Genomic DNA, 46,398 nt, shown 5'->3' with positions numbered 1-46,398 from the left:
GGCACGCCGCGGCGGAAACCGGAGACGCCCACGGGCAGCACCTGGCCATACTCGGCCAGCAGGTCGCGGGCCTGGTTGATGACTTCGGTGCGCTGTTTCTTGACCTGCTCGCGCACCCGGTGCAGCGCTTGAATATCCTGTTGCTCGAAGCTTTTGATCGCCACCGGGCGAATCTTGGCCTGGGGGCCGGCCACGGCGATGGCCAATGCGTCGTTGGCATCGTTCTTGTTGCCGGTGTTGAACGGCTTGACCTGATGCGGCGGCAGCAACGTCACCGACCGGTTCTCGCGCTGCAGCTGGCGCGCCCAGTGGTGGCTGCTGCCGCAAGCTTCGATATAGATGCGCTTGGCGTCGAGATTAAGCACCGTGGCCAGAAACTGACGCCGGCGCACCCGTTTGCGGTAGACGACCTCATGGGCGGCGTTGAGACCGCACAGCTCGAAGACGTTCTTTGCGATGTCGATACCCAGTTCCGTAATCTGTTGCATGGATCCGCTCCTTTTCGACTGTTGTCCGCATCATCAGTCTGGCGCATTGACGCCGATTAGGAGGAGCGGATCCATCTCATCCACCTACGCGACTGTCGCGCGCTTAAGGTCACATCTTTCGTAGGTCGGATTAGCCGAAGGCGTAATCCGACAAGAACGCAGTCACTGTTCCTGATTTAAGTATGTAGCCGTAGCCCCGGGCTTGGAATCAACGAAGTCCGGTCCAACTCGGCCGGGATCTAGAACACGAACAGATGCGCAATCGCGACGATGATCGGGAATGTCACCACGGTACGAATCAGAAAGATCGCACCGAGTTCGAAGATATTGAGCGGCACCTTCGATTTGAGAATCACCGCGCCCACTTCGGACATATAGATCAGCTGCGTGACTGACAGCGCGGCGATCACGAAGCGGGTGAACTCGCTTTCGATGGAGCTGGCCAGAATCGAGGGCAGGAACATGTCGGCAAAGCCGGCGAGCAGGGCAGGCGCGGCCTTGGCGGCTTCCGGCACCTGCATGGCTTCGAGCACAGGCACGAGCGGGAAGGTCAGCCAGTTGAAGATCGGCGTGTATTCGGCGATGGCGATACCGGTGGTGCCGATGGCCATGATCAGCGGTAGCAGGCCGAACAGGATTTCGGCATAGGTGGTCGCGCCATCGCGCAGCAGTCGGATCGGCCCCGGGGCGTGGGCGGCACGCTGCATGGCGCTTTCTAGACCCCAGCGGAACAGCGACATCTCGGGCGGCTTGTCGACCGGCGCCTGACGGCCTTCGGCCGGCCAGTAGCTGTCCGGCTTGCGCGACAGCGGCGGCAGGCGCGGCACAATCACCGCGGCGATGAGCCCGGCCGCGGTCACGGTGAGATAGAACGGAATGAACAGGTGGCCGATTTCGGTGAAGTTGGCCACCAGCAGCGCAAAGGTGATGGAGACGATCGAGAAGTTCGTCGCAATCACGGCCGATTCCCGTGCCGAGTAGTAGCCGTTTTCATACTGGCGCGAGGTGATGATCACGCCCACCGTGCCGTCACCCAGCCAGGAGGCGGTGGCATCTACTGCCGAGCGGCCGGGCAGGCCGAACACCTTGCGAAAGAAGCCATGCAGCAGGGTGCCCACGAATTCCATGCCGCCGAAGTCGGTGAGCAGCGGCAGCAGGAAGGAGGCAAAGAAAAAGAAGGCCACCAGCGCTGCGATCACGTCGAACAGCACCACTTGGCCGGTATCCTCGCTGATCACGAATTCCGGCCCGACGCCAAACAACGTCATCAGCGCGAATACCGCACCCACCACGCGCAGCAGGGCAGAGCCGATGCCTATGTTGAACAGCTGGTCGAACAGCCGCGGCTTTTCGGGCGCGGTGCGGGTGAGGCTGGTGGCCAGCGTCAGCACGGCCGATACGCTCAGCACCACGCCCGCGATCGGGCCAAGCCAGCCGTCCAACAGGGCCGCCAACGCGTTCGACAGAATGGCCAGACCGATAGTGATTTCGCCGTCGTCGACTATCGGCGTGAGGAACGCCAGTACGCCCAGCAGCGAGGGAATGGCAAAGCGCAGAAAGGCACGGTAATCGAAGCCGCTGCGCCCGCGGGCGCCGGCGGTGGCGGTGGATGAATCGGAGTCGGCCATGGATTGTTTCGTGGGCTTGTTTTGAATGGCGAGGCAGGCGCGCCGCTGGCAGCGCGCGTTTATCGTCGGATGCCGTGGTCGGATGCTGTCGTCGGATCGCGCGGCTTGCTGCGCGATGGTGCGCGAACGTCGGGTCATGCAGCGAAGGCGTCGCCCACAAGCCACCTGTCATCAGGCTGTCATTCTAGCCGGCGGCCATGCAGCCGCGCGAGCGCTGCCGAGCGGGCGCCGATTCGGTATCCTGCGCACCTTGAAACCATGGTCGCACCTCCCGCCCATCAGCCGAGCCCGATACCGCGCATGACCCAGGATATCCACGCCGAGAAAATCCTCATCCTAGACTTCGGCAGTCAGTACACCCAGCTCATCGCCCGCCGCGTACGCGAGGCCAACGTCTACTGCGAAATCTATGCCTGGGACGTGGCCGATCACCATGTGAGGGACTTCAACCCCAACGGCGTCATACTATCCGGCGGGCCGGAATCCGCCACCGCCGAAGACGGCCCACGTGCGCCGGCTGCGGTATGGGAACTGGGCGTGCCGGTGCTGGGCATCTGCTATGGCATGCAGACCATGGCTGCCCAGCTTGGCGGCGAGGTGGAAACCTCCGAGGTCAAGGAATTCGGCTATGCCCGGGTGCGGGCGCGCGGCCATTCCAAACTGTTCACCGATATTCAGGACCACGTCAACGAAGAAGGCCACGGCCTGCTCGACGTCTGGATGAGCCACGGCGACCGGGTGAAAACGCTCCCCGACGGCTTCAAGGTGATCGCGACCACCGACGGCGCGCCGCTTGCCGGCATGGCCGACGAAGAGCGCGGCTATTACGGCATCCAGTTCCACCCGGAAGTCACCCATACCACCCAGGGCAGGCGTATTCTTTCGCGCTTCGTGCACGACATCTGCGGCTGTGGCGAGCTGTGGACCTCCGAACACATCATCGAAGATCTGGTCGAGCGTATCCGCGAACAGGTGGGCGAGCAGCGTGTGCTGCTGGGCCTGTCCGGCGGGGTGGACAGCTCCGTGACCGCAGCCCTCATCCACGAAGCCATCGGCAAGAACCTCATCTGCGTGTTCGTCGACAACGGCCTGCTGCGCCTGAACGAAGGCGACGAAGTCATGGCCACCTTCGCCGAGCACATGGGCCTGAACGTCATCCGCGCCGATGCCGAAGACGAATTCCTCGGCAAGCTCGAAGGCGTGACCGACCCGGAAGCCAAGCGTAAGATCATCGGCAACACCTTCATCGAAGTCTTCGACGCCCACGCCGCCGAACTCACCAATATCGACTGGCTCGCCCAGGGCACCATCTACCCGGACGTGATCGAATCCGCCGGCTCCGCCACCGGCAAGGCGCATGTCATCAAAAGCCACCACAACGTGGGCGGCCTGCCGGAAGACATGAAGCTCGGCCTCGTCGAGCCGCTACGCGAACTGTTCAAGGACGAAGTCCGCGAGCTGGGTTTAGCTCTGGGCCTGCCACGCGACATGCTCATGCGCCACCCGTTCCCCGGCCCGGGCCTCGGCGTGCGCATCCTCGGTGAAGTGAAGAAGGAATACGCCGACAAGCTTCGCAAGGCCGACGCCATCTTCATCCACGAACTGCGCGAATCCGGCTGGTACGACAAGGTCAGCCAGGCCTTCGCCGTTTACCTGCCCGTTTCCAGCGTGGGCGTGACCGGCGACGGCCGCCGCTACGAACACGTCATCGCTCTGCGCGCTGTCGAAACCATCGACTTCATGACCGCCCGCTGGGCGCATCTGCCGTACGAGCTGCTCGAACATGTCTCGTCACGGATCGTGAACGAGGTGAGCGGGATTTCGCGGGTGGTCTACGACGTAACCGGCAAGCCCCCCGGGACGATTGAGTGGGAATAGGGATGCTACTAATCGGTTAGTGCTGGAAAGTCGATGTTTTTGCAGCTTATTTCATTACGAGCTCGGTTTGGCAGACTCGTTTCCTTGAGCAGTACAGCTAGTTTGCGTAAAAGGTGGTGGGGAAACCGTCGGGCGAACTGTGGGCAATAACCCCAGACTTGTTCGAAAGGCTGTTTCGAAGTCGGCGTAAGAGGGTAGCGCTATGACGTTTTTGTGCGTGAGGTGTTTCAACCGAAGCACTCTATGCAATATCTGACTGGTAACGTTGCAGATGACTTCGGCTAACCAGATTCTTGCTATTACTCGGATGTTTTCGCCGAGTGTCTTTCGCGAGTTGGCGAATTCTGGACGATCGCCGCTATTTGCGGATCTTTATCGTCTTACGCCGGACGTTTCGGCGCGACTAAGTGATAAATCGACTGTAGGTGATGCCTTCGAACTTGCATTTCGGCAACTTAGACGTAGCGGCGCTCGAAGCGAGTACGTATACAGATCGGCGCTCACCCACAACGTTTTACTCGGCAAACATTCGCTGAACACGGCGAGCATGTTGACCGAATTCGCTGTGGGCAATTCGAAGGCGGATATGGCCGTTCTTAATGGCACCTCCAGCGTTTACGAGATCAAATCCGAGCGCGATTCATTGTCGCGCCTCAAGGCTCAGATTGCTGATTATCGTAGAGTTTTCGCGCGAGTCTATGTGATCGCCGGGGAAAATCACATTGATGACGTGATCGCTCACACTGACCCAAACGTGGGAGTACTTTCACTCGCGCGATGGAATCGAATTCGGACTATCCGCGAAGCAAATGAAGATCCGGGGGCGCTCTGCCCGCTCGCCATATTTGACAGTTCGAGGCGGAACGAGGCGCAAGCGATTCTAGACGCGCTAGATATTGAGGTGCCTGACTTGCCGAATACTCAGATTCATCAAGCGATGCGCGCCCTATTCGAACCGCTTGAAGCTGCAGTTGTACATGAGCTTTGGCTGAACACGTTGAAGCAAACTCGCAGTCTCGCGTCGTTAACTCAGTTCATCGAGTCCTTGCCGCATTCTCTGCGCGCCTCGGCGCTAGCGGTTAAGATTCGCAAGGGTGATCGTACCCGCGTTATACGTGCCGTTAATACACCGATAGAAAAGGCAAAACACTGGGGGGATGAACAGTCGTGTATTACCCATATTTTCGAGGGAAGCAATTTGAGCTAATTGCTATTCGTGAGACTGCGAGCTTGATGGCTCATGCGGGCTTTGTGCCAATCATTGAACCTGTTCGCGCTAACTTTAGTCGATTGCGTAGCGCTCTAGATAGCGTTGCAGAAGCTGGTGGCCGTGCGATTGTGGTACTAAACCCAGGCCATGGGCAGCTGGCGGGGCAAGGCCAAACAATCGTCCGTCTCCTACAAGACGAATATCAGGACAGAGATATATTTAGACCGGGTTTCCGGCTCGGGCCTCAATCGACTATAGAACAAGCCGTCGCGTTCAATGACAACTTCCGAACTACACCAAGAGCACTTATCCACGCTGGTTTCACCGGCCCACAAGATCTCGCGGAAAGTTTGGGAGCGCCGGACGCCAATTTGGCGCACATTTTTTTTGACCGGTATAGCTCCGACATATATCGGCGAAATTTCGCAGGGTTTCCACAGGTGCTCATCCGAGACGGTTTTGTTAGCCAAAACAACGCGGATTATCCACCGGAAGAAAGGTTCTCCGATTTACATCGAGCCTGGAGCGAGATGGGGCTGCAAGGTTTCGGGGACTTCCTGATAGTTGGTGATAATTATTCGGACGGCGGAGGACCGGCGTACGCCGTTGCTATTCACCTGACCTATATTGATCGCAACCGGGATAATGTAATGTTCGTGAGACATTTCGTATCTCATACTCAGGGTACTCGAGACGACACCGCAGCGAAATTTGCAGAGGCACTAAATCTGCTTGTTCAAGACGCAGACAACGTGAACTCGCAATTTATAGAGAGTGCAGGTTTAACGGGCTTTCGAGAGTTGTATGCCGTACGACATTATCCAGGTCTCGGTGTGCCCAAAAAGCTTTCGATGATCCATCATATTGAGACGCTGGCAGACTTTTTTAGTGCAAGAGCAACTTAGTCTGTACTGCTGGCACAACACGGTGCGGACCGCGGCTTGGCAACAGCATACTGATTACCTTGCTATGTGAATGCCGGCGGTTCGGAAAGAACCGCTTAATAGTGACCGGGCGAAGTTTTCTTCGCCGTAGGCTTGCGGGTCGCCCACTCGAATGATTTTAAACGTGGTCTGTCCCAACTATCGCGGCTGATTTGAACCAGACGCAGCAGTATCAATCTGATTAACGGGAAATCGGCAGGGTCTAGCAATGACTATCGACGACGACATTAAGTCGAGTGAGAAGATTTATTGCTTCAGCTCACACGTTTTTCGAAGTGCTCAGTCGGATTAATCGACGTTGCTTTGGCTAGACGGTTAAATGGTTGAGTCGTGCTGAATAGCTTTGCCAAATTTTTACTGGTAGGCACATCATTGTCGCCGATATTGGGCGCCGTCGCGGTCAATAAGATTTCACAAGGCTTGCCGGCAAAGGAGTGGGCGCCATGGTTTGTCGTCGCGGGGCTTTTAATCTTGCTTTGCTGGCTATTGCTAAAATACGTGGCTAAGAATGCTCAGATGCACACGTTTCAAGTAACTGAGTTCGAGCAAAATGATCAGGGAATGTTGGCCTTTTTAGTGGCCTATCTATTGCCATTCATATCTTCAGAGACTATGAGTTTTGACGGCCACTGGCTCACTGGCACGTACATTATTAGTATAATTTTTCTTGTCGTCATTCACACTGGCGCGATGCACTTCAATCCTGTAATGGGATTGCTTGGCTATCATTTTTACAGAGTCAAAAATCGTGACGGCGCTTCAAGAGTGCTGATCAGCCGCAATGAACTCTATCGCGTTGGTTGCGATATAAAGACGGTCCAGTTGGCGCATCGGATTTATTTGGATGTGGGGGGGACGAATGCTCGATAATTTCCAGCTGGCTGTCATCGTCAAATCTGGAATGGCACGGCAATTATATCGGGTGCCTCTGCACCAAGGGCTGCAAAAGGAGCTGGCGGCTGACTGGCAAGGCCAGTTGGCAGAGTTCCTGAATGATATACAAGAAGTCGGTTTTGATGCTGGCTATACGCCAGAAGCCCATGAGCGCTTTCTCCTCGAAGAATATGTTTGCCCCGAATGGCTGTCCGGAGAAGATAGTGAAAGCGCGCATGAACTGCCTTCAATCAACGAAAGTGAGGAGGCACTTGATGCTGTTGTTGGCGTTGTGGCATTCACCTCCGACGACGATGGAACAGAGTTAGTCCTTTTCCAGAACTTCAATCGTGCGCACGTTATTCGTCCCGGCCGTTATCTTCTTTTGGAGGGGAATGCGTACCGTACAACAGAGCAGCCAGGTTTGTCGCTTGAAAAAAAACTATCTGCGGTGTTTTTGCCCGAAGAGGCCAAGTTACTGTTTCTCAACTTCCGAACGGTCAACACGTTCTTGCCGCTAGCAGAATTTTACGAGGAAGCTGCTGAGCAGGATATCCTTGAAATTCTGAACCATGAATTGCTTTTAGCCGAAGATCCCATCGCATTGGCCACTAGCGCTAACCAATGGTTTAAGAAGCGTTTCGCTATGCTGAGAGACTCTGGGCTTCTCGATCGCTACTCAGCACAGCAAATCGTCGATCATTCGCGTGGTTACGAGATCAATATCGCTGTAGACGAAGGCAAGATCGTTTTCCCATCGGACCGCACTGAGGCCAAGCGTTTGCTTCAGTTTTTGAACGAAGAAATATTTCGTGGCGCTATTACCGAGACGCTCTACGAAACAAATTCGAAGCGAGAGGCAGACTAAGGAAATAAGGGACAGACCAGAATGGCGCTAAGTTAAGCCCATTCAGCATCGTGAAACGGTAGTCCACTTCGGGCGGGGCAGCGACAATGTCGCATGCCCACTCCAAGGCTCTATCTGCCCGGTTTTCATCTGCAAACACTACGCCGCACGCCGCGCTCAGCCCGTCAAAAGTGGGCCGACGAAAGAGCCCGGATCAAAGCCCATTCGTTGCACGTACTGGGCGCTCGCTTCGAGCGCTTGATCTCGTCGCGGCAACTGTCTCAACAGTCGTCCGGGCGCTTTAGCCGGCGGCGTTTTTTCAGTCAGGAAAACACCTTCTGGGCCTTTTTCTCTCAGATTCTAGACGCCGACGGTGGTTGTCGAGAAGTCGTTCGAAAAATCCAGGCGCATGCCGTAGCCAAGGGTTGGCCGATGCCGTCGTCATCGACCTCCGCGTACTGTCAGGCGCGAGCCAAACTCGATGAGTCGATGCTGGCAGGCATCGCGACACAGACCGGCAGTCGGCTCGATTGCCTCGCACGTGCAGCGCGATGGAAACAGCGACGTGTGATCGTGGTCGACGGGACCGGTATCAGCATGCCGGATACGCCGGCCAATCAAGCGCAGTGGCCTCAGTCGGCCAGTCAGAAGCCAGGTTGTGGCTTTCCGCAGGCACGCATCTGCGCATGCTTCTGTCTGGCGACCGGTGAGCTGGACCCCACCCATTAGACAGTCCGCAGCGATTTCTAAGTGATGACCTGCCGGGTTAAGCCGCCTGCGGTAGCGGCTGTGTGTCGAAGTAGACCTGATCGGGCGTAGCCCGATCAAGGCCCTGATGATGGCGCTTGGCGTTGTAGAACGCGAAGTAATCGGCCAAGCCTGCTTTGGCGTTGCGCCCGCTGTCATAGGCTTTCAAATAGACCTCCTCATACTTCACGCTGCGCCAGAGCCGTTCGATGAAGACGTTATCCATCCAGCGCCCGCGGCCATCCATACTGATCGTGATCGCGTGGTCTTCGAGCACGCCGGTGAACGCGCGACCCGTGAACTGGCTACCCTGATCCGTATTGAAGATCTCGGGTCGTCCGTAGCGTGCGATCGCACGCTGCAGGGCATCGACGCAGAACGCGTCGTCGAGCGTGTTCGACACCTGCCAGGCCAGCACCTTGCGCGAGTACCAGTCCATGACGGCGACGAGGTATAGAAAGCCGCGCGCCATGGGCAGATACGTGATATCGCTGGCCCAGACCTGATTCGGACGGTCGATCGTCAGCCCCCGCAGGCGATACGGATAAATCCGATGCCCGGGTGCCGGTCGTGACAAGCGCGGTTTCGGATACAGGGCGGTGATCCCCATGACCCGCATCAAACGCTGTATGCGCTTGCGATTGACCAGCAAGCCCTGTTCATCGGCCAGTGCATCGGCGATGCGTCGGCTACCCAGAAATGGCCGCTCAAGATGCAGCGCATCGATACGCTGCATCAGCCTGTGATCGGTATCCGATACCGGCTGACGCCGATAGTAGACCGTCGATCGGGCCACACCGAGCGCCGCACACTGGCGGGTTATCGGCAGGCTGTGGTCGTGATCGATCATGGCCCGCCGCGCTTCGGGTCGAAGCGCGCGAGCCCGCGCTCCAAAAAATCGTTCTCCATCGACAGCTCACCGATCTTGGCGTGCAACGCGTCGATCTGGGCTTGGTTATCCGATGGCGATGGCCCCTTGTCGAAGCTCTCGGTGGCGCCTTCAACCAGCTGGCGTTTCCATTGCGTGATCTGGTTCGCATGGACGTCGAACTGTTGCGCCAGTTCGGCGAGCGTTCGGTCGCCTTGCACGGCGGCGAGTGCCACCTTGGCCTTGAAGGCCGGTGAGTGATTACGGCGTTTGCGTCGCATAGTTGCTCCTTGGCCGGGTTCGGCCATTGTGGAGCAGATCATCACTTAGTGCCTTGTCCGAATTCTGGGGTCCAGTTCACGGCGCGGTGCTCAGCCATCGGTTAGGCCATCGAAAACAGCAAGAGCTGCCATTGCTGCGAGCCCAGTGGGCGACGTTCAAGCGCGACGATATCCTGTTAGGCGATAAAGGCTTTTGTAGCTACTACGATGTCTGGCAACTCGCACAGCGCGGCGTGGATAGCGTGTTTACGCTGGCCCGGCGAACGCCGGTCAGCGCGAGCAACGCCCAAGCCGTTCTCGGCGACAACGATCTGCTGATCGAATGGCCAAAACCGCCTTGGAACCCGCGCCTGAGTTATAGCCGAGCCGAGTGGCAGGCCATGCCGGCACAGCTGACGCTACGCCAAATCCGTGTCGACGTCACCACGCCTGGCTTTCGGACCAGGGGCTATACGCTGATCACGACGCTGACCGATCCCACGATTTACAGTGCCGCCGATTTGGCCGATCTGTATTACCGCCGTTGGCAGGTTGAACTGTTCTTCCGTGACCTGAAGACCACGATGGGCATGGACATCTTACGGTGCCGCACGCCGGCCGGCGTGCGCAATGAAATCCACATGCACTGGATCGTTTATAACGCCTTACGACTACTGATGCGGGACGATAGGGGACAGACCACGTTTTCTGTTTGACGCATAACTGACCGAACGTGAAAAATCGTGGTCTGTCCCGAATGGCGATCGTCTTGATAACTATGGGAAAGGCAAATCTCCGGTTTTTATCGCGTGCCTGCGCAGTCACGGTGATAAAACAGTGAGGCGCAGTGTGTATCTGCGGACAGTATGCTTAATTTCGGAATTTTGCAGGTAATTAGGCAAGGCGTCTTACGCGTTTTGACAATCACATGTACTGTCACCGGATTTCTAAGGCCGCGTTTTATAGTGCCATTTGGCAAGGTCGCTCATTCGAACGGATTAAAATGTGATCTGTTCCTAGATGGAGCTAGTTGGTATGTCGTCAGCAGGTAATAGATAAATACTGAGGCGTTAAATGAGAGCCTTTATTTTCTTAGTAGGCACGGCCTTTTCCCTTTGTGGGCATGCCCAATTTGATACGGAGGCTTTTTGTGTCGACGCAGAAGGAAAACAAGGCATAGAGAAAAAGAGCCTTTATCTAATCGGTGAGCGAATTAAGGCTGCCTTTTCGGATGTATTGCGAGACAGGCCAGAGATATCCGAAGGATTTTCGGCTTTGCCGGACGGGTATTTGTATCACTTATACTTGCGTGGTCTGGCCGACTGCTACTTAAATGGTCGAGGGGTAAAAAAGGATCAGGAAAGAGCGAAGGCTTTTCTCGCGCTAGCAGCAAACGACGGGGATACGCTTGCTAAGACTAGGTTAGCGAGTCTGCAGCTATTCACGGCTGATAGTGATTTGGAACGGGGGGGGGTTGAAGCTTTTCAGCGGCAATATGAGGCTGGATCGGCTTATGCGGCTGGTCAGCTAGGATGGGCTTTTGCGCTAGGCTTGTCGGTCGAAAAAGATAATGAGAAAGCCTTAGAGTTATTCAAGACTGCCGCGTCCCGCGGGATGACCTACTGGCAGTTTGTGCTCTCGCACGCTTACGAACAGGGATATTTTGGCCTAGAAAAGGACGAGCAGAAGTCTAAGTACTGGTTAGAATATCAACCGAAACGTCATATCGTTACCTACGAGTGCGTAGTCAGCGCTTACTACGACAAAGGTTTTTTTCCGCCGAATACGAAGGTAGCGGAAGAATATCGCTCGCGGTGCGACAAGGTTATAAATATTCGTACCGATCGCCAATAACGCAAAAGTCTGGAGCATACGCGAACCTGGATCGAAAACCAGGAACCGCATACCTAATCCTCGTGTTGCCTCAGGCTCTGCTTTGAACATCCGGTAACGGTATGCTCGTCGTCTTGGCGCGCAAGGATATAAGCGTTAGGCTCCTCTGATCCCGTTGCTTCCGAGTACAACGCGTCGCACAAAAAAGGGCGGCTGCCGTAGCACCCGCCCCGTGGGTTTTCGCCATCTTGGCGTGCAAGCCTCAGCCGGTAGCCGTTTCCGCATCCTTGAGCTTGAGCAGCTTGTACTCGTGGTGCAGGCCCTTGAGGACCGAATAGCACATCAGCAACAGGATGAGCGTGAAGGGCAGGCCGGTGGTGACGGCGGCGGACTGGAGCGCGCTGAGTGCGTCGGAGCCGCCGACCACCAGCAGCGCCGCGGCGATGAAGCCTTCGGCGGCGCACCAGAAGACACGCTGCGAGGTGGGGGCTTCGGTCTTGCCGCCGGCGGTGATCGTGTCGATGACCAGCGAGCCCGAGTCGGACGATGTCACGAAGAACACCAGGACCAGTACGATCGCCAGGAACGACGTGATGCTGGTGAGCGGCAGGTTCTCGAGCATGCGGAACAAGGTGAGCGATGAATCCTGAATACCGCTCGCCAGCGAGCCGACGCCGTTCAAGGCCTGGTCCACGCCGACGCCACCGAATGCGCTCATCCAGATGCCGGTGACCACGGTAGGCACGATGAGAACTGCGGTGAGGAATTCCCGCACGGTACGGCCACGCGAAACGCGGGCGATGAACATGCCCACGAACGGCGACCAGGAAATCCACCAGGCCCAGTAGAAGATGGTCCAGGAGTGGTAGAAGGTTTCGTCGTTACGGCCGAAGGGGTTGCTCAGCGGCAGCAGATACTCGCCGTAGCCGGTATAAGTGGTCAGCAGATTGCCCGCGAATGCGACGATCGAACCCGCGACAATGACGAACAGCAACAGCAGACCTGCCAAGCCCATGTTGATATTGCTGAGCAGTTTGACGCCGCCGTCGATACCGCGGATGACCGACACCAGCGCGACTGCGGTCACGCCGGCGACAATGCCGATCTGAAGCGGCAGGTTGGACGGAATATCGAACAGGAACTCGATGCCGCCTGCCGCCTGTTGGGCGCCGAAGCCAAGCGAGGTGGCCAGCCCGAAGATGGTGGCCACAACGGCCAACGTATCGATGACGTCGCCCAAAGTGCCCCAGACGCGCTCGCCGAACAGCGGGTAGAAGGTCGAGCGGATCGACAGCGGCATACCCTTGTTATAGGCAAAGAATGCGAGCGATAGCGCGACCACGCCGTAGATCGCCCACGGATGCAGCGCCCAGTGGTACATCACCGCGCCCATGGCCGCTGTCTTGGAGGCCTCGTCGCCCCCCGGCGTGTTGAGCGGCGTGCCGGACCATTCCGTAAAGTAGCCGACCGGCTCGGCCACGCTCCAGAACATGAGCCCGATGCCCATACCGGCCGCGAAGAGCATGGCAAACCAGGATAGACGCGAAAACGAGGGCACCGCATCTTCGCCGCCCAGGCGAATGCGGCCATGGGGGAGAAAGATCAGCGCGAGGCTGAACAGAACGAATACGTTGCCCGCACTGAGAAACAGCCAGTCAAAGCTGTTGATGACCCAGGTCTTTGCGCCGGATAAGCCGCTTTTGGCAATATCGGGGTAGAGCATCGAGCCGATCACGAAGATCAGTATCAGCACGGCACTCCAGATGAAGACAGGATTGTGTAGCTCCAGCCCCCACGGGTGGATATTGTCTTCGCCTACCTCGTAATCGAAATCGTAGCGCTCTTCGAGTTCGTCGACCCGTTTGCCCGTATCCATTGGCACCCCCGTAAAAATAAATGGCCGCGCCGACACCGATCCACACGCCTGCGGCCTAGGATCCAGATGCGGTTTTTTCGCGGGTTAACCCAACGAGCCTATGGGCCGGGGCGGCGCAGTGTCAAAACAGGCGCGGGTGGCCAGGCTGCGTTTGGGCGCTGATTGCGGCGCGAATCGGCTAAGCTGACGTCCATCCCGACGCGTGGTCGGCGTCGATAACCGCGCCCGGGGCGGGTGTCGCCCAAGCGTTTCAATAGCCCCCGTCGGTATCTATACTTCGCCCTGATTTTGATGGCTGGCTGCGTCCATGCTGATCGCTCTGTTCGTCGTTGCCATGGCCACATCCCTTGTCGCGGGAACGGCCTGGGCCATGTATGGGCGGCTGCCGGATCGTGTCGATGGTTTTATCGTTGCGTTATCGGGCGGCGCCTTGTTGATTGCCGTCGTGCTGGAATTGATCCAGCCAATTATTCGCAATCAAGCGCCGTGGCTTCCGATGGCAGCGATCCTGGCCGGCGGGGTGCTCTATACGGCACTCAACGAAGCGCTGTCGCATCTGAGGTCCACCGATCAGGCTGCGACGACGTCGGCTTCGCTGTTGCTTAGCGGCATACCGGAGAATCTGGCGGTGGGCATCACGTTGATCGACCAGCCCGGATTGAGTATCACAGCACTGGCCGGGTCGATATTCCTGGCGAATGTGCCCGAGGCCGCGGGCGCGACCAAGGTTTTGTGCCAGCGCGGCTACACGCGGCGAGCGATCTGGCTGCTGTGGTCGACAATCATCGTTCTGCTTGGGGCCGCGGCCGTCGTCGGGTTCCTGGCGTTTTCGAGTACCGATCCGTTCGTGCTTGGCTATCTGCGCTGTTTTACCGCGGGCGCGATCGTGGCGTCGCTCGCGCTCGATGTCTTCCCGCGCGCGTTCCAGACCAACCATCGGCTGGCGGGCATCGCGACCGTGTTGGGCCTGCTGCTGGCCCTTGCGCTTAACCAGATCCGCTGAGCGGGTCGGGGCCGGGCAGTATCCGGATCCAGATCGGGTGCCTAATCGGGTGGCAGTGTCGTCATCTTCCTATTGGGCTAGTAATTTCCGGTTTATCGGCTCAGACCTGTTTCATACGGCGGCCGAGCACGCGTGTTCTCAGGTGCCCGCTCTAAAAATCGTCTCGAAACCGCCGTAAATCATGCGTTTGCCGTCGAAGGGCATATCCAGCTGGTGCCAGCGCTCATCGTGTTCGACACTGGCCAAGCAGGCATCGGCGGTGGCCTTGTCCGGCCAAAGGACCCAGCTGAAGACCACGGTTTCGCCATCCGCTAATGCGACCGCGCGGGGCATATCGGTCTGCTTGCCGGCGGGTACGTGGTCGCCCCAGTTCTCGACCATCTCGAGTGCGCCGTATTCGGCAAACAGCGGCCAGGCTGCTTTCGCGCTAGCGACATAGTCTGATTTCCGGCGGTTCTCCACCGGACTCACAAAGCCGCTTACATAGGTCATGTCGGGTTGCCTCGCTTTGATGCACCGATATCCCGTCACGTATGGAATGTCGCCGATCCTGGGCGCCACCCGGCTCGTCTGATCATTACCTGCAGCCCAGGTTTTCGCAACGACAAGGACCGCGAAGTATTCGCTCAGGGCTTGTATTGAACATGCCGCTGCGAAGCGGTCGGCGGAACCAGCAAAAAGGTTTGCGACATTCGCTCGTCTGAACGTGAACGCTACGCTCGACGACAAAAGACGGCTCGATCGATTTGATCGAGCCGTGTGACTGCACTGACGTTGATAGTCGGCGCGAGTTAGCGCATGCCGCCGCCGGCGAAGAACTGTTCGCCGGTCAACCAGCCGGCGTCATCCGAAGCGAGGAAGGTGACGATCGGGGCGATGTCATTCGGTTGGCCGATACGGCCAAGCGGTGTTTTCGTGCTCATGTCGGCGGCCATGTCGGAGCCGATGATGCCGGCCGTGTGTGTGCCTTCGGTCTCCACCATGCCGGGGCTGACGGTATTGACGCGGATTCCGCGCGTGCCGAGTTCCTGCGAAATCACACCGGTGATCGCATCGACCGCTGCCTTGGTGCCCGTATAGACCGCGCTGGCAGGGGGCAAAAGACGCGTGGCCAGCGAGCCGATGTTGATGATGCTGGCGCCTTCGCTCATATGCTTGGCTGCAGCCTGCGTCACAAGGAGCAGGCCGAGGACATTGGTGTTGAACTGGCGGTGGTAGTGGTCTTCGGTGATGTCTTCCAGCGCGCTGAACTCATAGACGCCGGAATTGTTCACCAGAATGTCGAGCCGGCCGAAATGTTCGACCGCTGCATCGACCAGAGCCTGGGCGTCGTTCGCCTTGGATACGTCGCCGCGTACCGCTACGGCCTTGCCGCCGGCTTGGGTGATATCGGCCACGACGGCGTCGGCGCCCGCCTGGCTGGACGCGTAATTGACGATAACGGCGGCGCCTTCGCCGGCCAGGTGACGGGCGATGGCGGCGCCGATGCCTTTCGATGCCCCTGTAACCAGGGCGACTTTGCCTGAAAGCTTGCTCATGACGGTATTCCTGTAGAGGGCTAAGTTCATATATTCGGTAGTTCAGAAAATACGAACATATGAACTAAAATACAAGGGCTGGTAAAATCTTTTGCATGCGCCCTTTGACCCATCCGTCGATCGAAAACGTTCGAGTGGAAGCCATCCTGCACGCACTATCGGACCCGGTTCGGGCCGCGATTTATGCGGAGATGCAAAGCGATGGCTGCCCGCAGAGCTGTTCCAGCTTTGCATCGGTGCGTGCCCGGGAAATCCCCAAGTCCACGTTGTCACAGCATTTTCGCGTACTACGCGAAGCCGGGCTGATTCATAGCGAGCGGCAGGGCGTGGAGATGCGCAATACCTCGCGGTATGCCGAGGTCGAGCAGCGTTTTCCGGGCCTGATCTGCGGCATCCTGAACGCCTACCGTCAGCAGACGCACGAGAACGCTTAGCAGATTCGCGGGTCTGCCCGCGAAGTCGCCTCATCCGGTGAAAGTATTGAGACGCCTCCGATGCTGGCAGACCGCGCTTAGGCCGTTCGGCCGCCGAGCGGGGCCCGTAGCCACCGTCGTCTGTCCGCCAGTATGTCGCTGTGCCCGCCATGTCTTGGCAGCGGCATGCACTGGCGGTTTGTGGTCACGCCGACACGCCCGTGTCCCGTAGCCAATTCAGAGCAGCCGCGCCGGCCGGAAACGGCATTGGCGCGATTGCGTCAGGCGCATTTCATCCGCGCTCGGGCGGCGAATTATCGATGGCGAGCGTATCGAGTACGGCGCCGGCAGCCCGGCCCTGAACGGCCGCGCTGAAACGTTCGACGAAGCGTTCGTGGCTGAGGCGTTCGGTGGCGGTACGCAGGGGCCCGAACTTGAGCACTACGTGCTGCGAGGGCGCATGGCATTGCGCGGCGCCGAGCGTGATGCGCCGACAACGCGGCAGCGGTGCCTGTTCGTGCAGCTGCAGATAAACGCTGAGCTGACCGTTGCGGCGGTCGAAGCGGATATTGTCCAGGGCGTCGATCGGAATCGAGTCGTGCAGGTGACGGCTGATAATAGCGCTGTCCGTGACTTGAACCACGACGGGCGGCGTGCCGAGCAACCGCCACGCGGCCAGGCCGAGGCTGAGCAGGCCGACGCATGGTGCAACGATCGCGGGCAGTAGCAAATCATCGGTCGCATAGCCGGACACGAACAGAAAAAGCCCGCCCAGCAGACACGCGACGCCGACGACCGCGCACGTCACGATCACGGCGCGCATATCCGCGTAGTAGCTGTTGTCGACGGGCGTGGCCTGTTTGTCTCGTACCAGTTCGTGCAGCCAGCGCGCGTAATCGTCGGTGAGCAGATGGGCGAGATCGCGATCGACCTGTTCGACGATAGGGGCGCTGGGGCCGATATAGCGCGACAGTGCGCTTTGCCCGGGCGCGATGATGCGTTCGGCACGCGCGTACACGTGGCGGTCATCGGCAATGCCGAGCGCGGCCAGCCGTTCGTTCAGACCGGGGTGGCGTGCATGGGGATCGGGCGCGATCACGTCTGCCAGCGTCATGCCCGGCATGGCGTTCGTACTCAACCAGGCATCCGACGCAGTGAACGGCCGTTGCGGGGGCGTGATCGGCCCATTCTGGAAGGCTGCGATGGCCTGCTGCGCCACATGCTGACTGGCGGCCGCACGCAGGATAGTCGCGGCAGCAATCGGGGCCGAGCTTGCATCGGCCGCGGCCCGGTCGGCGCGGTATTCCGCCGCGCGCCGATCGCGGGCCACGGCGCAATCCAGAGCGGCGATCACGCTTTCGGCAAGACGCGCGACCGGCTGCGTGAGCAGGCCGTTCAGCTGGGCACGTGCCGTGCTGTTCTCGAGCGCAGCGTAGCTACGGGCGATCGCACGTTGTTCGGTGCCGAGCGCGATGGCCTGTTCGATATCGGCGTTGGCGACATGCGATAGCTCGTGGGCAATCAGGGCCGTGCATTCGACCTCGTCGAGATGCGCGATTGTGAGCAGGGGCAGATGCAGGGTGCAGCCGTGCACGTCCAGGCCGGCCGGCTGGAGGCGTACCGGCGCGGCCGTGATGAAGGCGCCTTCCACGAAGCCGAGCACGATCTGGTCGGGCAGCTGGGTGTCTTGTACCTGCGCGATATGGCGTACGGCCTGCCACAAAGCGGGTGCTGCGGATTCGGTTAGCAACTGGCCGGCCACCTGTATGACGCTTTCCACATCCAGTGTCCGGCGCAATGCGCGGATGCCGGCCACGAACTGGAACAGGTCGAAGCCGGCGAACAATGCGAGACCGACGCAGGCCATCACGGCGGCGTGGTGGAGCATGGGGAAATCGCCATGCAATGGGTCGGATACGCCAAGCGCGATGGCGAGCCAGATCGCGCCGCTGGCCACGGTGGCCGCCAGCGCGCCCGTCGTAATAACCAGTACCGTCTGCAGCCGTGCACGTAACCAGCGCGCGGCCGGGATCAAATAGACCGGGGACCGCAGGGCTCGGCGGGCCTGCCGATGGCCGGCCCCCAGAAAGTACAGGCCGAGTACCAGCCAAAGGGCGGACGCGACCGCCATCGCAAGTGCAGCAATCCACTGGATGCGATACAGGCCGCTGACCGCCGCTGTGTCAGACAGGCCATGAGCGGGGGTGCCGTGGAACCCGGCAATCAGGGCGAGCACGAGACACACCGCCGGCGCCAGAAATCCGGCGATCGCGATCCGTGCAGCGGCTGAGAAGGATGAGGTCATGGCAATGAAAGGCCGGCGGGAGCGGCGGCGAATATAGACGATCCCGCAAGCCCCGGTGGTAACAGTGGCCGACCACCGGCAAACCTGGTCCTGTTTTTTTATCGGGCTCCGACCATAACCGTGGGCGTCGTAAATCCGTTGCGCAGACGTTGCCCTCGGTGCGTCGCCGCCGCGTCGACACAGTCGTGCGATGCCGACAGAACCCGACGCGAATTTCTGACGCGTGTGTGCTGAATTCCCGGTGATCTCGACGAATATAGGTGTAGTATACATATTGAACGGTCACTGTTACGGGTCGAGGCTCGTCAAGGAAGCGCAATGAACAAGGAACACCGCCTGGGCGTATCGGCGGTCAATTTAGTGAAGCGTCATATCAAGCTGGCGTCGGTGAATCAGACGAATCTGGCGCAAGCCGTGGCTGATATCGACCAGCTCTACGGCATGGATAGCGTGGCGCTTAACCAGGAAAAACAGTGCCTGGACCTGGCCTACGACGCGTCGCGCCTGTGTATCGACTGCGTGGAAAAGGTTCTGGCGCGCCACGAAATCGCGATAAAGCAGAACTGGTGGGCTCGTCTCAAGGAAGACCATTACCGGTTCGTCGATCAGAATGTAAAAGATAACGCTCGGCACGAGCCGTGGAACTGTCATCCCGCCGCGGCGAAACCTCGATTGCGAAAATGAGTCGGGATCAAGCCCGTCGCGCGATATCAACGCTTACAGCGAGCGGCCTGTCTTGGTGCGCAAGCCGGCGTAATGCGATGCGCTAGCGGCGTAATCGTCGCCCTGGCGGATACCGTGTGTAGTGCAGCCTTAGACGTCGCCTGAATCGCTTCGATTGAGCAGGCGGACCAGAAGATTGTTGGCCCCGAAGCCGCCAGACTTGGTGAGAATCGGTACGCCGCGAAAACGCCCATCCTTGATATAGGAAAGCGGCACGCCCGGCGCGACTTCGCCGACACAGTCGAGCAGTTGCGCGCCAGCGGCCTCGAGTACGACGGCCAGCGTATCGCCGCCCACGACCAATAGACCGCGACTCGTGGGTGGCTCGAGTTCGGCGACGGCTGCGGCCACCCGGGCGCGGGTGATGTCGGCGCTTTGGGCCTCGGGCACCGGATCGATCAGGTGGGTCGTGGCGAACAGGCCGGCCATGCTTGCCAGCTCCACCTGATGGCGGGTGACCGGATGGGTGGTGCCAACGATTACGCTGGCAATCGGCGGCGCCGGCCGCGGTGCGGCCGGCCCGGCGATGGCTTCGGCCAGGCCGCGGCTGCCGGCCCACACCACATCCAGCCGATGCGCGAGCGCGTCGACGTGGGCGCTCAGATGCCGCGCCTCGGTGGCGTCGCCTATCAGCATGCCCGAACGGGGCTCGACCGATGCGTCGCCTTCACCGCGCAGCATCGGGTCGACGCCCGCACGTTTGAACGCCGAGGCGATGTCGTGGATAGCGGCCGGCTGCCACAGGCCATCGATCTGGGTTTCCTGATGGCCGTTGACCGTGCGCCGGCCCATTTCGGGGAAGGCCGGGGCGAACAGACAAGTGGTTGCGCCCCACAACTGCATGCGGGCGAGCGTTTCTGCGACCGGCCGGCCGCGCAGTACGCTGTCGACCTTGGCGAAGTGCAGCGGTGCACGGTCGGGCGGTACGCCGGGCGCGGAGATAGCGGCGAATGCGCGTTCAAGTGCTGCATCGCCGTCGTCATTGTCGAGATCGCGGCTGGCGCTGCTCACGGTCAGCCCGGCCAGTTCTGCCAGACCGCTGACCGACGGATTGCCCAGAAGCAGCCGCATCGGCTGTTCGGGCGTGGCGAACGGGGCCGCCGCGTCGAGCGCGCCGGTAAGGTCGTCGGCGATGATCTGAATGAAGCGCGAATTCAAGACAATACGTCCAGTTGAATAGCACGACCCTCGAGCGCGGCCGCGAGGTCGTTGTCCAGGCCGTCGTCGGTGAGGATGACGCTGAAATCCTCCAGGCCGGCGAACAGGCACAGCGAGCGCCCGGGGAACTTGCCGCTGTCGACGACGAGCACGCTGCGGTCTGCGGCCTCCAGAATCACGCGCTTGATCGCGCCGTGTTCGGTCGACGTCTCGGATGCGCCCTCGGCCGAGACGGCGTGCGCGCCGACAAACGCCAGGTCGACGTTCAGTCGGGCCAACGCCTTGAGACATACGCTCCCCAGCAGCGTGGCCGAACGGGGCCGCAACTGACCGCCGGGTACATGAACATCCACGACCGACGACCGGGCCAGTACCGCGGCGATGGCGACATCGTTGGTGATGGCGGTGAAGGCAATGCCGCGTTCGAGGGCGGCGCGCGCCACTTCCATGGTTGTACTGCCGCTGTCGAAGATCACGCGGTGGCCGGGCTCGATCATCGCGGCCGCGTTGCGCCCGATGCGTTCCTTGGCCGCGCGTGCGATCTCGCTGGAGATTTCGGGCATCGGCTCGATAGTGGTGCCTTCCTTGTCGCGCAGGGCCGCGCCGCCATGGGTGCGATACAGATGCCCCTGTTCGCACAGCAGATCCACATCGCGGCGCACGGTCGACACCGATACGTCCACGAGGTCGGCCAGATCCGGCAAGGAGCCGAATCGCTCCTTTCTAAGATGCTCGATGATTTTGGCCTGTCGCTTTGCCGGTAGCACACGCACCTCCTTTTATTCGTTTCGCTGCCTGCCGCAGCGGTAACGCGCAATGGGGCGACCGCAAGCGACGCCAGAAAATTGCACTATATTGCAAAAATTACCATACTCTTGCAGATTGCAGGCTTCGTCTATTGTGCCGCTGTCCCGGAGGAGACATGAAAATAAAGGCAACGCTCGAGCGTATCCCGGGCGGGATGATGGTCGTGCCGCTACTCGTGGGCGCGTTGATCAACACCTTTGCGCCCGACCTTCTGCGCATCGGCAACTTCACCCAGGCGTTGTTCGTGGACAGCGCCGGCGCGCTGATCGCGTTGTTCCTGCTGTGCGCGGGGGCTCAGATCAACCTGCGCAATATCGGCCCTGCGGTCGGCAAGGGCAGTACGCTGCTGGCCGTGAAGTGGGTGGTCGGCGCGCTCGTTGGCCTCATCGCTTACATGTTCGCCGGTAGCGACGGTCTGATTCTGGGCATGGTGCCGTTGGCGATCATCGCAGCGATGACCAACTCCAACGGCGGGCTGTATGTGGCGATCGTCGGCCAGTATGGAACTGCCGAAGACCGCGCCGCCTATAGCGTGCTCGCGCTCAACGATGGTCCGTTTCTGACCATGGTGGCGTTGAGCATTTTTGGCGCCATGGGTTTCGTCGAAGGGCTGTTTTCGATCGTGTCGTTCATATCGGTGTTGTTGCCGGTTGTCGTCGGCATGGTGCTGGGCAATCTCGACGATGACATGCGCGACTTTCTTGCCCGCGGCAGCCCGATTCTCATTCCCTTCTTCGCGTTCGCGCTGGGTATGGGCATCGACTTCGGGGCGATCATCGAAGGCGGTTTGGCGGGCATCCTCATCGGGGTGATGACGACCCTGTTGACCGGTACCGCGGGCTATCTCGTGTTCCGTGCGCTCAAGTGGAACCCGATCGTCGGCGCGGCCGAAGGGTCGACCGCCGGTAATGCGGTTGCGACCCCGATGGCGATCGCGGCCGCCAATCCGGCGTTCGATGCCGTGGCCCAACTGGCAACGGTGCAGGTGGCTGCTTCGACGGTCACCACCGCGATCCTGCTGCCGTTGTATATCTCGTTTCTCGTCTCCCGCGGCGGCTTTACGCCCACGACGGACGAACTGGCGGCCGACTGAGACCGAAAACCTTTCAAACCAATGCAGAGACAATACTCATGACAGCGCCGCTCATTGCAATCACGCTGGGGGATGTCTGTGGCATCGGCCCGGAAATTACGGCACGCGTGCTCGCCGACGACTCGACCTATGCCCTGTGTCGCCCGATCGTGGTCGGCGATGCCGGCGCGCTGGCGCGTGCTCGCGACATCGTCGGCGCCGATTTCGAAATCCACCGTTGCGCGCCAGAGCAGCCGCGGCCCCGCGATCCTGCCCCGGGTCATGTTGTCTGCGTCGACCCCGGTCTGGATATTGGCGCGTTGGCTTTCGGCGAGGTCAACGAGCGTGCCGGCCACGGCGCCTTCGAATTCTTGCGTATTGCCATCGAGATGGCCCAGCAGCACACGATCGCGGCGATCGTCACCGCGCCGTTGAACAAGGCCGCGCTGCATGCGGGCGGGCATCTGTTTCCCGGTCATACCGAAATTCTGGCCGAGCTGACGAACACCGATGCCTACGCGATGATGCTCGCCACGCCGCAGATGAAGGTGATTCATCTGACCACCCATGTCGGCATCATCGAGGCGATTCGGCGAATCAATCCGCAGCGCACGTATCAGGTCATCCGTCTGGCCCACGACACGTTGACCGCGGCCGGCGAGGCCAATCCACGCATTGCCGTGTGCGGCATCAATCCGCATGCCGGCGAAAACGGCCTGTTTGGCGAAGGCGAGGAAGAAGAAAAACTCGTGCCGGGCATCGAGCGCGCCCAGGCCGAGGGCGTGGATGTCACCGGCCCGCTACCGGCCGATACGCTTTTCTTTCGCGCGGTGCGCGGCGACTTCGACGTGGTCGTGGCCTGTTATCACGATCAGGGCCATGGGCCCGTGAAGGTGCTGTCGCTGGACGAAGGCATCAATATCACCGTGGGTCTCAAGGGCGGCATCATCCGCACGTCGGTCGATCACGGCACGGCGTTCGATATTGCCGGCCAGGGCATCGCCCGCCACGAGAGCCTGTCTGCCGCGATTCGCTATGCGGTCCAGCTCGCGCCGGAGGGGCGTGGACTGGGTACCGCGGCCTGACGTCCCGCACGCGCAATCATCGTGCTCGCGGGCAGCCCACGTTTTGGCAAAGGTCATGTCGGCGTGTCGTTCTTGAATCGCGACACCGCTGGCACTACCCATAACCCGTTCAACACAAAGAAAAAAGGAAGATGTATCGTGGCGTCACGTGTTTTATCCCGCTGGATTGTCGGTATCGTTCTGAGCGGCGTGCTTGCCTCGCCGGCGCTTGCGGCGCCGACCGAGCAAGCCACGGCTCTGTTTCAGCAATACTGTATGGGCAGCGATGGCGATCTGGCGGCGGTGATCGACGCGATGGATGCGTCCGAGGACTTCGGCAACCGCAGCGGCCGGGACATCGGCGCCATGCGTTATGCCAGCTTTACCGGCCCGGCCGATATCAACGCCTCGGTGAAGATCGGCTTCTCCACCGTCGATGATCATTGCTCGATCATCCTGCGCAACGTGAATGACCCGATGGCCACCAGCGAACAGATCGCCGAGGCGTTGGCAAAGCCGACCCAGACCGAAGTACAGCAGTTCAGGCCTTTTGGCGACTATGGAAAGGGCGGCTACGGCATGATCGGCTTCGAGGACCGGGGCGATATCGTCGTCGCACCGCTGACCACCGGCATCAGCCCCAACATCCTCCATATCAATTATTACCCGGTCGCTGAATAAGCTGGCGCCGGGTATTCGCTCAGCGCTAGCGTATCGATGTGATGCGCTGCGCTGTCGGCTGACCCGCAGGACGTAACCCACTTCCCCCGATCGCTCTCGATCTGCCCGCGCCGATCGACGCAATGACCGCGCAGCGTGCAGGCTCCGCGGCCCCGTCTCGGCCGTGTGAGCGAATATTCAGTCCGCTTTTTTGGCGGTAACCCGCTGCTACTGCTAGTGCGGCGTTCGCCGAATATTGCGTGTACAATGAAGCAATTAATTCAGGCGCGGCGATTTTCAGTGCCGCCCAAGAGATTGATTGATGGCCAAAAACACGGTTGCGGATGTACTCGCGGATCTACTGATCCAGGCCGGTGTGAAGAATGTCTGGGGCCTGCCGGGCGATTCGCTCAATGGCTTTACCGAGGCGCTACGCAAGCGCGAGGCCATTCGCTGGATCGGCGTGCGCCATGAAGAAGTCGCGGCACTCGCGGCAGCCGGCGAGGGCGATGCCCACGGCGGGCTCGCGGTCTGTGCCGGCTCATGCGGACCGGGCAATCTGCATCTGATCAATGGCTTGTTCGAGGCCCAGCGGGCGCATGTGCCGATGGTGGCCATCGCCGCCCAGATTCCGTCCTCCGAGGTCGGCCTCGGCTATTTCCAGGAGACGCACCCGCAGAACCTGTTCGCCGAGTGCAGCGACTATTGCGAGCTGGTTTCCAACGCCGCCCAGATTCCGCAGGTGCTGGAAGCAGCGATGAACAGCGCCATCGTCAATCGCTCGGTTTCGGTCATCGTCCTGCCCGGCGATGTGGCGCTTGCCGACGCGCCCGAGCGCCCCATGAACTGGCATCCGCCGGTGCGCCCGACCGTCGTGCCGCCGGTTGAGGCGCTCGATGTGCTCGCCGAGCACATCAACAAGGCCTCGAAGGTCACCATTCTTGGCGGCTACGGCTGCCACGGCTATCACGACGAAGTGCTGGCGTTCGCCGAGCGCATCAAGGCGCCCATCGTGCACGCGCTGCGTGGCAAGCAATCGCTGGAATACGACAACCCGTTCGATGTGGGCATGACCGGGCTCATCGGCTTTTCCTCCGGCTACCACGCCATGGAAGACTGCGATCTGCTGATCATGCTGGGCACCAACTTCCCGTATCGCGAGTTCTTTCCCGGGCACGGCAATGTCGTGCAGATCGATATCCGTGGCGCGCATCTCGGCCGGCGCTCGCCGCTGACGATGGGCCTGGTGGGCGATATTGGGCCCACGCTCGCCGCACTCATTCCCAAGCTCGAGGAAAACAGCAGCACCCAATTCCTCGACGCCTGTCAGGCTCATTACAAGAAAGCACGCGAAAACCTGGACGAGCTGGCCACCCCGCGCGAAGACAACGAACCGCTGCACCCGCAATACCTCACCGCCCGCGTCTCCGCGCTCTCGCACGACGATGCCGTATTCACCGCCGATGTGGGCACGCCCACCGTCTGGGCTGCGCGCTATATCCGCATGACCGAAGGGCGGCGTCTCACCGGCAGCTTCATGCACGGCTCCATGGCCGTCGCCGTGCCTGCCGCACTCGGCTGGCAGATCGCCTATCCCGAGCGACAGGTCGTCGCCCTGGCCGGCGACGGCGGCATCTCCATGCTCATGGGCGATCTCATCACGCTGGCGGCCGAAAACCTGCCCGTGAAGGTCATCGTCTACAACAACGAAACCCTCGGCTTCGTGGCCATGGAAATGAAAGTCGCCGGCTATATCGATTCCACCACCGATCTGCCGCAGGTCGACTACGCCAAACTCGCCGAATCGCTGGGCATTCGCGGTATCAAGGTCACCTCCTCGGCGGCCCTCGATGACGCGCTCAAACAAGCCTTCGAACACGACGGCCCGGTGGTCGTCGACGTGCGCACGGCCAAGCAGGAACTGTCCATGCCGCCGAAGATCGAGGCCAAGCAGGCGCGGGGCTTTTCGCTGTATATGCTGCGCGCCGTGATGAACGGGCGCGGGGATGAGGTCGTGGAGCTCGGTAAGACGAACTGGTGGCGCCGATAGGCCAGTAAGCCGGCTATGGCAGTGGCCGCTTATATTGGGAAATCGCGGATCGTATGCTGACTTTTTGACTGCGAGGCGCGAGCGACTGACTGTAAAGGAAACCGCCGAGCATATCGGCCTATCTGACTGCGCAGCTGTCGCCGCCCGCAGTTAGCTCGGTCGCACGGTACGGACGGTTTTCGGCAGTAACAGGGGACAGGCCCCGTCCAGCGCGTCCGATAAACGCCGGACAGGGCCCGCCCCTTGTGTACGCCGGAGTGGATCAGGCTGCCGCGAGGGTTTGGGCGGCGTCGCGATAGCTATGCAGCGGGCGGCCGAGCAGGGCGGTGACGCGGCTGCGATCGCCTGGTTTGGGAATCATGCCGTGGCTGACATAGCGCTCGGCCATCAGACGCATCTCGTAAGCCATCCAGCGGGGCATGAAGCGGGCCATGTTCTGCTCGAACCCGCTCGGGTCGTCACCGCCATAGGCGATAGAGCGGCCGAGTACATCGGACCAGATCGCAGCGATATCTTCGCCGGTCAGGGTGTCCGGGCCGACGATGTTTATGGTTTCGATCGGCAGTTTGCCTGCCGCCGCGTCACGTCGGATCAATTCGATGGCGGCCACTTCGGCGATGTCGCGCGCATCGACCATGGCGAGCCCCTTGCTGCCGATCGGCATCGGATAGATGCCATGCTGCACGATGACATCCTTCACCATCGCTTCGTTGTCGATGAAGTAGGTCGGACGCAGGATCGTGGTACTAAAGCCCATCGCTTCCAGCATCCGTTCGGCGCCGTACTTGACGGCGAAGTGGGGCACGTTGACCGCTTCGTCGGCCTCGAATACCGACAGGTAGACGACCCGTTCGATGCCGGCTTCGCGGGCGAGGTTGAGGGTGATGATCGCTTGCGTGAACTCGTCGCCGCTCACGGCGTTGAGCAGAAACAACGTACGGATGCCGGCGAAGGCCGCGCGCACGCTATCGATATCCAGCAGATCGCCCTGTACGACGTCGACGCCTGACGGGAAATCGGCCTTGCCGGGGTCGCGGGTGAGAACGCGCACGTCCGCATCGCGGTTGATGAGTTGGTCGACGACATGGCGGCCGACATGGCCGGTGGCACCGGTTACAAGAATGGTCATTTGAGTTCTCCTGGGTGGGGTGTTTCGACGAACTCAAATTAAGTGGTTCACGTGTGGGCGAATAGCCGCTATATATAGACGATCTGTTCCATTGGTGGAACACGTTCGGAGTGGCCATGGATCTGCTCGCGCTTGCCGATTTCACGCTCGTCGCGCGTCACGGGGGCTTCGGCCGGGCCGCGCGTGCGGCTTACAGGCCCAAGGCGACCCTGTCGCGACGCGTCGCGGGCCTGGAGGCGTCGTTAAACGTACGGCTTTTCGAGCGGGGCGCGCGCGAGCTCAAGCTCACCGAGGAAGGCCGGGCGCTCTACGAGCGGGCGGGATATCTGCTCACCGAGCTCGAGGAAACGACGGCTGCGATCGCCTCCGGCGGTACGCAGGTTCGGGGCCGGATGCGAATCAGCGTGCCGCTGCTTTTTTCGCAGATCGCAATGGGCCGGCTCGCGGCCGAGTTTGCGCTGCAATATCCAGACGTCAGGCTCGAGGTGACCACCGAAGATCGGTCGGTCGACATGATCGAGGAGGGATACGACCTCGTGATCCGCGTGAACCCGGATCCGGACGAAACCCTGGTTGGGCGGCCCTTCTTGCGCGATCGTCTCGTCATCGCGGCAAGTCCGACGCTTTCGCGTGTCGATCATGCGCCCGTGCCTGCGGTCGTGCGTGACGTCCCACAGGACGACCATTGGTCGATTGTCGATGCGCAAGGCGAAGCGAGCATGGCGTTCGAGCCGGTACTGCGTTTGTCGTCGATGATCATGATTCGCGACGCCGTGCGCGCAGGCGCGGGCGCAGGGTGCCTGCCGATTTCTCTGGTTGGGCAGGACATTGCCACGGGGCGCCTTGCCCATTGGGCGGACGTACCGGGCTCGGACGTTGCGTTATGGGTGCTCTACCCGACGCGACGTCTTGTCAATGCACGCGTCTCGGCGTTTCTCGATTTCCTGAAGGCAGCGTTTCCGACCGGCGCTTGCGAAGAGCTCGGCGCTTTTCTGGGTACCTGACTGTATTGATGTAGCCGGGGGTGCATCGCGACCGATGAGCTGGTGTCGAACGTCTCGATGGCACCTCAAGGTGGGGCCACGTCACACTGCAATTGACCTATAAGCCGGTGGCTGCCGGCGTTCGGGACCGGGGCCTGCTTTCAAGAAAGGCGCGTCGCGGCGAACTGACGTTGTTCGACGTCTGTGATCACGGCCAGCGACACGCCGGCATCCATGCGCGCATGTGGTTTCGCGACAAGGGCACGGCGAAACGTGTCGCCGAACACCGGATCAAGGTCCATGAGACGGTCGCGGGTGATGTGATCGATGTCGGGTACTCCGAACCGGGCGGCTACGGCACCAACGCTCCACGGAATTCCATGTGGGCGACGTTGACGGAATTGCATTCCGTGCACTGGATCTACGAGCGCCTGGCGTTTCGCCGCTTCAGGTTCCGCGCCGGCTGAAGCCGGAGCAGCGAGATCGCTGTATCGAACAGGTCAGCGAGTACTGCGCTTATCTCGTTGTCTTGCTGCGCGCCAGTTCTGGATCAGGCGATAGATCAGGCTCAGTACGCCGAATGCCAGGCAGAACAGCCCCAGCACATAGGGTTGGGTGAGCAGGGTGGCAAAGGTCACGCCCAGCACCAGCATCAACATGATCGGGCGATAATCGAATCGGGCCGGCGGGTTTTGCTCGGCCATACTCGAGTCGAGCAGGTCGGCCATGGCGTCGATGCGTTCGACACAGCTTGCCGAACAGGCAAGCCCGCCCGGTCTTTCAATGGCACAGCTGCGACAAATGCCTTTCCCACAACCGCGGCAGACGCCGATTGCGGCTACCGATTCATGATTGAAGCATTCCATCGTGGGGAGCTCAGCAATGTGTTCGAATCGCGGCTTCGGCGCGCGGCTGCGCGCCGCCGTTGTGTTTTACCGGCGCTATTCTAACCGAGCCCGGCCTGTGTAACAGCCTGCTACATAAGTACTTGCTGGCTAGCGCAGGCCAGAACGATTTGCCGGCAGTAACGGTCGGAATAGCGCCGCCGCGAACTAGGTCATCGGCCGTGGAGCCGCCCACGGCGGCCCGGCGCGGTGATGTCAGCGCGCGGCCCGGATCGCTTGCAAGGGCACTTCGCGCCGCATATCGATCGTGTCGGGCTGGACCTGTTGCTCGGAGAGACAGTTGAGCCATGCTTGCAGCGGTCGCGCGCGATAGAAGCGGCGCAGGCCTGAATCGAAGAAATCATCGAGTCGGATATCCGCGCCGGGATACAGCAGTGCGTGTGCGGCTTCGGCTTCTTTTGTATCGACAACGACCGCGGCCTCACAACGTAGATACAGACAGCGCTGGTTGTTCGTGCCGCGCGCCCGTGTCGAGTCGTAGTAGGTCAGAAACGCGAGCGGGTTGGCGCGGATGTTTTTCGAGTGAACCGCTTCGGTCCACGACGACCAGTAGATATCGAGGCTGGCATCGGGCACAGCCGTGGCTGGCGTGTTCCAGGGCTGGCTGTCGTGGCAGGTCGCGATATTGGCGTATAAACAGGTGCTCAGAATCTCGGCGCAGCGCGCGCCCAGGGCTTGTTCTTCCATGACAGGCTCCATTGAGTGATTGTGTGGTTCTGGGACGTCGGGCATCGCATTCATCGCCCATCGGCGCTGTGGCGTGACGCGCTTGCCCGGTGGGCATGCTGGCGTTGCTGACGTGCGGGATCGGCCCGCCAGGCCAGAATGCAGGCCAGCAGCAGAATCGCCGCGCAGATGGCAAACGACGGGCGGTAACTGTCGGCCGCTGTCGAAAGCGCGGACAGGCCGTAACCGGCGATCGCCTGAGCGAGTGCGAATGCCGCCGTTGCCTGGCCCCATAAGCGTTTGTGCTCGGCCGGCCCGGCGATTTCGGCCAGGCGGCCAGAGGTGAGGGCGACGACGCCCGGCACGAGCGCGCCGACTGCGATCGACGAGGCGGACCGTAGCCAGACCCCGGTCGCGATCAATGGCAGGCCCACGGCCAGGGCCTTGATGAGCAGCCCACCGATCAGGCTGGCCTGCCAGCCGGCGCGCGGCACGATGAGGCGTATGATCAGCGGGCCGATCATCGCGCCCAGTCCGAACAGGGCCCATTGCACGTTCGCGGCCGCCATGCCCAATCCGGCCTCGCGGGCGAGGTAATCGACCCAGAACACCGTATGCGGTACGAAGCCAATGGCATCGCCCGCATAGGCACCGATGACAAGCGCCACCGCCCATCGCACCGCACTGTTCGAAACGGGCGCGTTCGTTTGCTCTGCATCGCCGTCGCCGGATGGGCTCGGCAAGCGATACAGGGCGATGTCGCCAGCGGTGCCGGCGATCAGCGTCAAGGTACCCAGAACGATCCAGGCGACCCAGAGCCCGGCCTGCAGCAGTGTAGGTACGACCAGCGCCGACAACAGTGCGCCCATGCCGATGCCTGTAAACATCAAGCACCCCACGACCGGGCGTCGGTCGGGGCTGGTCGCAGCCAGGGCCGTGGCCGGGCCGACCACCATCAGCCATGCGCCTGTCAGGCCCGAGAGCACACGCCAGAAGAAAAACCAGGCGAACGGGGCGGCGTGGGCGCAGGCCAGAAAACTCAGCGCGGTAATACCGAACGAGGCGGCGAGGGTGGCGCGCGGGCCAAAACGTTCGGAAACTGCGTGCGCCGAGATCGCACCGATGAAATAGCCCAGCAGATTGGCCGCACCCAGATACACCGCGGCCGATGTGGTGAACCAGTGGGCAGCCACCACCGGTGGAATAAGCGCCGTGTAGGCGAATCGCGCCAGGCCGATGCCCACCAGTGTGGATGCCAGGCCGACAACGATGGCCGGTATATCCAAGCCTTGGTGGCGTGTTGTTTGCGCCATGAAAACGTCCGGCTGCGTTCGAGCGTGGAACGCCAAAATAAGCCGGCGCTCATTTCATTAGAAACGATTTTTAATGATAATCGCGATCTCTTTTTAAGATCCGACGACGGGCGCCATGCAACTTCATTCGCTGCGTTTATTCGCCGCCGTGGCCGAGAACGCAAGTTTCAGCGGCGCCGCGAAGCAAATGCATACGGTCCAATCCAATGTCACCGCCCATATCAAGAAGCTGGAAACCGAGCTGGGCGTGGTGCTGTTCGAGCGCCAGGGCGGTATTCACCTCACCCCGGCCGGCCACGCCTTCATTCCGCATGCACAACGGATTCTTGCCGCGCACGATAATGCCTGTGCCGCGTTTCAGGACGCGCAGGCGCCGAGCGGCGTATTACGTATCGGCTCGATAGAGAGCACCGCAGCGGTACGACTGCCCGATCTGCTGGCGAACTACCACAAGGCGTATCCGGGTATCGAGCCGCGTCTGACCACGGGCACGACGAACGATATCGTCTCTCAGCTTCTCGATGGCATCATCGATTGCGCCTTCGTTGCGGGCACGGTGCCTCATTCCAGCCTGTATTGTGTCGAGGCGTTTCAGGAGTCGCTCGTACTCGTTGCGGATGCGCCGATCAAGACGATGCCGGATAGCGATACGTTGCTGGAACGGCCATTTCTCGCGTTCAAGCAAGGCTGTCATTATCGACACCGGATCGAGCGGCTATTGGCCCGCGAGGGTATTGCTGCAGCGCGCATATTCGAATTCGGATCGATCGACGGTATTCTCGGTTGTGTCGCGGCCGGGATGGGGTATGCATTGCTGCCCAAAACGGTGGTCGATGCACACCGCTCGCGTTTTGCAATCCATTATCTCGAGCTGGCCGAGGAAATCGGCGACGTGGCGACATGGTTTGCAGCCACCGCCGCCGTGGGTTGGTCGCCGGCGCTGATCGCGTTCGAGCAAATGGTCCGAGCGCCGGCGAATTGACGGCGGGCTGGCGACATCGTGCGACCGATTATCGCGATGCCGTTTGTCTTTGTGACGCGATCGTTTGTGTCGGGCACGGTTCGCATGGCCTGGCGAAGCGTTTTGTCACTCGAAGGCGGATCTGGCGCCATCGCGGGTAATTGCCGATACGCTGCGATGGCGTCGGGTCGTCGTGCACGATTAGAATGACGCCAGCGACGCTACGCCATGCACGCCACCGGTTCGCGTTCTATGAATCTGTTGCTTAGCCTGCTGGAGCTTGCCGGAACGTTCGTTTTTGCGCTTAGTGGCGCGATGGCCGCAGCCCAGAAGCGGCTGGATATTTTCGGGCTGGCGGTATTGGCATTCGCGACCGGTACGGTGGGCGGGATCACCCGCGATCTGCTCATTGGCGCCACGCCGCCCCTGGCGATTGCCGATGCGCGCTACGGTGCGGCCACAATGCTCGCCGCACTCGTGGTTTTCTTCGGTTATCGCTGGGTGGATCACATCAGCCGACCGGTCGCGATCTTCGATGCCGCGGGCCTGTCGCTGTTTGCCGTGGGCGGCTCGATACGGGCCCTGGAATACGGGATTTCACCGGTAATGGCGGTTGTCATGGGCATTATCACCGGCATCGGTGGTGGCATCATGCGCGACGTGCTGATCGACCGTCTGCCCATGGTGTTGGCGCCGACCGAACTCTATGCCACCGCTGCGCTCCTGGGGTCGGCCATAGCGGTAACCGGCATGACATTGGCGTGGCCATTTTTGCCCACGGTTGTCAGCGCTGCCTTGTTGTGTTTTTTCGTGCGTTATATGGCCATGCGGCGAGGCTGGCACCTGCCGGTGCCGCGCGTGGATCCATAACGGGCCGTGCAGGCTGTCGTTGGCGCCAACGATTCAAACCTACGAATGTGAATCGTTCGCATTAGTATTGACATGTTGTGGGCCGCCACCTATCTTCGCTACGGGGCACCGGGTTCCGGGGCGGTGAACCCGATGCACCGGCGGGGGAGTACTTGAAGCAACGCCTTGGCGTGGCCGTTTGGGCCGACGCCGGGCGGCTACTGTCGCTTATCCCTTGGTTGGACGATCTTTCATACCTTCGAGGATGACGGCATGGCTGACGACAAATCGCGTGGCACGTGGGCATGGCCACATGCTGCAAGCGCACTTTTCTACGGCACGGCGCTGATCGCCATGCCGCTTAGTGCCAATGCACAGGATACGGGCGAGGGTGATAACGCCAGTCAGTCGGTGGTGTATCGTCTCGCGCCGGTCCTTGTTAACGCGCAGGCTGCGCCGGACGACAACGCGGCCACCACTGTCGCCCGCGAGCTATGGATGGGGGGCAAGGTCGCCACCAGCATTCTCGATACGCCTGCGTCTGTCTCCGTGATTACGGAAAAGGAAATCGAGCAGCGCGATGCCGATACCACCGAGGAAGTGCTTCAATACACGCCGGGCGTGATCACCGACTACTACGGCACGGACGACCGTAACGACTATTTCCAGATTCGCGGCTTTCAGGCCACGACCTATCGCGACGGGTTGACGCTGGGTTCCATGCGCGGCGTGCGCGAGGAGCCATTCGCGTATGAGCGCATCGAGGTATTGCGTGGCGCGAACTCGACCCTTTTCGGCCCGGCCGATCCGGGCGGCTCGGTGAACTTCGTGAGCAAGCGCCCGACGTTCCAGCGCTTCGGCCTGGGCTATATTTCGTACGACTCCTACAACAGCAAGGAAGTCGGCGTCGACGTCGGTGACACGCTCGACGACGACCAGACCCTGGCCTATCGCTTCGTCGGCAAGTTCAAGGACGGTGAGCGCGAATACGATTATTCGAAAGACAACGACCAGTTCGTGCTTGGCAGCATCTCCTGGGAGCCCACCGCGTATACGACCGGGACGCTGATCTTCGACTATCTCGATCGCGACAACACGCCCAACAGCGGCGGCTATCCGCTTGACCGTGAGTATGACCGCGACGACTTCTTCGGCGAGCCCGGCTTCAATTATCACGATGTCGAGCGAACCAGTATCACCGGCCTGCTCACCCACGATTTCGATAACGGCCTGACGCTGCAGGCGAATACGCGCTACAGCGACCTGAACGACGATTTCGGCTATGTCTACATCACCGATTCGCCCGCCCGCGCCGGCACGGTGGTCGATCGCGATTATTTCGGCACTGACAGCACGGCCCGGGAATATATCGGCAATACGATCCTGCAGTACGACGTCAGCTTCGAGCATATCGACAGCAGTACGCTCGGCGGGGTCGAGTACCGGGATGCCTCGACCGACGACAGCTCCTTCTATGGCAACGCCGCGCCGATCGATATCGCGAACCCGCAATACAGCGGTGCGCCGACCAACCTCAATATCTACAGCGGCAACGATCAGGACTACAAGACGCAGTCTGTCTTTCTGACCCAGAATCTGTCGTTCTTCGACCGCGTGGTCGCCACGGCCGGGCTGCGCCATGATTGGCTGGATCTGGCCAGTACGGATCTCAACGGTGTTCGCGCGTCCGATGATTTCTCGGAAACATCGGTGCGCGGTGCGCTGACCTATAAGGTCAACGACCAGATTTCAGCCTATATCAGCCAGGTCGAATCGGTTGCGCCGCCGTCCATCGGCGTCAAGCCCGAACGCGGGGAACAGTATGAACTCGGCGTGAAATACGCGCCGGCGGGGATGAACGCCTTGTTCTCCGCCGCGGTCTACGATCTGAGCAAGGACGATGTGACCATTGCGGTGGTCCAGGACAACGGCACGATCGAGCGGGAAACGATCGGCAAGTCCTGGGTGCGCGGCCTGGATCTCGAAGCCAAGGCCGAGCTGACGTCCAAGCTGAGCCTGACCGGCGGTTATTCCTATATGGACTCGGAAGTAGTGCGCGGCACGCTGCGCGACGGCACCTCGCTCGAAGGCAAGGCGTTCAGCATCGCGCCGGAACATACGGCCTCGCTCTGGACCTATTACCGTTTGCCGGCATGGGATATGAGCATGGGCGTCGGCGCGCGCTATATCGGTGCCTATTACTTCGATGCCGCCAACACCGACGAGAGCGACGCAGCAACGCTGTTCGATGCGGCATTCAGCTACGCGCTTGCCGACAACACCGATCTGGCGGTGAATGTGCGCAACCTGCTGGACGAGCAACACGTCGTAGGCTCCGGTACGGCGGACTACTACAACCCGGGGCGTGAGATCACGGCGAAGCTCAGCTATCGCTGGTGAGGCTGGCGCGCTCGTGTGCCTCCCGTAGCGGGGGCAAGCATGTCGCGGCGTCCGAGGACGCCGCATTTTTAAGTGCCGGCGAGATCGGCTTGTGCGAGTTCGACCTCGATGCCGAGTGCCTCGGCTGCTCAGGCGACGCTTAACCGCTGACCGACTCCAAATGCCTCGAACGCACTGCTCCAGGCACCCGATAGGCTGCGGAGTTGAGTGCAGTTTGCCGAATACGCCTACTGCCGGATGGCGGCTATCAGATACGAACAGCCGGCTCGGTCGTTGCATGGCCATGTGGTATTAGGGGTGCGCTATGCATGCGGGGCGCGGCCGAGTCGGGCATGCTGGTTGCACGACTGGCAAGACAAGCAGCGACACACGAGGGAACATGAGCGAAGAACCCGAGCAAACGCGAAAGGAACTTTACGAGCAGGCCCAGGCTCAGGAGATCGAGGGCCGGTCTTCGATGAGCAAGGCAGAACTGGCGGCCGCGCTCGAGCGCGAATCGTTCGAGGATGCACGGCCTGTGGTCGCCACCCGCTTCGATGCGTTTCGTCGCCTGGCGGAAGCGGTGGCCGCGGGCGAGTTCGTGCTGCGGCCGCGTATTCTTAGTGGTCACGATCGGCGCCGACATGTGCGTCAATGCCTGCGCGAGGATCACGAAACCCGTATCGCCGATTCGTCGGACGATGCCGCCATCAAGTTCGACGAGCTCTCGGACTCGCTGTATTCGTTTTTCCGCGGTACCGCGCTGCTGTTCTATCGCGATATGGCGGGCGAGGATGCCTGGATGCCGACCGTGCTGACGCTCGGCGATGTCCACCCGGAAAATTTCGGGGTGATGCCCAACGCGAATAACGTGCCGATTTTTTCGGTCAACGATTTCGACGAGGCGTATTACGCACCGTTCACCTGGGATATAAAACGCGGTGCGGTGGGTTTCATGATCGCCGCCGAAGCTGAGGGCGAACTCAAGCGCAAGCACCAGATCAAGGTGGTGCGGCATTTCGTGCGCGGCTATATCGAGGACATTCAGCGCCTGGCGCGCGAGGGCACCGAGCAGGACGAGGAGATGCGCTTCGACAATGCGCCGAAGCTCATCCGCAAGTTGTTCAAGAGCGCCCACGAGCCGCGTGCCGAGTGGCTGGTCGACGATTATCTGGACGAAACCAAGAGCGGTTTTCGATCCACCGAGGAGTTGGTGCCGATCTCGTCAAGACGCGAGGATTTTCAGGCGATCACCGACCGGCTGGTCGCGCAAAACGAGATCGACGTGCCCGATCGTGCTCGCGGCATGCGGGTCAAGGATGTGGCGATACGCCGGGGTCAGGGCACGGCCTCGCTCGGGCTCAATCGCTACTACGTGCTTGTCGAAGGGCCGCAGGCCGACGGTACGGACGATCTGATCATCGAATACAAACAGGCGCGGCGTTCGGCGCTGGCGGGTCTGGTACCGCCTTCGGCTTATGAAATGGACGAACGCGCGGAACGCATCAGCCATGCCCAGACCGTGCAGCTGGTACGTGGCGATGTGTTCTATGGCCATATCGAATTCGATGGCCTGAGCTATATGTCGCGTGAGCGCGCGCCGTTTCGCGACGATATCGACCTGGACGATCTGTCGAAAAGCCAGTGGAAGGACTATGCCCGTATCTGCGGGCGGGTACTCGCACGCGTGCATGCGCTGTCCGACGAATCCGGCAAGATCGACTACGACATCGAACCGGCGATCATGAACGCTATCGGCCCGCCGGAACTGTTTGCCGCCGACATGGTGGAATTCGCCATCGAAGCGGCCGATCGTGTACGCCGCGATCACGCGTTGTTCCGAGAAGATCACGCCCACGGTGCCTTCGAGCAGCTCGATATCGTGCACCGATAAGCGGCGGGTCCGCACGGCCAACAGGCCCAGCCGCGCGGGTTTTGTTGATCCAGAACACAACGCGTGCGCGCGCGTCGTGAATAATGGCCGGCCGCTCGATGCCGGCCCGACGCCGGTGCCTGGATGGTCGTTCAAGAAAATGGCGGTGCGGCCGGTATTGGTAGGGGGATATATGGATGTAGCCCCCAATGAGCACCCAGTTACGAGACGCGCCGTTCGCGCGGCGCACTGTTTCCTCAAGCCGATTGACGATGCACCAGGATTTGCCCGTAGAACGCGTGATGCAGACGGGGCTTCTCAGCTGCGAGCGAAATACCCCCTTACATGTGGCCGCGGCGCGCATGGCCGAGCGCCGCTGCAGCTCGATGCTGGTCATGGAAAATGGCCGAGCTGTCGGTATATGGACCGAGCACGATTGCCTGTATCTCGATTTTGCCGACGCCGCGGCGATGCGCCGGCCCATCGACCAGGCGATGCGCCAACCCATCGCGACCATCGGCGCCGATGCCTCGGTGGGCGAGGCGGCGACGCGATTTGCCAGCGAACAGCGCGACCATCTACTGGTGCTATCCGCCGACGGTGTGCCGGTGGGCATCGTGTCGCGCAGCGATGCCGTACTCAACCAGGGGCTCGAAAGCTATCTGCGGCTGCGCGAGGTACGCCATGCCATGTGCGACACGCCGCTCGTGCTCGAAGGACAGCTCACACTGAGTGAAACGGCGGCGCGCATGCGCGCTACCCAGAGTGATGCAGCCGTCGTCGAGTTGCCAGGGCGGGCGTTGGGCATCATCACCGAGCGCGACCTGGTGCGCTTTGTAGCCGATCACCCGGGTCAGGCGCGGATCGGGGACCTGGCGACCCGGCCGCTGCTGACGGTGTTTCCGCACGACACCCTCATTCATGCGCGCGACCAGCTCATTGCCCACCGGGTGCGGCATCTGGCCGTGGTCGATGATCGGACGCGGGTGGTCGGCCTACTGGGTTTTCGCGAGATGCTCGATAGCAGCGAGCGCTTCTATAGCGATGATCTACGTCAGGCCCTGGACCAGCGCGACCGGGCGTTGTCGCAGTCGCGCTTCAATCTGGAACTGGCCGAACGCGTGATCGATGCCTCGCTGGAAGGCATCATCATCACCGATGCCGCCACGCGTATCGAATTCGTGAATCCGGCGTTTACCCACATGACCGGTTATCGCCAGGAAGAGGTGGCCGGACACACGCCGGCTGTGCTTTCGTCCGGGCGTCACGGGCCCGAATTTTACGAGCGCATGTGGCACTCGCTCAAGCACAATGGCTACTGGCGTGGCGAGATATGGAACCGGCGCAAGAATGGCCAGCTGTATCTGGAACTGCTCACCATTACCGCCATCCGTGACGAAGAAGGCGAGATCACGAACTATGCGGCCTTGTTCAGCGATATCACGCATATTCGCGAAAACGAAGAGCAGGTTCGACGCCTGGCCTACTACGACGCGCTCACGCGCCTGCCCAACCGTCGCCTGCTTGAGGATCGGCTGTCGCTGTCCATGCGCCATGCCCATCGCCAGGGCCAGCGACTGGCGGTCATCTTTATCGATCTGGACCATTTCAAGCAGGTCAACGATTCCCTGGGCCACGCGATTGGCGACGAGCTGTTGCTGGAAGTCTCGCAGCGTCTGGCGGCCCACCTGCGTGAAGACGACACGCTGGCGCGGCTGGGCGGCGACGAATTCATCGTCTTGCTGCCGAATTTGGACGAGCCGGGTGAGGCGTCGCTGATCGCCAATCGCCTGATCGGCGCGATCAGTACACCGTTCAAGATCGAAGGTCATGAATTCCGGGTCGGATGCAGCCTGGGTGTGAGTTTCTATCCGGACGACGCCGACAGCATCGACGACCTGATGCGTAACGCCGATGCCGCGATGTATCGCGCCAAGCAGGAGGGGCGTAACACCTATCGCCTGTTCAATTCCAAAACCCAGGTGCAGGCGCATCACCACCTGGCCATGGAGAGCGCCCTACGCGATACCGCGGAAACCGGTGACGGGCTCGCGGTGCATTATCAACCGATCTTCGATACGCACAGCGGTGCCCTGCGTGGTGCCGAAGCGCTGCTGCGCTGGCATCATCCGTCGTTCGGCGATGTCGCACCCGTGGATTTCATTCCGGTGGCCGAACGCTCCGGGCTCATCCTGCCGCTGGGCCGGCGGCTGATTCGGGCCGTAGCCGCCCAGCAACACCGCTGGCGCGTCGCGGGTGTGCCGGTCGTACCCGTGGCGGTCAATCTATCGGCGAAACAGTTCTGGCAGAACGATCTGGCCGCGCGCCTGCAGACAATACTCGACGAGCACGACTTGCCGGCCGGGTTGATCGATGTCGAGCTCACCGAAAGTACGCTGCTCGATGAAAGCCAGCAGGCCACCGGCATCATCCAGGCGCTGCGGGAACTGGGCTGCGGCGTGGCGATCGACGATTTCGGCACCGGTTATTCGTCACTACGCTATTTGCAGGATCTGCCAGTTTCCACGCTCAAGATCGATCGTAGTTTTATCTCCCGGATGCTCACCGGCCAGGGAAGCCGCGCAATCGTGGCCGCGGTCAGTGGGCTGGCCGATGAGCTGGGGCTGAAGGTCGTTGCCGAGGGCGTGGAGAACGCCGATCAGTTACAGGCGTTGCGCCAATATCCGGTCCATTGTGTTCAGGGCTTTTATCTGGGCATGCCGGAGCCCGCCGAGGTGTTTGCCCGGCAATGGCTGGGCCAGCGCGATTCGGATACCTCGCGCTGACAAGGCTCGGCGGTTCCGCGCATTATTAGCCCGAAAAACCACCTGGTTTTATGCCGGGTTAAAATCGTCGTCTTTGCTTTTGAGTCAATAGGCTGGGCGCCATGCTCGCTATCCAGAATGCGCTCGGTCCGCTTTTTGCGCTGATTCTGTTCGGGGCGGTGCTCGGCCGTATCCATTATCCGGGCGGGGACTTCTGGGCACGTGCTGAGCGCTTGGTCTACTACGTATTCTTTCCCGCGCTTTTAGTGCATACCCTGGCGCGCGCCGATATCAGCGGCGTGCCGCTGATACGACTGGCCGTGGTTTGCCTCGGAGCGACGCTCGCCGCCGCACTCGGGCTCTGGCTGGCGCGCCGCCGCGTGGCAAACGATGAGGCCGCGTTTACCTCCGTTTTTCAGGGCGCCCTGCGCTTCAATACCTATGTCGCCATTGCCGGCGCGGGCGCTCTGCATGGTCAGGCCGGTATTGCCACGGCGGCGGTCGTGATTGCCGTGCTCGTGCCGACCGTGAATCTATTGAGTGTGGCCTGTTTCATCGGCGTGGGCGCGCTCGGTCGAACCGGTCTCGCACGCAGCCTGTTCGAACTGCTGCGCAACCCGCTGATCGTGGCCTGTATCGTCGGCATTACACTCAACGCCACGCATATCGGCCTGCCCGGCTGGAGCGATCCGATACTCGCGCTACTGGGGCGGCCGGCCTTGCCCTTGGGGTTGATCGCGGTGGGTGTGGCGCTAAGGCCTGCGCATCTATGGCGCGGCTCGCGCGCACTCTGGATGTCGAGTCTGGTCAAGTTGGCCGTCGTACCGGCGCTCGCCATGGGCCTTGCCTGGTTCGTCGGCCTGGATGCGGTCAGCCGCGATGTCGTGCTGTTGTTCACCGGCGTGTCGACAGCGACCTCGGCGTATATTCTTGCCCGCCAGCTCGGCGGCGACGCCGAACTGATGGCGGCCCTGATAACGCTACAGACCGCCGTGGCCATGCTCACCTTGCCATTGTGGCTGGTGCTGGCCGGGTGACGAGCGGCGGTGCCGGTACGGGCGAGTTGGCGTTAACTGCTGCTAACGGGCCCGCATACCCGGTTGCGGCCGGTATCCTTGGCCCGATACAGGGCACGATCGCTACGTACCATCAGGTCGTGAAACGATTCGCACTCAGGTGAGAGGGTCGCCACCCCCGTACTGATGGTCACACTGACGGTTTCCTTGGATGACACCGCCACCGGTTGGGCGGCGACATCCCGGCGTAGACGATCGGCAAGATCGAGGGCCTGCGCCAGGCCGACTTCGGGTAGCACGATGGCGAATTCTTCGCCGCCGATCCGGCCCACGGTGTCGACATGGGCGCGGGTGCCGCGCGAACAACAATCGGCGACTGCACAAATTACGTGATCTCCGGCGACGTGGCCCAGCGTGTCGTTGACGCGCTTGAACCAGTCGATATCGATGAGTAGTAGTGCCAGCTCGTGTTTGAGCCGGCGCGCACGCATGAATTCGTCTTCGCCGGTCTGCAACAGGTGTCGGCGGTTGTAGATGCCGGTGAGCGAGTCGCTGATGGACAGGGCATGCAGTTCGGCGTTCATGCGCTCGAGCAGGGCGTTTTGTTTGCGCAGTTTCTCGTTGAGTGCTTTGAGCTCGGCTTCCTGACGTTTCTTGATATCGAGATTGAAGCTCACGCCGGTAAAGCGATGCCCGGGTTCGTCGCCCTCGCGATCGACGATCTTGCCGTAGTTGGCATACCACACCCAGGCGCCCGACTTCGCACGAATACGGAATTCGCTGTAATACCGCTCGGTGCGCGGCCAGATGATCGGCCAGGGCCTGCTCGACGGCCGGTTTGTCGTCCGGATGCATGAGGCCGAAGATATCGTCGACGAATGCGGCCGACTCTTCGCTGTCGTAGCCCAGGTCGGAAAAGACCCGGTCAAGGCCGAATATGACCTCGCCGGTGAGCAGATCGTTTTCCCACAGATCGAGCCCACTGCATTCGAGCGCCAGATCGAGCCGCTTGCGGTAGAGTTCTTCTTCGTCCATACGACGGGCTGTCTAGGCGCGGCTGATCAGCCGCCCGCCATAGCCGATGCCACGCAACAGGGCGGCGAAACTTTCGGCTACGCCCGGCGCGTCACGAAAGGCGGGGGCGGCCTCGATTTTGAGTACGCTTACCGCCACGCCGGTGCTTTGACGCGTTGCACGGTCGTAATAGGGCGCGAGATCGTCGAAGGCATTGGAAAAACCGCGCCCGCTATGTTCGGAGTAATAGCAGATCGAATCGGGGGCGACGACTACCGGGGCCGCATCTTCACTGCAATAGAGAATCAGATTCTCGTTCATGTTGTAGATGCTGTGCGTCTGGCGGCTTTTTGCCGGGTCCGGGTGATCGCTGAGCCGGAGGATGCCGACATCCAGCGAAGCGCTGCTCGTGGCCTGCTTGACGTCGGTAATATAGACATTGGTCAGTACCGCCGATGCGTTACGCGCCGTAATACCGCTGATCTGCGCGGCAACGGCTGCGGTCGTTGGAGGTGTTGCGGCCTGTCTTAGATATTGGCCGAGTTTGCGCGTTTGTTCCAGTGTACCTGGCAAATAGTGATGCTTTAGGGCGAAGTCGTTTGCCTTGATGGATGGCCAGAGCATGATGCCGGCATAGCTGCCGAAGGCGTTGACGACGCCGCCGGCCAACGCCTCGATCGCGCCCGCGCTCGCGGCGTTCAAGCATGCAGACTCGACATGCGCCGGGCCATCGCCGTCGTTGGCCAGCACACAGGGCCCGGGAGACAGCCCGGCTGCGCCTGCGTAGATCGTCTGCTGTAGCTGGGGTACGGCACGACCAGCGCCGTCTGCATCGGCAACCCATTCGATCGCATGGTCGCTGAGCGCGGCTGCAATCAGCGGTACGGTGGAATTGATGGGCCCGATTTCGACTGCAAATACGCCGCGTGGCGAAGCGCCGCAGGCGGTTTCGAACGCCTGACGCGTGTTCGCCATGCAGCGTTTGATCGCGTCGAGCGTGAGGTTTTCGGCCGCGTCCGGCGAGCCCATCATGGCCAGCACGCAGGCGTCGGTGGTCGCGTCGTAGTCGCGAACGTCGACCGTGCCCGACCAGCCGCTTTCGCCCAGCTGCGCGATCAGATTGCAGGCGTCGGTATAGCTGCCGCCGCCGCCACTACCGAGCACCGCGGCACCGACCGCGATCGATTGAAAATCTTTCAGGTCATATTGGAATGCCATGGCGAGCGCAGCGCTGGATTTTTTACGTTGTCGGCGGCGCGCGGTCATTCTTGAGTTATCGACATGTTCCTGGCGTTGGCCAGTGATGGCCGAACTCAAGACGCTAAGGCCGTTGTTTTCGATGCCGGCGCGGCCCGCGTGGCGTACACGTGCAGGGCGCTATACCACGACAAATACGAAAGCGTTTTACGCACGGTTGTCTCCGGTATCCTGTGCGCCGCCATTCACTATTTTCGAAGGCAAAACGCCCATGAGCGGGAAAAGCCTATCTCCGGCATTTCGGGCCCGCGCGGACGAAGTGATCGATATCGCCAACCGCCAGTCGCAGACCGTATCGGCCGGGCAGGTCAGCGCATCGCTGATGTATGCCACGGCCCGGTTCAACGCGTTTCAGGTGGCCGCGACCGCCGAGACCACGCAAGACATGGCCGCAGAGCGCGACAATGCGATTGAATATTTCACGGCCCAGTATCGCAAGATGTTCGAAGACCATTTCGACGAGTGCATGGCCAACTTCGAGCGCTATACCGGCCGCGAGGGCGGCTGAAACCGATGCATGCCGGGCGTCGCCAGGGTCGAGCGTATGGGCCTCGCTGCATGCCTGATCGACGAGCATGAACGCCGACGACGCACATACCGGCTCGCTGTTTGGCGATGCGCCGCCGGCCTCGGCCGGGGTCGGCGCTGCATCGCCGGGTGTCGAGCTCGAACGCCTGGCCGCCGACCTGCCGCAACGATTGCGCCTGGGCACGTCGTCCTGGCATTTCCCCGGTTGGGCGAATCGGGTGTGGGATCGACTGTATAGCGAAAAGCAGCTTTCCCGGGCGGGTTTGCCTGCCTATGCGCGCCATCCGCTGTTTGGTGCCGTCAGCCTGGATCGCAGCTTCTATCGACCACTCGGCGTGGACGAGTACGCGAACTATGCAGACCAGGTACCGACGGGGTTTCGTTTCGTGGTTAAAGCGCCCGCGCAGGTGACCGATGCGCTCGTTCGCCAGACCGGTGGCCAGGGGGTGGAGGCAAACCCGGATTTTCTCGATCCCGAGCTGGCCTGGCGACAATTCGTGGCGCCTGCGAGTGCAGGGCTGGGCGACAAGCTCGGCGCACTGGTTTTTCAGATCAGCCCGCTGCCAAGCCGTTTGTTGACCGATATCGGCCCTGCGATCGCACGGCTGCGCGTCTTGCTACAGGCCGTGCGCGAGGTCGAGTCGCGGGTGCCCGAGGCGGTGGTGGCCGTCGAGGTGCGCAATCCGCAATGGCTGACGCCGGCGTTCGTGGCAGCGCTCAAGGCCCACGGTGCGACGTATTGTCTGGGGCTGCATCCACGCATGCCCAGTCCGGACGCACAGTTGCCGATTCTGCGCCAGCTCTGGCCGGGGCCGTTCGTGTGTCGTTGGAATCTCAACCCGAGCCACGGCGACTATGGTTACGAGGCCGCGCGCGAGCGCTATGCGCCGTTTGATCAACTCGTCGACCCCGATCCGCACACTCGCGATACCCTTGCACGGGTGATCGCGGGCACGGTCGACCACGGCCAGCCGGCGTTCGTGACCATCAATAACAAGGCCGAAGGCTGTGCGCCGGAGTCGGTACGCGCGCTGGCTGAAGCTGTCGCTGCGCTCAGACGAACAGCGCGCTAGCGAAGGTCATGCCCACCGCTGCCGGCGGCGCTGTCTTTATAATCGATGTTTATCGTGTCGCGATGGCGCTTTGACGCGGCGCGGGCACGTCTTAACCCCAAAGAGCTGACTCATGGACGAACAGACCCGTATCGAAGCCGAAGCCGCGGCCTTTCGTGGTTTGATCAAGCATCTGCAACAGCGCAGCGATGTCCAGAACATCGATCTCATGAATCTGGCAGGTTTCTGTCGCAATTGCCTGTCGAAATGGTATCGCGCCGAAGCCGAACTACGCGGGGCGTCGATCACGGACGCCGAGGCGCGCGAGCATGTCTACGGCATGCCGTATCCGGACTTCAAACAGCGCTATCAAACACCGGCCGACGACACGCAGAAAGCCAGGTTCGAATCGACCCGGGCGCTTCACGCCGATACCCGCGCCGGTAATTAGCGAACGCGGCAATCCAGCATCAGAACCGCGGATCGGCGGCTGTATTCGATGGCTGCGCGGGCCCTGGCGGCGCGAAGGCGCTTTGGCCGCCCGAAAAGCGTCTATTTTCGTGCCGGATTGATACCGAGCTGTGCGTATTACGTCAGGCTGCGCGTGCCAGCTGGATTCGATTGCGCCCGGCGCGCTTGGCCTGGTAGACCGCCTTGTCGGCCTGGTCGATCAGCGCGGCGATATGGCTGGCGCGCGGCGCCGACGCGGTCGCGATACCGATACTCAGGGTGACATGCAGTGTATCGCCCCCGATCGTGATCGGCATATGCTGGATATGCCGACGCAGGGCCTCGGCGATCTCCTGCGCGCGCTGGGGCGTGGTATCGCGTAGCAGACTGGCGAATTCTTCGCCGCCGAATCGACACAGCACGCCGTTTGCGTGCAGCGCGCGGTCAATCGCCTTGGCCATGCGGCACAGAATGATGTCGCCCACGCGATGGCCGTAGGTATCGTTAACCTGCTTGAAGTGATCGATATCGATGAACAAGAGCGCGACCGGCGTATCGGCGTTCAATTCGCGGTTGGCTGCTTCGAACAGGACACGGCGATTGGGCAGGCCGGTCAGTTCGTCGGTGCGCGCCAGACGATAGAGCTCGTGTTCGGCAACATCGAGACGTTTGATCAGCGATAACAGCGTGAGCATCATCGCCGGCATGATCGTCAGCGAGCAGGCCAGCGCGATTACATAACCGATTGCGCCGTGTGGCAAGCCCGCCAGTTCCATGCTGATACCGGTGACCGCGAACGCCACCAGGGTGGTGACGAAGGTGACCACCGCCGTGGCGCGCCATACACCAACACGCCGGACAAAGGCACGCATGCCCCAGGCCGAACGTTTGTCAGGCCCGGTTGCGGCATCCTGGCCCGGCGCCCAGGCGTGGGATGCGGGCCCGCGATTGGGATCGGCACGCAATTCAAACACGGTTGCAATGCGACATGGCAATACGCTTGGCATGTAGTG

The 46,398-nt window shown here is 61.1% G+C and carries 42 protein-coding genes; 26 read left to right on the top strand and 16 right to left on the bottom strand.

Features of this window, described 5'->3' with window-relative positions; translation table 11 throughout:
* Together S4A8_RS15210 and S4A8_RS15205 are read right to left on the bottom strand one after the other, a co-directional pair.
* On the bottom strand, nt 1–488 hold a 488-nt coding region (locus S4A8_RS15210), incomplete at its 3' end, for an IS110 family RNA-guided transposase (protein WP_353220784.1).
* Nucleotides 489–727: 239 nt separating this feature from the next.
* A complete protein-coding gene (locus S4A8_RS15205) occupies nt 728–2,116 on the bottom strand; it encodes a YjiH family protein (protein ID WP_353220783.1) in 1,389 nt (462 codons plus the stop codon).
* Nucleotides 2,117–2,416: 300 nt separating this feature from the next.
* On the opposite strand from S4A8_RS15205, the gene guaA reads away from it, so the two are divergent.
* The 6 genes from guaA (at nt 2,417) to S4A8_RS19140 (ending at nt 8,597) form a co-directional block, all read left to right on the top strand.
* A complete protein-coding gene (guaA, locus tag S4A8_RS15200; RefSeq protein WP_353220782.1) occupies nt 2,417–3,994 on the top strand; it encodes a glutamine-hydrolyzing GMP synthase in 1,578 nt (525 codons plus the stop codon).
* 271 nt (nt 3,995–4,265) lie between these two features.
* Nucleotides 4,266–5,201, top strand: a complete 936-nt coding sequence (locus S4A8_RS15195) for a sce7726 family protein (protein WP_353220788.1) — start codon at nt 4,266–4,268, stop codon at nt 5,199–5,201.
* Nucleotides 5,162–6,109 (top strand): sce7725 family protein, encoded by a 948-nt coding sequence (locus S4A8_RS15190; RefSeq protein WP_353220781.1) that lies wholly within the window; start codon nt 5,162–5,164, stop codon nt 6,107–6,109. Before S4A8_RS15195 ends, S4A8_RS15190 begins: the two co-directional genes overlap by 40 nt.
* 369 nt (nt 6,110–6,478) lie before the next feature.
* The gene (locus tag S4A8_RS15185; protein ID WP_353220780.1) at nt 6,479–7,018 is read left to right on the top strand and encodes a KwaA family protein; all 540 of its coding nucleotides are present in this window, start codon (nt 6,479–6,481) and stop codon (nt 7,016–7,018) included.
* Nucleotides 7,008–7,889 (top strand): Kiwa anti-phage protein KwaB-like domain-containing protein, encoded by an 882-nt coding sequence (locus S4A8_RS15180; RefSeq protein WP_353220779.1) that lies wholly within the window; start codon nt 7,008–7,010, stop codon nt 7,887–7,889. The genes S4A8_RS15185 and S4A8_RS15180 overlap by 11 nt, the downstream gene beginning before the upstream one ends.
* A 207-nt stretch (nt 7,890–8,096) precedes the next feature.
* Nucleotides 8,097–8,597, top strand: coding sequence for a transposase (locus S4A8_RS19140; RefSeq protein ID WP_502950747.1), 501 nt, complete (start codon nt 8,097–8,099; stop codon nt 8,595–8,597).
* A 37-nt stretch (nt 8,598–8,634) separates the two neighbouring features.
* On the opposite strand, the gene S4A8_RS15170 is transcribed toward S4A8_RS19140, so the two are convergent.
* A protein-coding gene (locus S4A8_RS15170; RefSeq protein WP_502950746.1) for an IS3 family transposase occupies nt 8,635–9,764 on the bottom strand; the annotation gives its coding sequence in 2 pieces (ribosomal slippage) (nt 8,635–9,503 and nt 9,503–9,764; 1,131 coding nt in all).
* A 53-nt stretch (nt 9,765–9,817) separates the two neighbouring features.
* Here S4A8_RS15170 and S4A8_RS15165 point away from each other — a divergent pair.
* Together S4A8_RS15165 and S4A8_RS15160 are read left to right on the top strand one after the other, a co-directional pair.
* Entirely contained in the window at nt 9,818–10,459 is a 642-nt protein-coding gene (locus tag S4A8_RS15165; RefSeq protein WP_353220777.1) for an IS4 family transposase, read from the top strand.
* Nucleotides 10,460–10,817: 358 nt separating this feature from the next.
* Nucleotides 10,818–11,597: a tetratricopeptide repeat protein gene (locus S4A8_RS15160; RefSeq protein WP_353220776.1), complete on the top strand. Its 780-nt coding sequence runs from the start codon at nt 10,818–10,820 to the stop codon at nt 11,595–11,597.
* Nucleotides 11,598–11,838: 241 nt separating this feature from the next.
* Here the strand turns inward: S4A8_RS15160 and S4A8_RS15155 are convergent, their stop codons facing one another.
* Nucleotides 11,839–13,452: a BCCT family transporter gene (locus tag S4A8_RS15155; protein WP_353220775.1), complete on the bottom strand. Its 1,614-nt coding sequence runs from the start codon at nt 13,450–13,452 to the stop codon at nt 11,839–11,841.
* A gap of 307 nt (nt 13,453–13,759) precedes the next feature.
* Between S4A8_RS15155 and S4A8_RS15150 the strand changes: the two genes are divergently transcribed.
* Nucleotides 13,760–14,455 (top strand): ZIP family metal transporter, encoded by a 696-nt coding sequence (locus S4A8_RS15150; protein WP_353220774.1) that lies wholly within the window; start codon nt 13,760–13,762, stop codon nt 14,453–14,455.
* Nucleotides 14,456–14,593: 138 nt separating this feature from the next.
* Here S4A8_RS15150 and S4A8_RS15145 read toward each other — a convergent pair whose 3' ends face one another.
* Both S4A8_RS15145 and S4A8_RS15140 read right to left on the bottom strand, forming a co-directional pair.
* Nucleotides 14,594–15,184 (bottom strand): DUF1428 domain-containing protein, encoded by a 591-nt coding sequence (locus S4A8_RS15145; RefSeq protein ID WP_353220773.1) that lies wholly within the window; start codon nt 15,182–15,184, stop codon nt 14,594–14,596.
* A 62-nt stretch (nt 15,185–15,246) separates the two neighbouring features.
* Nucleotides 15,247–15,993 (bottom strand): glucose 1-dehydrogenase, encoded by a 747-nt coding sequence (locus tag S4A8_RS15140; protein WP_353220772.1) that lies wholly within the window; start codon nt 15,991–15,993, stop codon nt 15,247–15,249.
* A gap of 95 nt (nt 15,994–16,088) precedes the next feature.
* Between S4A8_RS15140 and S4A8_RS15135 the strand changes: the two genes are divergently transcribed.
* Nucleotides 16,089–16,427 (top strand): ArsR/SmtB family transcription factor, encoded by a 339-nt coding sequence (locus tag S4A8_RS15135; protein ID WP_353220771.1) that lies wholly within the window; start codon nt 16,089–16,091, stop codon nt 16,425–16,427.
* A 271-nt stretch (nt 16,428–16,698) separates the two neighbouring features.
* Here the strand turns inward: S4A8_RS15135 and S4A8_RS15130 are convergent, their stop codons facing one another.
* Nucleotides 16,699–18,711, bottom strand: a complete 2,013-nt coding sequence (locus S4A8_RS15130; RefSeq protein ID WP_353220770.1) for a M48 family metalloprotease — start codon at nt 18,709–18,711, stop codon at nt 16,699–16,701.
* Nucleotides 18,712–19,029: 318 nt separating this feature from the next.
* On the opposite strand from S4A8_RS15130, the gene S4A8_RS15125 reads away from it, so the two are divergent.
* Complete coding sequence (locus tag S4A8_RS15125) at nt 19,030–19,395, top strand: cation transporter (RefSeq protein WP_353180886.1); 366 nt, start codon at nt 19,030–19,032, stop codon at nt 19,393–19,395.
* Nucleotides 19,396–19,524: 129 nt separating this feature from the next.
* Here S4A8_RS15125 and S4A8_RS15120 read toward each other — a convergent pair whose 3' ends face one another.
* Nucleotides 19,525–20,592, bottom strand: a complete 1,068-nt coding sequence (locus S4A8_RS15120) for a four-carbon acid sugar kinase family protein (protein WP_353220769.1) — start codon at nt 20,590–20,592, stop codon at nt 19,525–19,527.
* Nucleotides 20,589–21,359 (bottom strand): DeoR/GlpR family DNA-binding transcription regulator, encoded by a 771-nt coding sequence (locus S4A8_RS15115; RefSeq protein ID WP_353220768.1) that lies wholly within the window; start codon nt 21,357–21,359, stop codon nt 20,589–20,591. Before S4A8_RS15115 ends, S4A8_RS15120 begins: the two co-directional genes overlap by 4 nt.
* A 155-nt stretch (nt 21,360–21,514) precedes the next feature.
* On the opposite strand from S4A8_RS15115, the gene S4A8_RS15110 reads away from it, so the two are divergent.
* The 4 genes from S4A8_RS15110 to poxB all read left to right on the top strand — a co-directional run bounded on the left by S4A8_RS15110 (nt 21,515) and on the right by poxB (nt 26,245).
* A complete protein-coding gene (locus S4A8_RS15110; protein WP_353220767.1) occupies nt 21,515–22,492 on the top strand; it encodes a 2-keto-3-deoxygluconate permease in 978 nt (325 codons plus the stop codon).
* A 38-nt stretch (nt 22,493–22,530) separates the two neighbouring features.
* A complete protein-coding gene (pdxA, locus tag S4A8_RS15105; RefSeq protein WP_353220766.1) occupies nt 22,531–23,556 on the top strand; it encodes a 4-hydroxythreonine-4-phosphate dehydrogenase PdxA in 1,026 nt (341 codons plus the stop codon).
* Nucleotides 23,557–23,577: 21 nt separating this feature from the next.
* Entirely contained in the window at nt 23,578–24,216 is a 639-nt protein-coding gene (locus S4A8_RS15100) for a hypothetical protein (protein ID WP_353220765.1), read from the top strand.
* Nucleotides 24,217–24,517: 301 nt separating this feature from the next.
* Nucleotides 24,518–26,245 (top strand): ubiquinone-dependent pyruvate dehydrogenase, encoded by a 1,728-nt coding sequence (gene poxB, locus S4A8_RS15095; protein WP_353220764.1) that lies wholly within the window; start codon nt 24,518–24,520, stop codon nt 26,243–26,245.
* 262 nt (nt 26,246–26,507) lie between these two features.
* Here the strand turns inward: poxB and S4A8_RS15090 are convergent, their stop codons facing one another.
* Complete coding sequence (locus S4A8_RS15090) at nt 26,508–27,374, bottom strand: SDR family oxidoreductase (protein ID WP_353220763.1); 867 nt, start codon at nt 27,372–27,374, stop codon at nt 26,508–26,510.
* A gap of 116 nt (nt 27,375–27,490) precedes the next feature.
* Here S4A8_RS15090 and S4A8_RS15085 point away from each other — a divergent pair, with 116 nt between their 5' ends.
* The gene (locus tag S4A8_RS15085; RefSeq protein WP_353220762.1) at nt 27,491–28,378 is read left to right on the top strand and encodes a LysR family transcriptional regulator; all 888 of its coding nucleotides are present in this window, start codon (nt 27,491–27,493) and stop codon (nt 28,376–28,378) included.
* Between the two features lie 92 nt (nt 28,379–28,470).
* Complete coding sequence (locus tag S4A8_RS15080) at nt 28,471–28,824, top strand: hypothetical protein (protein WP_353220761.1); 354 nt, start codon at nt 28,471–28,473, stop codon at nt 28,822–28,824.
* A gap of 33 nt (nt 28,825–28,857) precedes the next feature.
* Here the strand turns inward: S4A8_RS15080 and S4A8_RS15075 are convergent, their stop codons facing one another.
* From S4A8_RS15075 to S4A8_RS15065, 3 genes are all read right to left on the bottom strand, one after another.
* Nucleotides 28,858–29,085: a hypothetical protein gene (locus tag S4A8_RS15075; protein WP_353220760.1), complete on the bottom strand. Its 228-nt coding sequence runs from the start codon at nt 29,083–29,085 to the stop codon at nt 28,858–28,860.
* 372 nt (nt 29,086–29,457) lie between these two features.
* Complete coding sequence (locus S4A8_RS15070) at nt 29,458–29,949, bottom strand: pyridoxamine 5'-phosphate oxidase family protein (RefSeq protein WP_353220759.1); 492 nt, start codon at nt 29,947–29,949, stop codon at nt 29,458–29,460.
* A 50-nt stretch (nt 29,950–29,999) separates the two neighbouring features.
* Nucleotides 30,000–31,241, bottom strand: coding sequence for a YbfB/YjiJ family MFS transporter (locus S4A8_RS15065; protein WP_353220758.1), 1,242 nt, complete (start codon nt 31,239–31,241; stop codon nt 30,000–30,002).
* A 115-nt stretch (nt 31,242–31,356) separates the two neighbouring features.
* Here S4A8_RS15065 and S4A8_RS15060 point away from each other — a divergent pair, with 115 nt between their 5' ends.
* The 6 genes from S4A8_RS15060 (at nt 31,357) to S4A8_RS15035 (ending at nt 41,105) form a co-directional block, all read left to right on the top strand.
* Complete coding sequence (locus S4A8_RS15060; RefSeq protein ID WP_353220757.1) at nt 31,357–32,223, top strand: LysR family transcriptional regulator; 867 nt, start codon at nt 31,357–31,359, stop codon at nt 32,221–32,223.
* 231 nt (nt 32,224–32,454) lie between these two features.
* A complete protein-coding gene (locus S4A8_RS15055; RefSeq protein ID WP_353220756.1) occupies nt 32,455–33,072 on the top strand; it encodes a trimeric intracellular cation channel family protein in 618 nt (205 codons plus the stop codon).
* Between the two features lie 252 nt (nt 33,073–33,324).
* Nucleotides 33,325–35,451, top strand: a complete 2,127-nt coding sequence (locus S4A8_RS15050; RefSeq protein ID WP_502950745.1) for a TonB-dependent siderophore receptor — start codon at nt 33,325–33,327, stop codon at nt 35,449–35,451.
* A 379-nt stretch (nt 35,452–35,830) separates the two neighbouring features.
* Nucleotides 35,831–37,324 carry a DUF2252 domain-containing protein gene (locus S4A8_RS15045; RefSeq protein ID WP_353220755.1) on the top strand — a complete coding sequence of 498 codons (1,494 nt, stop codon included), beginning with the start codon at nt 35,831–35,833 and terminating at the stop codon, nt 37,322–37,324.
* A gap of 188 nt (nt 37,325–37,512) precedes the next feature.
* Nucleotides 37,513–40,089, top strand: coding sequence for an EAL domain-containing protein (locus S4A8_RS15040; RefSeq protein ID WP_502950744.1), 2,577 nt, complete (start codon nt 37,513–37,515; stop codon nt 40,087–40,089).
* Between the two features lie 101 nt (nt 40,090–40,190).
* On the top strand, nt 40,191–41,105 hold the full coding sequence (locus S4A8_RS15035; protein WP_353220753.1) for an AEC family transporter: 915 nt from the start codon (nt 40,191–40,193) through the stop codon (nt 41,103–41,105).
* A 32-nt stretch (nt 41,106–41,137) separates the two neighbouring features.
* Here the strand turns inward: S4A8_RS15035 and S4A8_RS15030 are convergent, their stop codons facing one another.
* Both S4A8_RS15030 and S4A8_RS15025 read right to left on the bottom strand, forming a co-directional pair.
* Nucleotides 41,138–41,830, bottom strand: coding sequence for a GGDEF domain-containing protein (locus S4A8_RS15030; RefSeq protein WP_353220752.1), 693 nt, complete (start codon nt 41,828–41,830; stop codon nt 41,138–41,140).
* 301 nt (nt 41,831–42,131) lie between these two features.
* Nucleotides 42,132–43,316, bottom strand: a complete 1,185-nt coding sequence (locus S4A8_RS15025; RefSeq protein WP_353220751.1) for an S-methyl thiohydantoin desulfurase domain-containing protein — start codon at nt 43,314–43,316, stop codon at nt 42,132–42,134.
* A 250-nt stretch (nt 43,317–43,566) separates the two neighbouring features.
* Between S4A8_RS15025 and S4A8_RS15020 the strand changes: the two genes are divergently transcribed.
* The 3 genes from S4A8_RS15020 to S4A8_RS15010 all read left to right on the top strand — a co-directional run bounded on the left by S4A8_RS15020 (nt 43,567) and on the right by S4A8_RS15010 (nt 45,386).
* Complete coding sequence (locus S4A8_RS15020) at nt 43,567–43,863, top strand: DUF3144 domain-containing protein (protein ID WP_353220750.1); 297 nt, start codon at nt 43,567–43,569, stop codon at nt 43,861–43,863.
* A 67-nt stretch (nt 43,864–43,930) separates the two neighbouring features.
* Nucleotides 43,931–44,956, top strand: coding sequence for a DUF72 domain-containing protein (locus S4A8_RS15015; protein WP_353220749.1), 1,026 nt, complete (start codon nt 43,931–43,933; stop codon nt 44,954–44,956).
* Nucleotides 44,957–45,068: 112 nt separating this feature from the next.
* Nucleotides 45,069–45,386 (top strand): DUF1244 domain-containing protein, encoded by a 318-nt coding sequence (locus S4A8_RS15010; RefSeq protein ID WP_353220748.1) that lies wholly within the window; start codon nt 45,069–45,071, stop codon nt 45,384–45,386.
* A 142-nt stretch (nt 45,387–45,528) separates the two neighbouring features.
* Here S4A8_RS15010 and S4A8_RS15005 read toward each other — a convergent pair whose 3' ends face one another.
* Complete coding sequence (locus S4A8_RS15005) at nt 45,529–46,359, bottom strand: GGDEF domain-containing protein (RefSeq protein WP_353220747.1); 831 nt, start codon at nt 46,357–46,359, stop codon at nt 45,529–45,531.
* Between the last annotated feature and the right edge of the window lie 39 nt (nt 46,360–46,398).

It is taken from the genome of Salinisphaera sp. S4-8, from assembly GCF_040361235.1.
Classification (GTDB): domain Bacteria; phylum Pseudomonadota; class Gammaproteobacteria; order Nevskiales; family Salinisphaeraceae; genus Salinisphaera.
Note: the sequence above shows the minus strand (reverse complement) of the source record. Positions and strands in the feature narration are given on the sequence as shown.

What these genes read in the sequence shown, in the direction of transcription:
- S4A8_RS15045 (WP_353220755.1), top strand. Translation starts at nt 35,831, where the DNA reads ATGAGCGAAGAACCCGAGCAAACGCGAAAGGAACTTTACGAGCAGGCC.
- S4A8_RS15075 (WP_353220760.1), bottom strand. Translation starts at nt 29,085, where the DNA reads ATGGCCGACCTGCTCGACTCGAGTATGGCCGAGCAAAACCCGCCGGCC.
- S4A8_RS15205 (WP_353220783.1), bottom strand. Translation starts at nt 2,116, where the DNA reads ATGGCCGACTCCGATTCATCCACCGCCACCGCCGGCGCCCGCGGGCGC.
- S4A8_RS15015 (WP_353220749.1), top strand. Translation starts at nt 43,931, where the DNA reads ATGAACGCCGACGACGCACATACCGGCTCGCTGTTTGGCGATGCGCCG.
- S4A8_RS15010 (WP_353220748.1), top strand. Translation starts at nt 45,069, where the DNA reads ATGGACGAACAGACCCGTATCGAAGCCGAAGCCGCGGCCTTTCGTGGT.
- S4A8_RS15180 (WP_353220779.1), top strand. Translation starts at nt 7,008, where the DNA reads ATGCTCGATAATTTCCAGCTGGCTGTCATCGTCAAATCTGGAATGGCA.
- S4A8_RS15150 (WP_353220774.1), top strand. Translation starts at nt 13,760, where the DNA reads ATGCTGATCGCTCTGTTCGTCGTTGCCATGGCCACATCCCTTGTCGCG.
- S4A8_RS15140 (WP_353220772.1), bottom strand. Translation starts at nt 15,993, where the DNA reads ATGAGCAAGCTTTCAGGCAAAGTCGCCCTGGTTACAGGGGCATCGAAA.
- S4A8_RS15020 (WP_353220750.1), top strand. Translation starts at nt 43,567, where the DNA reads ATGAGCGGGAAAAGCCTATCTCCGGCATTTCGGGCCCGCGCGGACGAA.
- S4A8_RS15060 (WP_353220757.1), top strand. Translation starts at nt 31,357, where the DNA reads ATGCAACTTCATTCGCTGCGTTTATTCGCCGCCGTGGCCGAGAACGCA.
- S4A8_RS15055 (WP_353220756.1), top strand. Translation starts at nt 32,455, where the DNA reads ATGAATCTGTTGCTTAGCCTGCTGGAGCTTGCCGGAACGTTCGTTTTT.
- S4A8_RS15125 (WP_353180886.1), top strand. Translation starts at nt 19,030, where the DNA reads ATGAACAAGGAACACCGCCTGGGCGTATCGGCGGTCAATTTAGTGAAG.
- S4A8_RS15195 (WP_353220788.1), top strand. Translation starts at nt 4,266, where the DNA reads ATGACTTCGGCTAACCAGATTCTTGCTATTACTCGGATGTTTTCGCCG.
- guaA (WP_353220782.1), top strand. Translation starts at nt 2,417, where the DNA reads ATGACCCAGGATATCCACGCCGAGAAAATCCTCATCCTAGACTTCGGC.
- S4A8_RS15050 (WP_502950745.1), top strand. Translation starts at nt 33,325, where the DNA reads ATGGCTGACGACAAATCGCGTGGCACGTGGGCATGGCCACATGCTGCA.
- poxB (WP_353220764.1), top strand. Translation starts at nt 24,518, where the DNA reads ATGGCCAAAAACACGGTTGCGGATGTACTCGCGGATCTACTGATCCAG.
- S4A8_RS15160 (WP_353220776.1), top strand. Translation starts at nt 10,818, where the DNA reads ATGAGAGCCTTTATTTTCTTAGTAGGCACGGCCTTTTCCCTTTGTGGG.
- S4A8_RS15155 (WP_353220775.1), bottom strand. Translation starts at nt 13,452, where the DNA reads ATGGATACGGGCAAACGGGTCGACGAACTCGAAGAGCGCTACGATTTC.
- S4A8_RS15070 (WP_353220759.1), bottom strand. Translation starts at nt 29,949, where the DNA reads ATGGAAGAACAAGCCCTGGGCGCGCGCTGCGCCGAGATTCTGAGCACC.
- S4A8_RS15035 (WP_353220753.1), top strand. Translation starts at nt 40,191, where the DNA reads ATGCTCGCTATCCAGAATGCGCTCGGTCCGCTTTTTGCGCTGATTCTG.
- S4A8_RS15025 (WP_353220751.1), bottom strand. Translation starts at nt 43,316, where the DNA reads ATGGCATTCCAATATGACCTGAAAGATTTTCAATCGATCGCGGTCGGT.
- S4A8_RS15090 (WP_353220763.1), bottom strand. Translation starts at nt 27,374, where the DNA reads ATGACCATTCTTGTAACCGGTGCCACCGGCCATGTCGGCCGCCATGTC.
- S4A8_RS15085 (WP_353220762.1), top strand. Translation starts at nt 27,491, where the DNA reads ATGGATCTGCTCGCGCTTGCCGATTTCACGCTCGTCGCGCGTCACGGG.
- S4A8_RS15040 (WP_502950744.1), top strand. Translation starts at nt 37,513, where the DNA reads ATGAGCACCCAGTTACGAGACGCGCCGTTCGCGCGGCGCACTGTTTCC.
- S4A8_RS15130 (WP_353220770.1), bottom strand. Translation starts at nt 18,711, where the DNA reads ATGACCTCATCCTTCTCAGCCGCTGCACGGATCGCGATCGCCGGATTT.
- S4A8_RS15135 (WP_353220771.1), top strand. Translation starts at nt 16,089, where the DNA reads ATGCGCCCTTTGACCCATCCGTCGATCGAAAACGTTCGAGTGGAAGCC.
- S4A8_RS15110 (WP_353220767.1), top strand. Translation starts at nt 21,515, where the DNA reads ATGAAAATAAAGGCAACGCTCGAGCGTATCCCGGGCGGGATGATGGTC.
- S4A8_RS15065 (WP_353220758.1), bottom strand. Translation starts at nt 31,241, where the DNA reads ATGGCGCAAACAACACGCCACCAAGGCTTGGATATACCGGCCATCGTT.
- pdxA (WP_353220766.1), top strand. Translation starts at nt 22,531, where the DNA reads ATGACAGCGCCGCTCATTGCAATCACGCTGGGGGATGTCTGTGGCATC.